The organism is Pseudoxanthomonas broegbernensis (assembly GCF_014202435.1).
GTDB lineage: Bacteria > Pseudomonadota > Gammaproteobacteria > Xanthomonadales > Xanthomonadaceae > Pseudoxanthomonas > Pseudoxanthomonas broegbernensis.
The window spans coordinates 113,313-170,377 of sequence record NZ_JACHGU010000004.1 but is presented as its reverse complement, the minus strand read 5'-3'; the positions used below and the strand labels follow the sequence as shown (position 1 = coordinate 170,377).

Below are 57,065 nucleotides of genomic sequence, written 5' to 3'. Positions count from 1 at the left end.
GCCGCGCGCGGTGGGGAAGCCGCCGCCGCGGCCGTCGCCGTTGAACAGGTTCTCCAGGTTGAGGGCCGCCACCTTGAGGGTGCCGGACACGCGGGGCGGGTCCGGCCGCGGCGCCGGCCGCAATGGCAGCGGCGCGGTGAGCTGCAGCCGCCAGCCGCCATGGCGCCACGCGACGATGCCTTCGGCGCCGACCGCCACGGTACCCACGCGCGGCGTGGGATGGCCCGCCAGGTAGGCGGCGGGCCCGGGGTCGCGCTGCTGGCTGCCGTCGTCCAGGGCCAGCCGCCGATGCGCGTTGTCCGCCGCCAGGCGCGCGTGTTCCGCGCTGCCCGGCCGCGCCCGCTCGCCGGGCTGCCACAGGCGGCCGCCGAAGCTGGCGGCCAATTCACCGAAGCGCTCCAGCGCGTGGCTGCCGGTGATGGTCAGCGGCGCCTGGACGCGCACGAGCATGCCTTCCAGCGCCGTCCAGTCCTCCGGCGGCGCGTCGATCGGCCGGGGAACGGGCATCGCACCGGGCCGGCAGGCCTCGATCGCCGTGGCCTGGATCGCGGTCGGGCCACGGCCGCCGGACGGCGGTTCGGCCACGCGGCCGCGCACCCGGCAGCGCGCGCCGATGGCGAAGCCGGGCGGCGGCATTCCCGTGTCCGTGCCGGTGGCGACGAACACGCCGTCGGACGTGCGCGGGTCGCCGTCGCCGTCGTCCTGCAGGTAGAAGCCGCCCAGGCCGGCGCGGAAGTCGGCGGTGACCGTGCCTTCGACGGCCACCTGCCGGCCCTGCAGCGGGCTGGACGGGCCGTGGCCCTGCACGCGGCCCACGGCCAGGGTGGCCGTCTCCGCGTGCGCGCCGGCCAGCGGCAGCGCCGCGTACAGCAGGGCGATCCAGGCGGCGGAACGGGCGGGGCGTGGGGAATGGCGCATGGCGGAGGTCTCCGAACGCCGGGCCGCAAACGCAGACGCCGCCCGGAGGCGGCGTCTGTGGCGTGGCGGGTACCGGCCTACTTGAGGTTGTCCAGCATCCAGTCGACCGTGGCGTGGACCTGTTCCTCGGTCAGCGCCGGGTTGCCGCCCTTGGGCGGCATGATCCCGCCGTCGGCGCCGGTGAAGCCCTCGACGGCGTGTCGGTACAAGGTGTCCTTGCCCTGGGCGATGCGCGCGCTCCAGTCGCCGCGGACCAGGGTCGGGGCCAGGCCCACGCCGTTGGTGTGGCAGGCGCCGCAGAGGTTCTGGTAGATCACCGAGCCGTCGGTGGTGCCGCCATAGGCGACCTGGGACGCGGCCTTGGCCACTGCCGCCGCCGCGGCCGCCGCCTGCGCCGCGGCGCCGGTGGAGCCGGCGTAGACCGCGCCGGTGGGGGCGATGCGCGCGGCGGTCCGCGCCGCGGCGGTGGGCGAGACCTCGGGCGGGACGCGGCCGTGGAGGTAGATGGCCAGCAGGATCAGGCCCAGCGTGACCACGCTCAGAAAGCCGATCACCATCGAGAACCGCTTCAGGAATTCAAGATCGTAATTGCGCACATCGCATCCTATGGCAGGTGGCCCGGCCGGCCACAGCTACCGCCAATTATAGAGAGGGAGGCGCCGGCTCCGGAAGGGCGCCGGGCCATGGCGGAGCCGGCGCGCGCCCTGCGTTGCGCGCGCGCAACCGGCAATGGCGGCGTCCGCAGTGGGATTCGCCGGCGGAAGAGGCGCGGCGGTGGCGGGATATCTTCCCGCCGCAATCGCCTGCTGCGCCGCAACAGGATGCTGCCCGCGGCGGGCGTCGCCGTCCTTCCCTCCCCGCCGCTGCGCGATGCTCCTATCCGCCGTTTCCCGTGCTGGTGCGATGCCTGGCCCTCGGTACCGGCCGCCGCCGGCCCGGCGCGCCGCCCGGCGCGATTGACAGCGCTGCCATTTGGCCCGAGCCTCTGCCCGGCACCCGATCCTCGACCTACCGTCGAGGACCGGCCGGTCGCTGCGGGCGGCCGCATATCTATCGATGAAAGCGGAGGGGAACATCTTGAGCAGCAAGTTTGTCGGCGCACGCGCGCCCGGAGTCCGTATCGCCACCACCTTGGCCGGTGCGCTGGTCCTGGCCTTGCTGGCCGCCTGCGGCAAGCCCGACGCCGTCGCCGAGGGCGCCGCCGACGCGGCGCCCTCGGCCAACGACGGCAGCATCCACCCGGAACTGTGGCCGCAGCCGGAATGGCCGTTCCCGGCCGACCCGGCGCTGGAGCAGAAGGTCGACGACCTGCTGGCGAGCATGACCCTGGAAGAGAAGGTTGGCCAGATCATCCAGGGCGACATCGCCAGCATCACTCCCGACGACGTGCGCAAGTACCGCCTCGGCTCGATCCTGGCCGGCGGCAGCTCCGACCCGGGCGGCAAGTACAACGCCACCCCGGCCGAATGGCTGGCCGTGTCCGACGCGTTCTGGGAAGCCTCGATGGACACCTCCGGCGGCGGCAAGCCCATCCCGATCATCTGGGGCATCGACGCGATGCATGGCCAGAGCAACGTGGTCGGCGCCACCCTGTTCCCGCACAACGTCGGCCTGGGCGCCACCCGCAACGTGGAGCTGCAGCGCAGGATCGGCGAGATCACCGCGCTGGAGACCCGTACCACCGGCATGGAGTGGACGTTCGCGCCGACCGTGGCGGTGCCGCAGGACGTGCGCTGGGGCCGCGCCTACGAAGGCTATTCGGAGAACCCGCAACTGGTGGCCGAGTTCGCCGCGGCGATGGTCGAGGGCCTGCAGGGCAAGGCCGGCTCGCCGGAATTCCTGGACGACCACCACGTGATGGTGTCGGTCAAGCATTTCCTCGGCGACGGCGGCACCGCCAACGGCAAGGACCAGGGCGACACCCAGGCCAGCGAGGCCGAGCTGCGCGACATCCACGCCGCCGGCTACGTGACCGCCATCGCGGCCGGCGCGCAGTCGGTGATGGCCTCGTTCAACAGCTTCCACGGCACCAAGCTGCACGGCCACAAGGCGCTGCTGACCGACGTGCTGAAGGAGCGCATGAACTTCGGCGGCTTCGTGGTCGGCGACTGGAACGGCCATGGCCAGGTGCCGGGCTGCACCAACGACGACTGCCCCGCCACCTTCGTCGCCGGCCTGGACATGGCGATGGCCTCCGATAGCTGGAAGGGCATGTACGAGACCGCCCTGGCCGCGGCCAAGGACGGCACCTTGTCGATGGAGCGCCTGGACGATGCGGTGCGCCGCATCCTGCGGGTCAAGTTCCGGATGGGCCTGTTCGACGCGCCCAAGCCGTCGCAGCGCGCGCTGGGCGCCAAGTTCGAGCTGCTCGGCGCGCCCGAGCACCGCGAGGTTGCCCGCCAGGCGGTGCGCGAGTCGCTGGTGTTGCTGAAGAACCAGAACGCGCTGCTGCCGCTGCACGCGAACCAGCGCGTGCTGGTCGCCGGCGACGGCGCCGACAACGTCGGCAAGCAGGCCGGCGGCTGGACCCTGAACTGGCAGGGCACCGGCACCACCCGCGCCGACTTCCCCAACGCCGACACCATCTGGGAAGGCGTGGCGCGCGCGGTCGAGGCCGCCGGCGGCCAGGCGGAACTGGCGCTGGACGGCCGCTACAAGGCCAAGCCCGACGTGGCCGTGGTGGTGTTCGGCGAGGAGCCCTACGCCGAGTTCCAGGGCGACATCGCCAACCAGTTGTACAAGCCCGGCAACGACACCGACCTGGAGCTGATCCAGCGCCTGAAGGCCGACGGCATCCCGGTGGTGGCGGTGTTCATTACCGGCCGCCCGCTGTGGATGAACCGCGAGATCAACGCCTCCGACGCGTTCGTGGTGGCCTGGCTGCCGGGTTCGGAGGGCGCGGGCGTGGCCGACGTGCTGCTGCGCAAGCCCGACGGCAGCGTCGACCACGACTTCAAGGGCAAGCTCAGCTTCTCCTGGCCGCGCACGGCGATCGAATCCAATGTCCGCGCGCCGGGCTACCAGCCGCTGTTCGCCTACGGCCACGGGCTGACCTACGCCGACAAGGGCGACCTGGAGCCGCTGTCGGAGGAGTCCGGCATCGAGGGCCTGCAGGCCGCGCCGGGGGTGTACTTCGCCAACGCCATGCTCGCCCCGGGCCTGAGCATGCGCCTGGAGAACGCGCAGCACCACGCCGCGCAGGTCACCACCGTGCCCACCGGACTGCACGACAAGAGCCTGGTGGTGACCGCGATCGACCACCAGCGCCAGGAGGATGCGCGCCAGTTCGCCTGGTCCGGCGATTCGGCGGCCAGCGTGACGATCTTCGCCGAGCCGGCGCAGGAGCTGTCGCGCGAGACCAACGGCGACCTGCTGCTGATCCTGACCCTGCGCCCGGACGCGGTGCCGGCCAGCGGCCAGATCGGCATCAGCGCCGGCGCCAGCGCGCCGCTGCCGCTGCGCGAGACCCTGGCCGCGCTGCCGGCCGGGCAGTGGACCACGCTGGGCGTGCCGCTGAAGTGCTTCGCCGTCGCCGGCGCGGACGTGGAGGCCCTGGACGTGCTGGCCAGGCTGCAAAGCGATTCGGCGGCGACGCTGTCGCTTTCGCGGGTGGCCGTGGGCGCGGTCAACGAGGCCGAGCGGATCCTGGACTGCCCGACCGCGAAGTAATTGCGGCCGGTACGCGGCGGCCGATGGCTTGGATGCCATCGGCCGCCGTTTTTTTTTGGATCCTTCCGCGCGGGCTTGGTCCGTGGGGAGGCCGGAATGCCTGCGTGCGAGGCGATACGAGGCTGCGCAAAAGCATGCTGCGACGCAGCGCGCCGGCCGGGTCCGCGCGGTTCTCCGACACCGGGCGCCGCGTGATGGCGGCGTCGGCGCGAAAAGTGTGCGCGAATACGCGGTTTGCGGTTGACAAGGCTGCGGCGGCAACATAAGACAGCGCTGTCAAAATGCCTGAAGGGGGTTGCGGCAGCAGGGCCGGCACGGGTTGGGGAACCCATTGCCGGCCGCTGCAGGGGGAGGGGGTCGGGCCGGTCGCCGGAGGGGAGCGATCGGTTTCGCGTTCGCGTCGCTGCACGCCAGCCATGCGCCCGGCTCTCTCCCCCATGCCGCCCATCGGCATCGTCCACGAGGCGGCCGCCCAGCGGCCGCCTTGCGTCATTGGGGAACCTGAGGAGTCGACCGAGTGAAACTTGCCACGTTGGACATCGTGATCGTGCTCGCCTACCTGGCCGGCATCTTCATCCTGGCGCAGTGGGTGTCGCGCGAGAAGGCCGGGCACCAGAAGTCGGCCAGCGACTATTTCCTGGCCAGCAAGTCGCTGCCGTGGTGGGCCATCGGCGCCTCGCTGATCGCGGCCAACATCTCGGCCGAGCAGATCATCGGCATGTCCGGTTCCGGCTACGCGCTGGGCCTGGCCATCGCCTCCTACGAGTGGATGGCCGCGGCCACGCTGCTGCTGGTGGGCAAGTTCTTCCTGCCGATCTTCCTGCGCAACGGCATCTACACCATGCCGCAGTTCCTGGAGGAACGGTACGGCACCCGCATCCGCACCCTGATGGCGGTGTTCTGGCTGGGCCTGTACGTGTTCGTGAACCTGACCTCGATCATGTGGCTGGGCTCCATCGCCGTGGCCCAGGTCACCGGCATGGACCAGATGACCGCGCTGGTGCTGCTGGGCGTGTTCGCCCTGGCCTACCAGTTGTACGGCGGGCTGAAGGCGGTGGCGCTGACCGACATCGTGCAGGTGACGCTGCTGGTGATGGGCGGCCTGCTGGTCACCGGGATCACCCTGGGCCAGCTCGGCGGCGGCGACGTCCTCGCCGGCTTCTCGAGGCTGTGGAGCGAGCACCCGGGCCACTTCGAGATGATCCTCAGCAAGGACAACCCGTTCTACAAGGACCTGCCGGGCATCAGCGTGCTGATCGGCGGCATGTGGATCATGAACGTCAGCTACTGGGGCTTCAACCAGTACATCATCCAGCGCGCGCTGGCGGCCAAGGACATCCGCGAGGCGCAGAAGGGCGTGGTGTTCGCCGCGTTCCTGAAGCTGCTGATGCCGCTGGTGGTGGTGGTGCCGGGCATCGCGGCGGTGATGCTGGCACCGGGCCTGGACAAGCCGGACGAGGCCTACCCGACGATGATGCGGCTGTTGCCCACCGGCATCCTGGGCCTGGTGTTCGCCGCGCTGGTGGCCGCGATCGTGGCTTCGCTGGCGTCGAAGATCAATTCGGTGGCCACCATCTTCACCCTGGACTTCTACGCCAAGTCCAAGAAGCAGCACAGCCAGGCGCACCTGGTGCGCGTGGGCCGCATCGCCGCGGCCGTCTCGGTGCTGCTGGCGGCGCTGACCGCCCGCCCGCTGCTGGGCAGCTTCGACCAGGCGTTCCAGTACATCCAGGAATACACCGGCTTCTTCACCCCGGGCATCGTGGTGATCTTCGTGCTGGGCCTGTTCTGGAAGCGCGCCAACGAGGCCGGCGCGCTGGCCGCGGCGGTCGGCTCGTTCGCGCTGTCGGTGCTGCTGAAGATGGCCTGGCCGTCGCTGCCGTTCATCGACCGCGTGGGCCTGGTGTTCCTGCTGGCGCTGGCGCTGGGCCTGGTGGTGTCGCTGGCCACGCGCCCGCAGCAGGCCGGCAGCGACCTGATCCGCACCGACGACGTGGACTACTCGACCTCGGCCGGCTTCAACGTCGGCGCGCTGGGCGTGGTGGGGATCCTCGTCGCGCTGTACGCGGTGTTCTGGTAATCGGGCGGTCGGACATGCGGCCCGGACGGCGCGTGCCGCGCCGGGCCCGCCCCCCGGGAGGGCGTGTGCAGATGCGGGTGAGGATCGAGGACGTGGCCGCCGCGGCCGGCGTATCGATGAAGACGGTGTCGCGCGTGCTCAACCACGAGCCGGGCGTGCGCCAGAGCACGCGCGCGCGGGTGATGGAGACGGTGGTCGCGCTGGACTACCGCCCCGACCCGTCCGCGCGCAGCCTGGCGGGCAACCGCTCGTACCTGGTGGCGCTGCTGTACGACAACCCGTCGCCCAACTACCTGATGGAGATCGTCACCGGCGTGGTGGACGCCTGCGAGCAGCACCACTACGGCATGGTCATGCAGCCGGTCGCCTTCCACGACCCCGGCCTGGCCGACACGATCGAGTCGCTGGTCAACGCCTCGCGCCTGGACGGGCTGATCCTGACCCCGCCGCTGACCGACAGCCAGGCGCTGCTGGACCGGCTGGACGAGCGCGGGGTGCCGTTCTCGTGCATCTCGCCGCGCCACCCCCAGGGGCGCATCGGGGTCACCCTGGACGAGCACGAGGCGGTGTGCGAACTGCTCGCCCAGCTCATCGGCCTGGGCCACCGCCGCATCGGCCACGTGCGCGGCCACCCCGACCACGGCGCCAGCGAATGGCGCATGGCCGGCTACCGCAGCGCGCTGCGCCGCGCCGGCCTGCGCTACGACCCCGCGCTGGTGGTCGACGGCGAGTTCTCGTTCGACTCGGGCCTGGCCGCCGGGTTCCGGCTGCTGGACCTGCCCTCGCGCCCGACCGCGATCTTCGCCGCCAACGACGACATGGCCGCCGGGGTCATGCGCGCGGCGGCCGAGCGCGGCCTGCGCGTGCCGGACGACCTGTCGGTGTGCGGCTTCGACAACACCCCCATCTCCCAGCAGATGTTCCCGCGGCTGACCACGGTGCAGCAGCCCACCCGCGACATGGGCCAGGTGGCGACCATGCAACTGCTCGGGACCATCCGCGACCGCGGCGCCGGGCGCATGGTGAAGATGCCCTATGCGCTGCAGGGGCGGCAGTCGACCGGGCCGGCACCGGCGGAGAAGTGACCGGGCCCGGCCTCTCCGTCTCCAATGCATCGCCCATTCCAGCGGGCCGGCTCGCCGGCGACCGCGATGGCCGACGGGCCTCCGGCAGGCGGTTTCCCATGGCGGCCGCCGGCGAGCCGGCTTTTGCGCACGGGGCAGGGGCGCATGCCGCTCAGGCGGCGTCGGCGCGCGGCGCCCTCCGCGATGGGTCCTCCCATGCGTGCAGCAGCTCGGCCTCGCGCGCCTTGGCCTGGCGCAGGTGCGCCTCCTTGACGTGGCCGAAGCCGCGGATGTGCTCGGGGATGCCGGCGATTTCCGCAGCCAGCGCGGCATTGCCGCCGTCCAGCCCGGGCAGCAGCCGCTCGACGGTGGCGAAGTAGTCCTCCACCAGGCGCCGCTCCATGCGCCGCTCGGCGGTGCGCCCGAACGGGTCCAGGGCGGTGCCGCGCAGGAAGCGCAGCCTGGCCAGCCACTTGAACGCGGTGAACATCCACGGGCCGTACTCGCGCTTGAGCGGGTGGCCCTGTGCGTCCTTCTTCGCCAGCAGCGGCGGCGCCAGGTGGAAGCGCAGGGTGTAGTCGCCCTCGAACTGCTGCTGCAGGCGCCGCCGGAACTCGCCGCGGGTGTACAGCCGCGCGACCTCGTACTCGTCCTTGTAGGCCATCAGCTTGAACGCGTAGCGCGCCACCGCTTCGGTCAGCGCGGTGGAACCGGGCGCCTTGAGGTGCTCGGCGGCGCGCGCCTTCGCCACCAGCTCCGCATAGCGGCGCGCATAGGCCGCGTCCTGGTAGTCGGCGAGGAACCGCTCGCGGCGGGCGACGAGTTCGTCCAGGCTGCGGGACAGGCGCAGGTCGTCCAGCGGCAGCGCGGCGATCTCGCCGGTCGCGGTGTCCAGCGGCGACGCCGGGGACGGGGCGTCGGCGATGCCGGCATGGCCGCCGCGCTCGGGCAGGCCGCGCCACTCGCGCTCGGTGCGCGCCGGGCGCGGGGCGCTGGTGCTGCCCCACTCGCTGCCTTCCCAGTCGCCCGGCGGCAACTGGCGCAGGCCGTCGGGCGCGCGCTCCTCGGCGGTGGCCGGGTTGCGCACCAGGCCGGCGGCCGTGGCCACCGCCTGCGGGTCCACCGCCGACAGCCGGCCCCAGGCGAAGGCCTGGCGGTTCATCTCCACCGCCGCGCCGTTGAGTTCGATGGCGCGCATCAGCGCGTGCAGGGACACCGGCACCAGGCCCAGTTGCCAGGCATGGCCGAGCATGAACAGGTTGCTGGCGATGGCGTCGCCCAGCAGCGCGGTGGCCAACTGGGTGGCGTCGAGCAGCCGCGGCGTCCGCCCACCCAGGGCCAGGCCGACGCCGGCGACGATGTCGGCGGCGGGGAAGTGCAGGTCCGGGCGCATGGTGAAGGTGCCGGGCATCGCCTCGTAGGTGTTGAGCACCACCTCCGAGCGCCCGGCCCGCACCTTGGACAGCGACCAGTAGTCGTTGACCACCACCATGTCGCAGCCCAGCACCAGGTCGGCCTCGCCCGCGGCGATGCGCACGGCGTGGATGTCCTCCGGCGTGCGCGCCAGGCGGACGTGGGTGGTCACCGCGCCGCCTTTCTGTGCCAGGCCGGTCTGGTCCAGCACCGTGGCGCCCTTGCCCTCCAGGTGCCCGGCCATGCCCAGCAGGGCGCCGATGGTGACCACGCCGGTGCCGCCCACGCCGGTGATGAGGATGTTCCAGGGACGGTCCAGGCCCGTGCGCGGCACCGGCTCGGGCAGGTTCTCCAGCAGCGCCGCGGCCGGCGCCGTGCGGCCCTTGCGCGGCCGCCCGCCGTGCACGGTGACGAAGCTGGGGCAGAAGCCGGACACGCAGGAATAGTCCTTGTTGCAGTTGGACTGGTCGATCTCGCGCTTGCGCCCGAACTCGGTTTCCCGGGGCAGCACGGACACGCAGAAGCTCTTCTGCCCGCAGTCGCCGCAGCCCTCGCACACCAGCGTATTGACCATCACCCGCTTGGCCGGGTCCTCCAGCTTGCCGCGCTTGCGCCGGCGCCGCTTCTCGGTGGCGCAGGTCTGGTCGTAGATCAGGATCGAGACGCCCTTCACCTCGCGCAGGCGCTTCTGCACCGCATCCAGTTCGGCGCGGTCGTGGAACTCCACCCCGGCCGGGAACAGTTCGCGCTTGCGCCACTTGCCGATCTCGTCGCTGACCACGACGATCGTGCCGATGCCTTCGGCGCGCATCTGCCAGGCGATATCCGGCACGGAGAGCGGGCCGTCCACCGGCTGGCCGCCGGTCATCGCCACCGCGTCGTTGTAGAGGATTTTGTAGGTGATGTTGACCTTCGCCGCCACGGCCTGGCGGATGGCCAGCGAGCCGCTGTGGAAGTAGGTGCCGTCGCCCAGGTTCTGGAACACGTGCGCGGTGTCGGTGAACGGCGCCTGCCCGGCCCAGGTGACGCCCTCGCCGCCCATGTGGGTGAAGGTGTCGGTGGCCCGGTCCATCCAGGTGACCATGTAGTGGCAGCCGATCCCGGCCAGCGCGCGCGAGCCCTCGGGCACCGCGGTGGAGGTGTTGTGCGGGCAGCCGGAGCAGTAGTGCGGCACGCGCGGGAAGTCGGCGCGCGGCAGCGACATCTCCGCTTCCTTCTGCTCCATCCAGCGCAGCCGCTGCTCGATCGACTCGGTGCCGATCGAGCTCGATTGAAGCAGGCGCTGGATGCGCCTGCCGATCACCCCGGCGATGGTGGCCGGGGTCAGCTCGCCGGTGGACGGCAGGATCCACTCGCCGGCCTCGTCGTACTTGCCGACGATGCTCGGGCGCCGGCCCCCGTCGGCCGGCCAGTTGTAGAACTGCTCCTTCATCTGCCGCTCGATGAAGGCGCGCTTCTCCTCCACCACCACGATGTCGTCCAGGCCGCGGGCGAACGCGGCGATGCCCTGCGGCTCCAGCGGCCAGGTCATGCCGACCTTGTACACGCGGATGCCGATGTCGCGGCAGGCGCGCTCGTCCAGGCCCAGGTATTCCAGCGCCTGCAGCACGTCCAGGTAGCTCTTGCCGGTGGTCACGATGCCCAGCCGCGCGTGCGGCGCGTCCATCACCACCTTGTCGATGCCGTTGGCGCGGGCGAAGGCCTGGGCCGCGCCGACCGCGTAGCGGTGCAGGCGCATCTCCTGGTCCAGCGGCGGGTCGGGCCAGCGGATGCCGAGCCCGCCCGGCGGCAGCTCGAAGTCCTCGGGCAGCACGATCCGGCGCGCGAACGGGTCCACCTCCACCGAGGCGGAGGATTCCACCGTCTCGGCGATGGTCTTGAAGCCGATCCAGCGGCCGGTGTAGCGGCTCATCGCCCAGCCGACCAGGCCCAGGTCGAGGATGTCCTGCACCCCGGCCGGGTTGAGCACCGGCATCATCGCGCTGACGAACTCGTCCTCGCTGCCGTGCGGCAGGGTCGAGCTGCGGCAGGCATGGTCGTCGGCGGCCAGCGCCAGCACCCCGCCGTGCTTCCAGGTGCCGGCGGCGTTGCCGTGCTTGAACACGTCGCCGCAGCGGTCCACGCCCGGGCCCTTGCCGTACCACATGGCGTAGACGCCCTCGACCCGGGCGCCGGGGAACAGGTTGGTCTGCTGCGTGCCCCAGACCATGGTCGCGCCCAGATCCTCGTTCAGGCCGGGCTGGAAGCGCACCTTCGCCGCGTCCAGGTGCTTGCGCGCGCGCCACAGTTCCAGGTCGAAGCCACCCAGCGGGCTGCCGCGGTAGCCGCTGACGAAGCCGGCGGTGTCCAGCCCGGCCGCGGCGTCGCGCAGGCGCTGCATCAGCGGCAGCCGCACCAGCGCCTGCACGCCGCTGAGGTAGATGCGGCCGTCGCAGCGGGTATAGCGGTGTTCCAGGGTGTAGTCGCGGTCGAACGTGTCCAGGCCGGGCGTGTTCGCGGAGGCGGGCGAGGTCAGTTCGGCGGTGCTGGTCATGGCTGGCCTTGGCGCTGGCGGGACCGGGCCGGAACCCGGCACGGCATGATACAGCGGGCCTCGCGCACCGCCCCGTGAGCGCGGTGCGCGAAGTCGGCTGCGGCGTCGCGGCGAACGGCGGCGCGCGGGGCATGCCGCCGGGTCTGCGTCATGCGCGGGGATGGAACGTGCTGCGCGCTGTGTGACGGACGTGCCTGCGCGTCTTCGGTCGGCCTGTTCCCGGTGGACGCCGCCGCACGGCGCGGCGCACCTGTCCGTGCCCGCCATCCGTGCCGCGCGCCGCGTCAGTCCGCCGGCACCGTGCGCGCGGCCGCCCATTCGCGCAGCGCCGCCACCTGCTCGGCCATCAGCACCGACAGCGGGCGGGTGCCGCGGATCTCGGCCATGAGCACGTCGGTGTCCAGCGCGCGCTGCTCGGCATGGGCCGCGTACAGGCCGGAAACGATGGCCTGCTCGATCTCGGCGCCGGAAAAGCCGTCGCTGGCCGCCGCCAGCGCGGGCAGGGCGAACGCCTCCGCGTCCAGCCCGCGTCCGCCCAGGTGGAGGCGCAGCAACTCCACCCGGGTGTCCGGGGCGGGCAGGTCGACGAAGAAGATCTCGTCGAAGCGGCCCTTGCGCAGCAGCTCGGCCGGCAGGTGCCGGACCTGGTTGGCGGTGGCCACCAGGAACACCGGCGCGCGGCGCTCGGCCATCCAGGTGAGCAGGTAGCCGAGCACGCGCCGGGACACGCCGCCGTCGCCGTCGCCCGCATCGGCGGACACGCCCTTCTCGATCTCGTCGATCCACAGCACGCATGGCGCCAACTGCTCGGCCGAGGCCAGCGCGGCGCGCAGGTTCTGCTCGGTCTCGCCATGGTATTTCGCGTACAGGGTGCCGAAGTCCAGCCGCAGCAGCGGCACCCCGAAGCCGCCGGCGATGGCCTTGGCCAGCAGCGACTTGCCGCAGCCCTGCACGCCCAGCAGCAGTACGCCGCGCGGCGGGTCCAGGCCCGGCGGCGGGTTGCCGGCGAAGGCGGCGCGGCGGTGGCCGATCCAGCGCTTCAGCCGCGCCGCGCCGGCCACCTGGGCGAAGCCGGCGGTGTCGTATTCGTAGTGCAGGTGGCCGCTGCGGTTGAGCAGCTCGAACTTCAGCCTGGCCAGTTGCGGCAGGTCCGAGGCGGTGAGCGCGCCGTCGTCGTGGATCAGGCGGCGGGCGATGCGGCGCGCGTCGTGCAGGTCCAGGCCCTGCAGGTGGCGCACGATCTGGCGCACCGCGTCCTCCTCGGCCTCGACCCGGCGGCCGCCGTGCTCGCGGGCATAGGCCACCGCTTCCTCGCGCACCAGCTTGAGCAGGGCGGCCGCGTTCGGCAGGCGCGGGCTGAAGCGCACCGCCAGCGCGTCCAGCTCGGCCGGCAGCTCGACCTTGGCCCCGACCAGCACGATCACGTGCGGCTGGCAGTGGCGGCGCTGGAGGATGTCGCGCAGCAGGCGCTGGTGGCTGGCGTAGCCCAGGTAGGGGTGGAAGTCGAGCAGCAGGTAGATGCCGCGCTGCCCGGCGTCCTGGATCGCGCGCAGCACCGAGCCGGCGTCGGGCGGGCCCTCGGCGGCGTCCTCGCGGTCCAGGTCCAGGCGGCGCAGGCCCTCGGTGATGGTCCAGCGGTGCAGGGCGCGCCAGACCTGCATCAGCGATTGCCGGAACAGTTCCACCACCCGCTCCTCGTCGCGGGTCTCGATCACGATCAGGGGCGCGTTGGCCCGGATCAGGGCGGTCAGGTCCTGCAACTGGCTCATCGGAAGGCGGTACGGCGCGGGGACGGGGCACGATAGCAGCGCGGGCAGGGGCCTTCCTACCGTCTCCACGGGGGGCGGTGTACCCTGCGGGCAGCCGATTGCGGAGGACGGTGGCGCATGAAGACGATTCTGGTGGCCGGCTCCAAGGGCGGCGTGGGCAAGACCACGGTCGCCACTCACTTGGCGGCGCATTCGGCGCTGCAGGGACGGCGCACGGTCCTGGCCGATGCCGACCCCCAGGCCTCGGCCACGCGCTGGGCGCAGCGCCGGGCCGTACTGGACAGCGCGGTGCTGCCGATCGACGCCAGCCGCCGCCGCGCCTGGCGCAGCCGGCTGCCGGACGATACCGACCAGGTGGTGATCGATGCGCCGGCCGGCGCCCTGGCCGACGACCTGGACGCGTTCCTCGGCCTGGCCGACGCGGTGGTGGTGCCGGTCCAGCCCTCGGCGCTGGACATCGAGGCCACCGTCGGCTTCCTCAATACCCTGGCCAAGGTGCCGCGGGTGCACCAGCGCAAGTTGCCGGTAGGCCTGGTGCTGAACCGCGCCAAGCCCTGGACCCACGCCACGCAGCAGGCGCTGGAGATGCTCAAGGGCTGGCCCTACCCGGTGGTGGCGCAACTGCGCGACACCCAGGCCTACGTGGTCCTGGTGGGGCTGGGGCGCAGCCTGTTCGACTACCACTCCGCGCAGGTGCGCGACCACCAGGCCGACTGGGAGCCGTTGTTCAAGTGGCTGGCCCGGGCGTGACGAGCGGAGACGACATGCGCGAGGTGATCCTGCTGCGCCATGCCCACGCCGAACCGGCCTCGCCGGGGCAGGCCGACATCGACCGCCCGCTCTCGCCGCAGGGCCTGGCCGAGGCCGAGGCCGCCGGCCGCTGGCTGGCGGCGCAGGGCCTGCTGCCGGACCGGGTGCTGTGTTCGCCGTCGCGGCGCACGCGGGAGACGCTGGAAGCGGTGCTGGCGGTCACCGGCTACGCCGAGCAGCGGCTGGAGGAGAGCATCTACGAGGCCACGCCGGGCACCCTGATCGGGCTGCTGGAGGCGCAGCAGGAGGTCGAGCGCCTGCTGCTGGTGGGCCACAACCCCGGCATGGAGCGCCTGGTGGCGCTGCTGCACAGCGGCCGCTCGGGCGACTACCGCGGCATGCCCACCGCCGCGGTGGCGGTGCTGGCGCTGCCGGCGCGGGTGGCGATCGAACCGGGCATGGGCCGGCTGACCGCGTTCTGGTGGCCCTAGGGCGCATGCACCGGCGGGCGTGGTGCGGCGGTCTCCTGCTCGGGCTCGGGCTCGGGCAGGCGCTGGCGGCGTCCGCGTCGCCGCCCGTGCACGAGGCGGTGCCGCCCGCGCCGCCGCTGCGGATCGACACCGAGCACAGCCACCTGGGGTTCGAGGTGCGCACCCGCCTGGGGCAGCACCTGGAGGGCGTGTTCCCGGTGTACGACGGCACGGTCGAGGCGCTGCCGGACGGGCGCCACCAGGTGCGCCTGCGCATCGCCACCGCGGCGGCCGAGATCCCCGGACGCGCCCGCTACACCGCCTGGATGCGCGGAGACAGCTTCTTCGACAGCGTGCGCCACCCCTGGATGGAATTCGTCTCCGACCCTTATGTCGCCGCCGGCCTGGCCGACGGCGCCGCGCTGAACGGCCGGCTGACCCTGCGCGGGGTCACCCAGGACGAGGCGCTGCAGGTGGCGCCGTCCGCCTGCCCGCGCCCGGGGCTGGACTGCGCGGTGTGGGTGAGCGGGGACATCCAGCGCAGCCGCTACGGCATGGACGACTGGCGGCTGGTGCTCAGCGACCGGGTGTTGCTGCGCATGCAGGTGCGGTTGAAGGAGAATCCGCCGCCGTGAACCGCCTGTTGCACCGCGTCCTGGCGGCGGCCCTGTCTCTGCCGGTGGCCGCCTGCGCCACCCTCTCGCCCGCCCAGCACGAGCGCGCGGAAGCCATCGCCATGGCCGCGCGCGACACCACGGTGGACTGCGCGCGCGCGGACCATTGCGCCGCGCCCTCGCCGCTGCGCGCGCTGGCCGGGCAGGCCTTCGCCGCTTCCGCGCCCGCCACGCCGCGCCACTACGCGCTGATCCTGGACGAGGGCGGCGAGGCGCTGCTGGCGCGCCTGGACCTGATCCGCGGCGCCACCCGGCGGGTGGACCTGCAGACCTACATCTTCGACAAGGACGACAGCGCGCGGCTGGTGATCGACGAACTGCTGGCCGCGGCCCGCCGCGGGGTGAAGGTGCGGGTGCTGATCGACCAGCTCTCGGCCATCGCCGACCTGCCGATCCTGGCCGCCCTGGGCGGCGCGCACGCCAACCTGGAGCTGCGCATCTACAACCCCACCTTCGGCCTGGCCAAGCCCAACTACCTGCACTACGCGGCCAGCGTGGTGTGCTGCTTCCGCCGCTTCAACCAGCGCATGCACAACAAGCTGCTGGTGGTGGACGACGCGGTCGGCATCGCCGGCGGGCGCAACTACCAGGACGACTATTACGACTGGGACGCGCAGTTCAACTTCCGCGACCGCGACGTGCTGGTGGCGGGCCCGGCGGCGCGCGCGATGGAGCGCAATTTCGCCGAGTACTGGAACGACCGCCGCAGCGTGCCGGTCGAGCGCCTGCGCGACGTGGCCCGGCTGCTGCTGGAACAGGGCGTGCCCGCGTTGCCGCCGGCGCAGCCGCAGCGGCCCGGGCGGGTGGAGCTGATCTCGCGCGCCGCCTCCGACGCCGGCCTGGTGCGCGAGCGCCTGGCCGCGCGCGCGCTGCCGGTGGGCGCGGTGGCCTACCTGGCCGACCTGCCGGAAAAGCACCACGGCGACCCGGGCAGCGAAGGCGCCGGCGCCGCCGGCCTGGCCAGCCTGCTGGCCGGCGCGCGGGAGGAGATCCTGCTGCAGACCCCGTACCTGGTGCTGTCCGACGAGGCGCTGGAGATCTTCCGCGGGCTGCGCGCGCGCGCGCAGCCGCCGCGGGTGGTGGTCTCCACCAACAGCCTGGCGGCCACCGACAACCCGATCGTCTACGCGCTCACCTACAAGTACAAGCGCCGCCACGTGCGCGAGCTGGGCTTCGACCTGTTCGAATACAAGCCGTTTCCGCGCGACCCGCCGGTGGACCCGGCGCTGGGCGCCTGGCAGCCGGGCGCGCCGGGCACCGATCCCGGCCCCACGGTGGCGCGCAGCGAACTGCCCGGCGGCAGCGTGGGCGGCAGCCGCGGTAGCGGCCAGGAGCGCCAGGTGCAGGACAAGCTGCGCACCGAGACCCGGCCCTCGCTGCTGCGCGCCAGCGCGCCGGCCAACCGCCCGGTGCCGGTCACCGGCAGCGGCCCGCGCATGGGCCTGCACGCCAAGTCGATGGTGATCGACCGCCGCATCGCGGTGATCGGCACCCACAACTTCGATCCGCGCAGCGAGACCTACAACACCGAGGCGGCGGTGGTGATCGACGACCCGGCCTTCGCCCGCGCGCTGGCGGCCAGCATCGAGCGCGACATCGCCCCGGGCAACTCCTGGACGGTGGCGCCGCGGGCCAGGCCGCCGGTGTTCTCGGGCCTGAGCTACAGCATGGGCAAGGTGCTGGAGGCCTCGCCGATCCTGGACCTGTGGCCGTGGCGCTACGCCACCAACTACGCCTTCCAGCCCGGGCCGGACTGCCCGCTGCCGCTGCCGCGGCGCGACCCGGACTTCCACCGCTGCTACGTGGCGGTGGGCGATTTCCCCGAAGTGAGCCTGGGGCCGAAGTCGATCTTCACCCGCATGCTGACCGCCTTCGGCGCGGGCCTGGTGCCGATCCTGTAGGCGCCGGCGTGGGGCCGGCCGCCGTCGACACGCGGCGTGGACGCGGCCTCGGTTGCAATGGCGGCATCTTCCCGACCCGGACCGATGCCATGGCCCATGCATTCAAGGTAGGCGACCACGTGCGCTGGAATTCCGAAGCCGGCCACGCCAGCGGCCGCATCGTCAAGGTCCATACCCGCGACACGGAGTACAAGGGACACATGCGCCGCTGCAGCGAGGACGACCCGCAGTACGAGATCCACAGCGACCGCACCGACCACGTCGCCATGCACAAGGGCGCGGCGCTGCAGAAGATCGGCTGAGCGTGGCCGCCGGTCGCGCCGCCGTCTCCACCGTCTGGACCGTGGGGCATTCCACCCGGTCCTGGGACGGCTTCCTGGCCCTGCTGGGCGGATGCGGCATCCAGGCACTGGCCGACGTGCGCCGCTTCCCCGGCTCGCGCCGGCATCCGTGGTTCGCCAGCGAGGCGCTGGCCGCGAACCTGCCGGCGGCGGGGATGGAATACCGCTGGCTGCCGCAACTGGGCGGGCGCCGCCGGGTGCGGCCGGGCTCGCCCAACGGCGGCTGGCGCAACGCCTCCTTCCAGGGCTACGCCGACCACCTGGACAGCGCCGAGTTCGCCGAAGGGCTGGACCTGGCGCTGGCGCTGGCCGCGCGGCGCCGCACCGTGCTGATGTGCGCCGAGGCGGTGTGGTGGCGCTGTCATCGCGCGCTGATCGCCGACGTGCTCAAGCTGCGCGGCATCGAGGTGCTGCACATCCTCGATGCCGCGCACGTCCAGCCGCATCCCTACACGTCGGCGGCGCGGGTGGTGGAGGGCCGGCTGGCGTACCCGCCGCCGCAGCCGGGCCTGTTCGACGCCGATTGAGCCGCCGTCCATCGTGCGGCCCGGCGGGGGCAGCGGCGTGCCGCCGCGCGCCGGCGGGCGGATAATCCCGTGGTCTCCCCCGCAGGTCGCCCACCGCATGGTCTTCCACGCTCCCGTTTCCCTGGACGAACTCAACCGCCAAGGCCGCGGCACCCTGATCGAACGCCTGGGCATCGTCTTCACCGGCGCCGGCGAGGACTGGCTGCGCGCGACCATGCCGGTGGACCCGCGCACCCGGCAGCCGTACGGGCTGCTCCACGGCGGCGCCTCGGTGGTGCTGGCCGAGACCCTGGGCAGCAGCGCCGGCAACCTGTGCCTGGACGCCGCCGTGCACATGGCGGTGGGCCTGGAGATCAACGCCAACCACCTGCGCGCGGTACGCGCGGGCACGGTCACCGGCACCGCGCGGGCGCTGCACCTGGGCCGCACCACCCAGGTCTGGGAGATCCGGATCGAGGACGAGGCCGGCCGCGCGGTCTGCGTCTCGCGCCTGACCCTGGCGGTGGTGGCGGCGCCGCCGGCCGCCTAGCGCCGGTGGGTTTGCCCCACGGGCGCCGCACACGACGCCATGGACGGGCGCAGGCGCCACCGGCGGGGTACGGCCGCATGGGTTCCTGGCATCGCGCCCCGGGTCTGGGCGGCATGCCGCGTCCCGCGTCCTTACGCGGCGGATGCCCAAGCGGCGGCCATCCGGTATCTTGCGCGTCCATGGAACACGTCCCCCCACGTGCCGCCCGGCGTCCCCAGCGACGCGGCGCGATCGTGCGCAGCGCCCGCTATCTCTACCGCGTCCCGCTGCTGCTGCTGCACCTGCTGGTGCCGCTGCCGCTGACCCTGCTGTGCCTGGCGCCGCCGCTGGGGCACATCCGCTGGGGCCCGGAGACGCTGGGCGACCGCGCCGTGCGCGCCTGGTCGGCGGGGCTGATGTGGATCTTCGGCTTCCGCCTGCGCCGGGTGGGTACGCCGCTGCCCGGCCCGGTCCTGTTCGTGGCCAACCACGTGAGCTGGATCGACATCGAGGCGCTGCACAGCCAGCGGATGATGGGCTTCGTGGCCAAGCGCGAGATCGCCGGCTGGCCGCTGGTGGGCTGGCTGGCCGCGCGCGGGCAGACCATCTTCCACCGCCGCGGCAGCGCCGATTCGCTCAACGGCGTGCTCGAGGCGATGGGCGAGCGCCTGCGCGCCGGCAAGTCGGTGGGCGTGTTCCCGGAAGGGCGCACCCGGGGTGGCGAGGACGTGGGCCCGTTCCATGCGCGCATCTTCACCGCCGCGGTCCAGGCCCAGGTGCCGGTGCAGCCGGTGGCGCTGCGCTACGGGGCCGGCGGCGCCGCGCAGACGGTGGTGGCCTTCGGCCCGCGCGAGAACTTCGCGGCCAACTTCCTGCGCCTGCTCGGCGAGCCGGTGCGCCCGGCCGAGATCCATTTCCTGGCGCCGATCCCGCCCGGCGACGTGGAGGGCCGGCGCCGGATCGCCGAGCAGGCGCGCGAGCGGATCGTGGCGGCGATGGCGCGTTGAACCCGGCGCCCGGCTTGCGCCGCCCGGGCGCGGATGCAGAATGGCCGGCGCGCTCCCGCCTTCCCCCGACATGCTGACCGCCGCCGACTACCAGCCGTCCCGCCTGCTCCGCAACCCGCACCTGCAGTCGGTGCTCGGCTCCAGCGGCCTGCGCGGCCGCCGCGGCCTGCAGGCGCTGGCCGCCAGCGGCGCGGTCACTACCGAGTACATCCTCGATGGCGGCGGGAACGCGCGCCTGCAGGCCTGGCACAGCCACGTCCCCGGCACGGCGCGCACCGGCACCGCGCTGCTGCTGCACGGCTGGGAAGGCAGCGCGGACTCGGGCTACATGCGCCTGACCGCGGCGCGGCTGCTGGCCCGCGGCCTGGAGGTGGTGCGCCTGAACTTCCGCGACCATGGCGACACCCACCACCTCAACGAGGAGCTGTTCCACTCCAATCGCCTGGACGAGGTGGTGCACGCGGCCGCCGACCTGGTCTGCCGCCTGCGCGTGCGCGATCTGGTGGTGGCCGGCTATTCGCTGGGCGGGAACTTCGCGTTGCGGGTGGGCCTGCGCGCGGAGGCGGCCGGGCTGCCGCTAAGGCGCATCGCCGCGGTCTGCCCGCTGGTGGACCCGGCGCGCACCATGGACTGCATGGAGCGCGGGCCGGCGATCTACGACTGGTATTTCCGCCGCAAGTGGCGCCGTTCGCTGCAGCGCAAGCGCGCGCTGTTCCCGGAGCGCTACGACTACGACGACGCCATCCTGGCGCTGGACCTGCGCAGCCTGACCGCCTGGCTGGCCCGGCGCTACGCCGGCTTCGGCAGCGTGGAGGCGTACTTCGACAGCTATTCCATCGCCGGCGAGCGCCTGGCCGCGCTGCGGGTGCCGGCGGACATCCTGATGGCGCGGGACGATCCGGTGATCCCGTCCGACGATTTGCGCCAATGGCGGCTGCCGGCGGCCGCGCGGCTGGAGGTGGCGCGCTGGGGCGGCCACTGCGCCTTCGTCGAGAGCCTGGCCGGCGACGGCTTCGCCGAGCGCTGGGTGGCCGAGCGCCTGTGCGCGGTAATGCGGTAGGACCGCGCCGCGCATGCGGGTGGCTGCATCCGTTTGACCGGCTTCGGCTTCTCTTATTCCGTGGGTAAGCGCGTGCCGGGCGTCAACGGCAAAAAGCGCTGTGGGGTGTCGGCTTCGGCGGGAGCCGCGGCCGTCCGGGTGTGTCGTGGCCGCTCGGGCGCACGTCCGTGTGCGCACTCGCTACCGCGGCCATCCATGGCCGCTGCCACGCACACCCGGACGACCACGTCTTCGGGTGCGTGCGGGATGTGGCTTCGCTCAACCAACAGCCAGAGCGTCGTAGCTGAAAGCAAGTGCTTCCCTTTGGAAGCGACAGCCGTTGCCGTGGCTGTGGGGCAAACGAAGCCACTGCCCGAGGACGGCGGCCCCTCCGAAGCCGACGCACTCGAATGCTTTTGCTATTCCCCGGAGGCTGGAGAAACCAACGCGATCCGCCCTTGGGCTACCCTGGGGACCGGTCCCACCAGGAGGACGCGCGATGCGCATCTGGAGCGAGAGTTTCCAACCCCGCGGCCCGATCCCGGCGCGGTATGCCATGGGGCGCGCCGAGGGCCTGTCCGACAACCGCAACCCGCACCTGGCCTGGGACGAGGTGCCCGAGGGCACGCGTTCGTTCGCCCTGTTGTGCATCGACCCGGACGCGCCGACCGTGCCGGAGACGGTGGGCCGGGAGGACATGCAGATCCCGGTGGAGCAGCCGCGCGCGGAGTTCGTGCACTGGGTCATGGCCGACGTCGCGGCGCAGGTGCACGCCATTGCCGAGGGCAGTTGCAGCGACGGAGTGACCGCCCGCGGCAAGCAGTCGCCGCCGGGCCCGGAAGGCGCGCGCCAGGGGCTGAACGACTACACCGGCTGGTTCGCCGGCGACGCGGACATGGGCGGGGACTACTTCGGCTATGACGGCCCGTACCCGCCGGCCAACGACCTGCGGGTGCACCGTTACTTCTTCCGCCTGTTCGCGCTGGACGTGGCGCGGCTGGAGTTGCCGGCGCGCTTCACCGCGGCCGACGTGCTGCGCGCGGTGCAGGGCCATGTGCTGGCCGAGGCGGTGGTGTACGGGGCCTACACGCTCAACCCGGCGGTGCGCGCGCCGGGATAGAGACTTCGGGTGCGCGTCTTGGCGGCCGTGGCGACGGCCGGCGACGAAAGGCCCGGCAAGCCGCTGCCGCCGTGCCCGAGGGAAGCGATCCGCAGGGCGCACGCCATCCATGGCGTGCTCGACGCGGCTACTCCCGTCTTCGATGCGTGTCCGGGTGCGATGAGGGCGCCCGGCTTCGGAAGGGGCGGGATCAGCGCGCGGTGTTTTCCGACTCGACCACCATGTCCAGCACATAGGCGTAGCGGGAGGCGTCGGCCGGCACGTTGCTGCGGGTGTAGCGGTCGATGCGCAGGATGTTGCGCACGCCGGGCTCGTGCTCGTAGCCCTCGATCTGGTCGTAGAAGTTTTCCCACGCGCTCGGATCGCCGGTCCGCAGGCCCTGCTCGTCGTAGTGCACCTCGCGCACCTGCAGGCATTGCTTGTCCGGGATCAGCGGGTGGCTGCAGGGCTGGGTCTGGGCCGCCACCTCCAGGAACATGCGCTCGGGCGCACTGCCGTAGCGGGTGGCGGCGGTGGGCTCGCCGTTGAACACCAGGCGTTCGTCCGCGGCGGTGGTCAGGGCCAGGCGCGGTGGGTCGGTGGCCGGGTCGACGGCAAGCGCCAGCCTGCCTTCCAGGCGCCGGCTCACCTCCCCGTCCAGCGCGGCCAGGGCCGGGTCGGCGCAGGCCATCAGGGTCGAGGCCATGCGGTCCACGGTCAGGTGCCCGTTTTCCAGGCGGTAGCCGCCGCCGATGTGGTTGCAGGCGTTGGACACGCTCAGGCGGCCGTCGGCGAAGTCCAGTTGCACCGGCCGGTCGGCGCGCACGAACAGCGGGTCGATGCGGGCACCGGTGGCGTCGCTGGCCTCGGCCAGGCGCCAGTGGTAGGCGGGGAGCAGGGTACCGGCGTCCTGGGCGGCCGGCGCGGGCGTCTGCGCGGTGGGCAGCTCGCCGGGCGGCGGCTCGGCTTCGGAGGCGGGCTTGTTGCAGCCGGCCAGGGCCAGCGGCAGCAGGACCAGCAGCGGGAAGGGCGGGAACTTCTTCATGATGACCTCCTTGTGGGCGCCGGCATGGCGTCGATGGAACAAGAACGGTTGAATGCACCCGATGGGGTTGCGCGGGCGTGAAGGCGCGCCGTGCCGTCAACCGCCGGGCATCAGCACCAGCAGCAGCGCGCCCAGCACGATGCGGTATACCGCAAACCCGGTGAAGCGGTGCGCCTTGACGTAGCCCAGCAGCCAGCGCACCACGACGAAGCCGGTGGCCGTGGCCGCGGCGAAGGCCACCGCCACGCCGGCCCAGTCCTCGCCGCCCACCGCGCCGTCCTTCACCAGCTCCAGGAAGGCGTAGCCGCTGGCGGCGAACATGGTGGGGATGCCGACCAGGAACACGAATTCGGTGGCCGCCGAGCGCCGCGAGGTGCCGGCCAGCATGGCCATGAAGATCGCCGCGGCCGAGCGCGAGGTGCCGGGGAACACGCCGGCCACCACCTGGGCCAGGCCGACCAGCACGGCCACCTTCCAGGTCACCGCGGCCAGGTCGCCGCGGCGTTCGGCCAGGCGCTCGGCCAGCAGCATCCATACCCCGCCGACGACCAGGGCCCAGGCCACCGGGGCGATCGTCTCCGGCAGTTCCCAGCCGGCCAGCCGCACCGGCAGCCCGACCAGGGCGGTGACCAGGAAGGCCGTGCCCAGCTTGGCCACGTAGTCGCGGTTGGCCGCATCGCCCAGGTTCGTGGCCAGCTCCCACAGGCGGCGGCGGAACACCAGGGTGATGGCCACGATGGCGCCGGCCTGGATGACGATGTTGAAGAAGTCCGAGCGCGCGCCCAGCCAGTGCTGGGCGATCAGCAGGTGGCCGGTGCTGGACACCGGCAGGAACTCGGTCAGGCCCTCGAGGATGCCCAGCAGCAGGGCGGAAAACAGATCGGACACGGGCGGGACGGCGGGCGGGATGAGGCGGCCAGCATACGTGAGCGCGCGCCTGCGCCGGGGAGGCGGCGTCGGCCGCGGTTCCTCGCACCGGCGCGGGGCGCGACGGGAAGGGGCGAAGGCGGGAAGCGGCGCCGTGCGCGGCGAGGAAGGAGGCGCGTGGCCGGGTGGCGCCGGTCGCTTGCCGGGATATCGCACGGCTCCGGTTCACCAAAATGGTGCAAGGCGGCGCCGGCCTCGGTGCACTCGAATGGTGCATTGGTGCGCGGCGACGATGCGGCCCTATGAAAATCAACGACTTGCACAGAATAAATAGTTGGCATGCCGTTTGCTTTGGATTCGCTACCCATTACCGAGGTCGCCCGCAATGCCCGTGGAAAACGTTGAGAAGCTGATCAAGGACAACCAGGTCGAGTTCGTCGACCTGCGGTTCGTCGACATGCGCGGCGTGCAGCAGCACGTCACCTTCCCGGTCCGCATCGTCGAGCCGTCGCTGTTCGAGGACGGCAAGATGTTCGACGGCAGCTCCATCGCCGGCTGGAAGGGCATCGCCGAGTCGGACATGGTCCTGCTGCCCGACGCCGAGACCGCGGTGCTGGACCCGTTCACCGCCGACCCCACCCTGATCCTGACCTGCGACGTGCTCGACCCGGCCACCATGCAGGGCTACGCGCGCTGCCCGCGCGGCATCGCCAAGCGCGCCGAGGCCTACCTCAAGTCCAGCGGCATCGCGGACGTGGCCTTCTTCGGCCCGGAGCCGGAGTTCTTCATCTTCGACGCGGTGCGCTTCGCCAACGACATGGGCCACACCTTCTTCAAGATCGAGTCCGAAGAGGCGGCCTGGAATTCCGGCACCGAGTACGAAGGCGGCAACACCGGCTACCGCCCGGGCGTCAAGGGCGGCTACTTCCCGGTGGCCCCGACCGACTCGCTGCACGACCTGCGCTCGGAGATGTGCAAGACCCTGGAAGAGGCCGGCATCGAGGTCGAGGTCCACCACCACGAGGTGGCCACCGCCGGCCAGTGCGAGATCGGCACCAAGTTCAGCACCCTGGTGCGCAAGGCCGACGAGCTGCTGACCACCAAGTACATCGTCCGCAACGTCGCCCACCGCAACGGCAAGACCGTCACCTTCATGCCCAAGCCGATCGTCGGCGACAACGGCAGCGGCATGCACGTGCACCAGTCGCTGGCCAAGGACGGCAAGAACCTGTTCGCCGGCGACGGCTACGGCGGCCTGTCGCAACTGGCGCTGTGGTACATCGGCGGCATCTTCCGCCATGCCCGCGCCATCAACGCCTTCGCCAACGCCGGCACCAACAGCTACAAGCGCCTGGTGCCCGGCTTCGAGGCGCCGGTGATGCTGGCCTACTCGGCGCGCAACCGCTCGGCCTCGTGCCGCATCCCGTGGGTGTCCAACCCGAAGGCGCGGCGCATCGAGATGCGCTTCCCCGACCCGATCCAGTCCGGCTACCTGACCTTCACCGCGCTGATGATGGCCGGCCTGGACGGCATCAAGAACCAGATCGACCCGGGCGCTCCTTCGGACAAGGACCTGTACGACCTGCCGCCGGAGGAGGAGAAGGACATCCCCAAGGTGTGCTCCAGCCTGGACCAGGCGCTGGAGGCGCTGGACGCGGACCGCGAGTTCCTCAAGGCCGGCGGGGTGATGAGCGACGACTTCATCGACGGCTACATCGCGCTGAAGATGCAGGAGGTGACCAAGTTCCGCGCGGCCACCCACCCGCTGGAATACCAGTTGTACTACGGCAACTGACACGAGGCGCCGCGCGGGAAACCGCGCGGCGCTTTCGCATCGCGGCCCGGCAGGGGCCGGCCGCGCGCAGGAGAGGAGAGAGGCGAAGCGGCGCAACGAAACATCAAGCTGGATCACGGGCCTGCACGACCTCCCCCAAGTCGTCGGGTGCAGCCCTGGATCGGTGCCGCGGCCGGCAGGGCGCGGCCATGTCGAACGGGATGCCGGGTCCGCCACGGGCCCGGCGCGTCCCCGCGAAGGACCGAATGCCGGCCCGTGCGGCCGGACCCTCCACCATCGGGATGCGAACATGAAACTGATCACCGCTATCATCCGGCCGTTCAAGCTCGACGAGGTGCGCGAAGCCCTCGCCCAGGCGGGCGTGTCCGGCATCACCGTGACCGAAGTCAAGGGCTTCGGCCGGCAGAAGGGCCACACCGAGCTGTACCGCGGCGCCGAGTACGTCGTCGACTTCCTGCCGAAGATCAAGCTGGAGACCGTGGTGGCCGACGAGCGCCAGGACGCGGTGCTGGAGGCGATCCGGCAATCGGCCGGCACCGGCAAGATCGGCGACGGCAAGGTGTTCGTCGCCGACATCGAACATGCCATCCGCATCCGCACCGGCGAAATCGGCACGGACGCGCTCTAACCCCACTCGGAGCCCCCCCATGAAGACTCGATTCCTCGCCGGGTACCAAGCCCGGTGCCGTACCCTGTGCGCGTGGTTCCTGCTGGCGGCCATCCTCGCCGGCGTCGCCAGCCTGCCCGTGCTGGCCCAGGAAGCCGCGGCGCCCGCCGCCGAGGCCGCGGCCCTGTACGCGACCCCCTACGCCGCCGAGCCGCCCGCGGCCTGGGCCACCGACGCGGACGTGGCGGTGCCGGAAGAGGCGGCCGCGGCCTTCGACAGCGGCAACGTCGCCTGGATGCTGACCTCCACCCTGCTGGTGCTGCTGATGGTGGTGCCGGGGCTGGCGCTGTTCTACGGCGGCATGGTCCGCGCCAAGAACGTGCTCTCGGTGTTGCTGCAGGTGCTGGTGGTCTATTCGCTGGTGGTGCTGCTCTGGGTGGCCTACGGCTACAGCGCCGCGTTCACCGACGGCAACGCGTTCTTCGGCTCGTTCACGCAGAAGGCGTTCCTGAGGGGCATCGCGCCCGATACCGATGCCGGCGGCCTGCCCGAGTTCCTGTTCGTCGCGTTCCAGTCCACCTTCGCCGGGATCACCGCCGCGCTGATCGTCGGCGCCTTCGCCGAGCGCATCAAGTTCAAGGCGATGCTGCTGTTCTCCGCGCTGTGGGTGACCCTGGCCTACCTGCCGATGGTGCACATGGTGTGGAGCGGGGAGAACGGCTTCCTGGCGCACAAGGGCGTGATCGACTTCGCCGGCGGCACCGTGGTGCACATCAACGCCGGCGTGGCCGGCCTGGTCGGTGCCTGGTTCCTGGGCAGGCGCCTGGGCTACGGCCGCGAGGCGATCAAGCCGCACAGCGTGCCCTACACCTTCGTCGGCGCCGCGCTGCTGTGGGTGGGCTGGTTCGGCTTCAACGCCGGCTCGGCGCTGGCCGCCGACGCGGCCGCCTCGCTGGCCATGCTCAACACCATGGTGGCCACCGCCGCCGGCGTGCTGGGCTGGACCCTGGTGGAAGCCATCGTCAAGGGCAAGCCCTCCGCGCTGGGCGGGGCCTCCGGCGCGATCGCCGGCCTGGTCGGCATCACCCCGGCCGCCGGCAGCGTCGGCCCGATGGGCGCGATCGTGATCGGCCTTTGCGCGGGCACGCTCTGCGTGTGGGGCGTCAACGGCCTCAAGCGCCTGCTGGGCGCGGACGACAGCCTGGACGTGTTCGGCGTGCACGGCATCGGCGGCATCGTCGGCGCGCTCCTGACCGGCGTGTTCAGCGACGCCTCGCTGGGCGGCACCGGCATCGACGGCTCGATCGCCGCGCAGGTCGGGGCGCAGGCCTTCAGCGTGCTGTTCACCATCGCCTGGTGCGCGGTGGCCACGGCCATCGCCATCCTCGTCACCAAGGTCCTGGTCGGCCTGCGGGTGAGCGAGGAAGTCGAGCGCGAGGGCCTGGACATCAGCGCGCACGGCGAACGCGCCTACGAGGCGTGATCCGCACCGGGCCGCGGCCGCAGCGCCGCGGTCCCGGTCCAGGCGGCGGCGCGGCAAGCGCCCGCCGCCGCCGGCCGGGCGCATCGCCCGGCAACCCGCCAGCGCAGGTGGATGCCATGTTCCCCGCAACGTTCCATCGTCCCGGCCCGCGCCGGCACCGCTTGCCACCGGCAGCGGCACCCGTTGCAATGGGCCATGGCTTCGCGATGGCTGTCCACGCTGCTGGTCCTGCTGCTGTGCGCCTGCGCGCAGGCGCCGTCGCGCAACCCGATGGCGGCCTGGGTGCCCTCGCCCAACCACGACGCGCGGCGGGCGACCCTGGTCGTGCTGCACGCCACCGAGCAGGACTCGGTGGAGCGCAGCCTGCGCACCCTGCGCAGCGGCCACCGCGGCGGGCCGGTCAGCGCGCACTACCTGGTCGGCGCCGACGGGGGGCTGTACCAGTTGGTCGAGGACTCGCGCCGTGCCTGGCATGCCGGCGGCGGCCGCTGGGGCGCGATCGCCGACCTGAATTCGGCCTCCATCGGCATCGAACTGGACAATGACGGTGCCGAACCGTTCCCGCCCGCGCAGATCGACGCGCTGCTGCGCCTGCTGGACGACCTGTGCACGCGCCTGCGCATCCCGCGCCACGCGGTCATCGCCCATGCCGACCTGGCGCCCACGCGCAAGCGTGATCCGGGCCCGCGGTTCCCGTGGGCGCGGCTGGCGCAGGCCGGCTTCGGCCTGTGGCCGGACCCGGCCCATGGCGAGCCGCCGCCCGGCTTCGACCCCTGGCTGGCGATGCAGGCCGTCGGCTGGCCGCTGGACGATCCGGACGCGGCCGTGCGCGCCTATCGCCGCCACTACCGGGGCGACGAGGCGGCCACCCTCGATGCGCAGGACCGGCGCATCCTGTACTCGCTGGTGCTGCAACTGCGTTCGATCCCCTGACCGCGGCCCGTCGCGCCTGCGCCTGGCGCGACGGCAGGCCGGGCCGGGCAAGGCCGGCGCCGGCCGCATGTCCACCAGGGCGGGATCGCGCGCAGGCCGGTCATGCACTAAATTGGTGCAATGGACCCGATGACCGCCATTCCCGCCCCCGGACTGGACCAGCTCGGCACGCCGGTGGCCTGGACCGATGCGCAGGCGCGCATCGTCGGCACCAACCCGGCGTTCCCGCGCTGGCTCGGGGTCGGCGCGCGGCGGCTGCTCGGCCAGCCGCTGGCCGCGCTGGAACAGGACGGCGACGCCCTGTCCCGCTTCCTCGGCCAGGACGAGCGCGAGGTGCTGCGGCTGCACCGCATCGCCCTGGGCGTGCCCGGCGAGATGCCGCGCCACGCCGACGGCTGGATTACCCGCACCGGCGAGGGCTGGCGCCTGGAAGTGCACCCGACCGACGCCTTCTCCGCGCTGGACCCGGCGCAGGCCCTGCCCGGCGCGCTGGCGGCCGCGCTCAAGGGCCTGGCCCACGAGCTGCGCAACCCGCTGGCCGGGCTCAAGGGCGCGGCGCAGTTGCTGGCCCGGCGCACCGGCCAGCGCGCCGAGGACAGCGGCGAGCACGAACTGGTGGAACTGATCGGCGCGGAGATCGACCGCCTCGGGCAACTGGTCGACCGGCTGCTGTCGCCGGCGCCGCAGCGAGCGCACGCGCCGCTGAACATCCATGCGGTGCTGGAGCGGGTGCTGCGCCTGGCCGAGGCCGAAGGCGGCGGCCAGGTGCGCCTGCAGCGCGACTACGACCCCAGCATCCCCGAGTTCGCGGGCGATGCCGACCGCCTGGTGCAGGCGGCGTGGAACCTGGTGCGCAACGCGCAGCAGGCCGGCGCGGCCACGATCGTACTGCGCACGCGGGTGGAGAGCGGCCTGCATATCCGCGAGCACCTGCATGCGCGCGCGCTGCGGGTGGAGATCGTCGACGATGGCCGCGGCGTGCCCGAGGAACTGGCCGAGCACCTGTTCCTGCCGCTGGTCAGTGGCCGCGCCGAGGGCACCGGTCTGGGCCTGGCCCTGGCCCACCAGGTTGCGCGCGAGCACCGCGGCTCGCTGACCTTCCGCTCGCGCCCCGGGCACACCGTCTTCACCCTGCTGCTGCCGCAGACCGAACCGGAGGGAGGCTCCCCCGCATGAGCACCGACAATCGCCGGGTCTGGGTGGTCGACGACGACCGTTCCGTGCGCTTCGTGCTGGCCACCGCGCTGCGCGAGGCCGGGTACGAGGTCGACGGGTTCGAGAACGCGTCCAGCGCCCTGGACGCGCTGGACGTGCGCGGTGCGCCCGACCTGCTGTTCACCGACGTGCGCATGCCCGGGCAGGACGGCCTGGCGCTGCTGGACCGGCTCAAGGCGGTGCACCCGCAGTTGCCGGTGATCGTGATGTCGGCCTATACCGACGTGGCCAGCACCGCCAGCGCGTTCCGCGGTGGCGCGCACGAGTTCCTGTCCAAGCCGTTCGACCTGGACGACGCGGTGGCCCTGGCCGCGCGGGCGCTGCCGGCCGCCGTCCCGGCACCGGGCGACGGCGGGCCGCGCGCGGCCGTGGTGGAGGACGCGCCCGGCACGTCGGCGCTGATCGGCGATGCCCCGGCCATGCGCGCGCTGTTCCGCGCCATCGGCCGGCTGGCGCAGGCGCCGTTGTCGGTGCTGATCACCGGCGAGACCGGCACCGGCAAGGAACTGGTGGCCAGCGCGCTGCACCGCGAGTCGCCGCGTTCGTCCGGGCCGTTCGTGGCGCTCAATACCGCCGCCATCCCGGCCGAGCTGCTGGAGAGCGAACTGTTCGGCCACGAGGCCGGCGCGTTCACCGGCGCGAGCAAGCGCCACATCGGCCGCTTCGAGCAGGCCGACGGCGGCACCCTGTTCCTGGACGAGATCGGCGACATGCCGGCCTCGCTGCAGACCCGGTTGCTGCGGGTGCTGGCCGAGGGCGAATTCTTCCGGGTGGGCGGGCGCGAGCTGATCCGGGTGGACGTGCGGGTGATCGCCGCCACCCACCAGGACCTGGAGGTGCAGGTGCAGCAGGGCCGCTTCCGCGCCGACCTGCTGCACCGGCTCAACGTGGTGCGCCTGCAGTTGCCGCCGCTGCGCGAGCGCCGCGACGACATCCCGCTGCTGGCCGACACCTTCCTGCGCCGCGCCGCGCGCAAGCTGGGTGCGGGGGCCAAGCGCTTCGACCCGGCCGCGCAGGCCGCGCTGCAGGCGATGGACTGGCCCGGCAACGTGCGCGAGCTGCAGAACACCTGCTGGCGGCTGGCCGCGCTGGCGCCGGGCGAGACCATCACCGTCGACGATCTGGACGGCGGGCAGGCGCCGGCCCCGGCCCCGGCGGCCCCGGCCGGGGAGCCGGAGGACTGGGACCGGCAGTTGGGGGAATGGGCGCGCGCCTGCCTGCAGGCAGGCGCGCGCGACCTGCATGCGCAGGCGCGCGAGCGCTTCGACCAAGCCCTGCTCGGCGCCGCCCTGAAGCACACCGGCGGCCGCCGGGTGGAAGCGGCCGCGCTGCTGGGCGTGGGCCGCAACACGGTCGCCCGCAAGCTCGGGCCGGCGCGCACGCGGCGCTGAGGCGCCCGGCAATTCATCCGCCCGTGGCGCCCGGGGGCTTATCCTGTGGCTCTTTCACGCAAGGAGCTACCCGACATGCGCATTCCCCTTGCCACGCTCGGCCTGTTCGCCCTGGCCGCCTGCAGCAGCGCCCCGCCGCCGGCCGAGCCGGCGCCGCCGGCGCCGGTCAGCACCGCGCAGCAGGCGACAGCGGTCCTGGCCTCGGCCTCCGGCAGCCGGGTCAGCGGCAAGCTCACCCTGGCGCCGATGGGCGATGGCGTGCACATCGGCGGCGAGGTCGGCGGGCTGACGCCCAACGGCCAGTTCGGCTTCCACGTGCACGAGAAGGGCGACTGCAGCGCGGTCGACGCCTCCAGCGCCGGCGGCCACTTCAACCCGGCCGGCACGCCGCACGGCCGCGCCGGCACCCCCGTCCACCATGCCGGCGACATGGACAACATCGTCTCCGACGCTTCCGGCGTGGCCCGGGTCAACGTGCACCTGCACGGCGTCACCCTGGGCGGCGGCGCGGCCAACGACATCGCGGGCCGCGCGGTCATCGTCCATGCCGCCGCGGACGACTACCACAGCCAGCCGGCCGGCAATGCCGGCGCGCGGGTGGCCTGCGGCTTGATCCGGGTGCCGTGACGCAAGGGCGGCCCAGGCCCCCGCGCCTGGGTCGCGCCGTCGCCGGCCCAGGCCGCGTCCTGGCAAAGGCAGCGGCCAGTCCGGTGCACCCGGAGTTCCCGGCCTTGTCGCCGACTGAAGCCGGCTCCTGCAAGTTCGGACGAACGGGTGGCGCGGCGCCTACTGCAGCTTCGCCCGTGCGTCGCCGTGCCCGTCGCAGTGCACGTACAGCACCGGGATGCCGTGCGCCTCCAGCACCGCGGCCAGTTGCCGCTGGCGGGCCAGGAAGTGCTCGTAGGCGCGCTGCAGCCGGTCGCGGTCGTCCGCCTGCGCGGTGGCGCCATGGTAGTGCGCGCACCAGCCGGCCGGGTCGAACAGCGCCATGCGCACGTGCCCGTCCTCCAGCCGCAGCAGCGGTTCGGGCCCGGCGTCCAGCCACTCCACCGCCTGCGGCGCCAGCAGCGCGGCCTCGATCAGGTTCCACAGGGCGCCCAGGCCCTGGTTCTCGTACTGCATGGCCATCATCGCGGCCAGGTCGTGCGCGGTGAGATAACGCGCGTGCTCGACCCGCGCGGCGAAGCCGTCCTGGGCCAGCAGCGCGGTGTCCGGGCGGGCCATGCCCAGCGCCAGCAGCTTTTCCTCCAACGCCTCGGCCACCGAGGCCACCTCCTCTTGCGGGCCGGCCAGCACGAACGGCAGCACCCGTAGTCCGCCGCCAGCCAGCGCGGCCTCGGCCTGGAACGGCAGCGGCACTTGGCCGGCGGCGTCGGCGCCGAAGGCAAGCACGCGCGGCCCCTGCCCGCGGCCGGGCGCGCGGGCGCGCAATTCCTCCAGGCGGCGGTGCAGCGGCCAGCCCGGGCGCAGCGCCTCGGCCGGGTCGAAATGGGCCGCGACCAAAGCCAGTTCCAGCCCGGCCACGCCGTTGACCAGGGCGGCCAGGTCGCGGCCCACGCACGTGGCCAGCTCGCCGGCCTGCGGGGGCGGCAGCGCCGGCCGGGCGCCTGGCCGCCGGCCAGTTCCAGCGCGAACACGCCTTCGAACGTGGCCTCAGCCATGCGCGCGGCCTCGCAGGTCGCGGTGGGATTCATTCATGTGCGGGTCGTCTTCGTCATTGGCCGCCTGACAGCGCGGGGCTACACTGCGGACATTATGCATTCGGCCGCGTATGCAGGCCGTGCCCACGAATGGAATCCGCCCGAGGTCGCCCCATGCCAGCCGCCCGTCCAGTCGCCATTCTCGGCGGCGTCCGCATTCCGTTCTGCCGGCAGAACACGGCGTATTCGGACGTGGGCAACCTGGGCATGTCGGTGCGCACGCTGGGCGCCCTGGTCGAGCGCTTCGGCCTGCACGGACAGGTGCTGGGCGAGGTGGCGATGGGCGCGGTGATCAAGCATCCCTCCGACTGGAACCTGGGCCGCGAGGCGGCGCTGTCCTCGGGCCTGTCGCCGCTGACCCCGGGCATCACCCTGCAGCGCGCCTGCGGCACCAGCCTGGACTCGATCGTCGCCGTGGCCAACAAGATCGCCGTGGGGCAGGTCGAATCGGGCATCGGCGGCGGCTCGGACACCACCTCCGACGTGCCCATCGTCTACGGCAAGGCGCTGCGCGCGCGCCTGCTGGCGGCCCACCGGGGCAAGACGGCGCGGGAGAAGCTCGCCGCGTTCAAGGGCTTCCGGCTGTCCGAGCTGAAGCCCGAGTTTCCCGGCGTGGCCGAGCCGCGCACCGGCAAGAGCATGGGCCAGCACTGCGAGGACATGGCCAAGGAATGGAACATCGCCCGCGACTCGCAGGACGCCTGGGCGGTGGACTCGCACCGCAAGCTGGCCGCGGCCTATGAGCGCGGTTTCTTCGACGGGCTGATCGTGCCGTTCCGCGGCGTGGAGCGCGACAACGTGCTGCGCCCGGACACCTCGCTGGAGAAGCTGGCCGCGCTCAAGCCGGCCTTCGACCGCACCTCCGGCCGCGGCACCCTGACCGCCGGCAACTCCACGCCGCTGACCGACGGCGCCGCCGCGGTGCTGCTGGCCTCCGAGGAATGGGCGCGCGCGCATGGCCACGAGCCGCTGGCCTGGCTGCGCGACGCGCAGGCGGCGGCGGTGGACTTCGTCCACGGCGAGGGCCTGCTGATGGCGCCGACCGTGGCCGTGCCGCAGATGCTGGCGCGCCACGGGCTGACGCTGCAGGACTTCGACGTCTACGAGATCCACGAGGCCTTCGCCGCGCAGGTGCTGTGCACGCTGCGCGCCTGGGAGAGCGAGGACTACTGCCGCAACCGCCTGGGCCTGGACGCGCCGCTGGGCCGGATCGACCCGGACAGGATCAACCCGGTCGGCTCCTCGCTGGCCACCGGCCATCCGTTCGCCGCCACCGGCGCGCGCATCGTCGCCACCGTGGCCCGGCAACTGGCCGAGCGCGGCGGCGGCCGCGCGCTGGTCTCCATCTGCACCGCCGGCGGCATGGGCGTGGTGGCGATCGTCGAGCGTTGAACCCCGGCGCCGGAACGGCCCCGGTTCAGGGCTGCGGCAGCCGCGGCATCCCGAATTCGTCGCGTTCCTCGACCACCGCCAGGTCGTAGATCTTCTCGCGCAGGTCGCGGCCGGGCAGTTCCTCGGCCGCCTCGCCGCGGGCCACGCGCAGGGCGTTGGCGTAGGCGCGGCGGGCCAGGGCATCGTCGCCGGCCGCGGCCAGGCCGTGGCCCAGTTCCTCCCAGGCGTCCGCGCCGCCGCCCTGGGCGATGGCCCGGTGCAGGAACTCCTGCGCCTGCAGCCATTGGCCTTGCTGGCGTGCCAGGCGAGCCAGCGCCAGCAACAGGGCCGGGCTGGCCGGGTGCGCCTGCAGCCAGCGCTGGACGCTGGCGCGGCGCGAGTCGACGTGGCCGATGGGCAGGCGGCCGTAGAGGTCCACCAGCGACTCGTCGAAGCGCGTGTCCAGGGCATGGTCCAGGTGGCGCAGCGCCGCGTCGTGCCAGCGCAGGGCGGCGGCGCGGGCGGCATAGGCGGCCACCACCGGGGATTGGGCGCGCAGCGGCTTGGGCAGGGTTTCCCAGCGTTCGGCCAGGAGGTTGGCGTCGGCGGCCTCCTCCAGGCACTGGGTGGCCAGTTCGGTTTCCAGACGGGCCAGTTCGGCGGGCGGCAGCGCGGACTGCTGGCGCAGGGCGCCGAGCAGGCCGTACGCCTCGCCGGCGCGGCCGATCGCCGCCAGCGCGCGCACGCGCAGCACCAACCCCCGGGGGGGCAACGGCTGCGCGGCGGCCACGTCCAGCGCGTTGACCGCATCCACCGGCCGCCCGCGTTCGAGCAGGCGCTCGCCCTGCAGCACGGCGTGCAGGGCCGGGTCGCGTTCCTCCAGCGCCGCCAGCCAGGACTGGGCCGCGGCCTCGTCGCCGCGGCCCTCGGCGGCGCGTACCGCCGCGGCCAGGGCGGCGGGACCGGCGCGGGGGTCGCGGCCGGCGCCGGCCAGCAGGCGTTCGCTCCGGGTCCATTGGCCGCACTGCAGGGCGCGCAGGCCATCGAGCAGGCGCGCACGCGACTGCCGCGTACGGTAGCGGCCCCATATCCGGAACGGCAGCCGCAGCGTCTGCCAGGCCAGCGCCAGCAGCAGCCAGGCCAGCACCAGCACCAGGACGGCGGTGGGCAGCGAGGCGCCGTAGTCGTGGCCGCCGGCGCGCACGATCACCCGGCCCAGGGCGGCGGGGTCCTGCCGGGTGAGCCACTGTGCGGCGAGCACGCCCAGCACGGCCATCGACAACAGGACCACCAGCGAGCGGTACGGCTTCACGAGTCGCTTCCTCCCTCGCGCAGGGCGCGCAACTGCCGCAGGGTGGCGCCCAGGGCGGGCGCCTGCGGCCGCAGCGGTGCGCTGCGCAACGCATCCAGTTCCCGCAGAACTTCGCGCAGCGGCGGTGAATCGGGCCACAACCGGGCCAGCCGGGCGCGGGCGCGGTTCAGCGCGGTATGGAAGGCGTCGAGGTCGCCACGCTCGAGCGCGGCGCGCGCCAGGGTCAGCTCCAGTTGCAGGGCATCGCCGGCCAGGGTGCGCTCGGCATCGGTGAGCAGGGCCTGGTCGCCGGACGGGGTGATCTCCACCAGTGGGGCCAGCAGGCGCTGCCACCAGGTTTTCGGCATCGTGCCGTCGATGCCGGCCTGCGCATCGGGCTGCAACGGCAATCGCGGCAGGCGGGCGTCCAGGCCGGCCAGCCGCTTCTCCAGCGCCGCCCGCGGGCCGGCGCCCAGGGCATCGAGGTCGGCGCGCTCGGCCGCCAGCGTCTGCCGCAGGTTGAGCAGGCCCGGATCGTCCACGCCTTCCAGCAGGCCGGCGGCCAGTGCGTAGGCGCTGCGCGCGCCGTCGAGGTCGCCGGCGATGCGCAGGCGCTGTCCGCCCAGCACCAGCAGCAGTTCCACTTCGTCCAGGCGCACGGCGTGGCTGCCCTGGCGGCCGCTGGCGGCCAGCCGTGCCACCGATTCCTCCAGCAGTGCGTTGCGCTGGCCCAGACCCAGCACTTCGTCGCGCAGGACGCGGTTGGCGGCGGCCGCGTCGCGGATCAGGCGTCCCTGCGCGGCCAGGTCGCCACGCAGGGTGTCCATGCGCTGCACCAGCGCGTCCAGTTGGCGTGCGTCCTCGCTGGCGCGGGCCTGCGCCAGGGCCCGGCCCGCCTGCCAGGCATGCCAGGCGTACCAGCCGGCCAGGCCGAGCAGCAGCAGGGCGCCGGCGGCGAGCATGCGTGCGCGGGAACGGCGAAGGGGGGAGGCGTCGTTCACGTCGGGATCCTTGTCCGGCTGCGGCGTCGACGTAGGCGGACGACCTTGTCCGCGTCCGCGGCGGCGGCCACGCCCGAAAGCATCGCTTGGCCTCCGCGCGCCTGCAAGGCGGGGCGGTTCAGGCGGCGGCAATCAGTGCGTGGGCGGTGGCGGCCAGCGCGGCCGGGCGTGGATCGCCGGCCACGGCGACCGGGCCCAGTGCGTAGCCGGCGGCGATCCGGGCCAGGCGTTCGCTGGCCGCGGCCACGGCGCAGCGGCGCAGCGCCGTGGCCGCGGCGGCGGGCCATTGTTCCAGCACCAGGCGCAGGGCCTGTTCGCTGCTCAGGGCCAGGACGGCGGGCCGGTCCAGGCCGCGCAGCCGCTCCAGCGCGGCCGCGCCCGGAGGCAGCGGCACGCGGTCGTAGACGTCGGCGCGGTGCACCTGCGCCCCGCGCGCGGCGAGTATGGCCGGGATCATCCCGCGCCCGCCGGGTGCGGTGACCAGGCCGACGCTGGATATCCCGTCCAGTTCCGGCAGTGCCAGCAGGCCCTCGCTGTCCATGCGCGCCGGCGCCCGCACTGCGGCGATCCCGGCGCGGCGCAGGGCGGCGGCGCTGCCCGCGCCCACCGCGAGCCAGTGCTGGCCGCGGCGTTCCCGCAGCGGCCGCAGCCGTGCGGCGGCGCGCACCGCGGCGGGGCTGGTGAACACCAGCGCCTGCGCGTCCAGCGCCGCATCCAGCGCCTGCCGGCTGGCCGCGTCCTCGCGCGGCCGCAGCGCCCACGGCGAGAGCGCCAGCAGGCCGGCGCCGTGGCGCGCGGCGGCGCGGCGCAGCGCCTCGTGCCCGCCGCGCGGCCGCAGCGAGACCAGGATCCAGGCGGGCGGACGCGGTGTGGGCATTGCGGCATTATGGCCGTTCGGGCGCATGGCACGGTGCGCCGGCGCGAGCTTTCGGACCTGCCTGGATGACCACCGACGATTCCCTGGAGCGGCTGAAGGCGCACTTGCGCGCCATCCCGCTGGTGCGGGCGATGCAGGTCGAACTGGCCGGCGCCGCCGACGGGCGCCTGCGCCTGCGCGCGCCGCTGGCGCCGAACGTCAACGACAAGGGCTCGGCCTTCGGCGGCAGCCTGGTGTCGCTGATGACCCTGGCCGGCTGGGGGCTGGCCACCCGGCAACTGGCGCGGGCCGGCATGCGGGCCGACGTCTACGTCGCCGACAGCACGGTGCGCTACCTGGCGCCGCTGCATGCCGGGCTGGAGGCCGAGGCCTGGCTGGAGGAGGGTGGCTGGGACGCGTTCGTCGCCACCTTCGGCGCGCGCGGGCGCGCCCGCTGCCGCATCGCCGCGCGCGTTCTCCTGCCCGATGGCGGCGACGCGACGGTGTTCAGCGGCCGCTTCGTCGCCCTGGCCCGGGAGGCGCAGGCGCCCTGCTAGGATGGCCGCTTCCGCCCTGGAGCCTTCGGATGCCGCGCACGCTCACGATCCTGCTGGCCCTGGTTGCGCTGCTGCTGGCCGCGCCCGGCGCCGAGGCGCTCAATGCCCGCCAGCGCACCAAGCTGGAGCAGGCGCAGGCGGTGTTCGCCTCGGCGGTGCGCTGGAGCGACTACGAGGCCGCCTGGCAACTGGTCGACCCCAAGGTCCGCACGTCCGAGCCGCTGAGCGACCTGGAACTGGCGCGCTACCACCAACTGCAGGTGACCAGCTACCGCGAGGGCGGCAACGGCTCCCTGCCCGACGGCAGCGTGACCCGCGAGGTGGAGATCGGCGTGGTCAACCGCCACACCCAGGCCGAGCGGCGGATCCGCTGGCGCGAGCAGTGGCGCTGGGACGCGGAGGGCAAGCGCTGGTGGCAGACGGCGGGGTTGCCCGATTTCTGGGAAGGGGACTAGCAGGCGCGGGCGCGGTGGGGGGCTTGTGCGACAATCGCCGCCCCGCACGACGCCACGAAACGATCCTGCCGTGAATCCCGAGACCCTGATGGCCTTCGCCGGCCGCCATCCGATGCTGTCGCTGGCGCTGGTCGGCCTGACCCTGGCCATCGTCTACACCGAGATCGCGCGCCTGCTGCGCGGCTACACGTCGCTCAAGCCGGCCGAGCTGCCGGCGCTGATGAACCAGCACGGCGCGCTGGTGGTGGACCTGTCGGCCATCGCCGATTTCGAGAAGGGCCACATCGCCGGCAGCCGCAACCTCACCCCCAGCCAGTTCGACCCGCAGGGCAAGCTGCTGGCCGGGGCCAGGCAATCGCCGGTGGTGCTGGTGTGCCGCAACGGCATGGCCTCCACCGCCGCGGCCCGGAAGCTGAAGAAGGCCGGCTTCGAGCAGGTGTACTGGCTGGACGGCGGCATCGGCGCCTGGCAGGCCGCCAGCCTGCCGCTGGTCAAGGGCCGGGCCTGACCACGCCTGCGGGCATGTCATAATCGTGCGTTCTGTCCCGGTCCCCGCTGGCCGGTCCTCATCGATTCTTCCGTATTTGCTGGAGTTGCGAAATGTCCGACGAAACCACCAACGGCGCAGCCGCCCCCGCCCCGCAGGAAGCCGCCGGTCCGGCCTTCAGCGTCGAGAAGATCTACGTCAAGGACGTTTCCTTCGAGTCGCCCAACTCGCCGGCCATCTTCAACGAGCAGGGCCAGCCCGACCTGCAGCTCAACCTCAACCAGCGCGTGCAGCGCCTGAACGAGAACGTGTTCGAGGTCTCCCTGCGCGTGACCCTGACCTGCAAGGTCGGCGACAAGACCGCCTACGTGGCCGAAGTCGACCAGGCCGGCGTGTTCGGCCTGTCCGGCCTGCAGCCGCAGGCGATCGACGTGCTGCTGGGCACCCAGTGCCCGAACATCCTGTTCCCGTACGTGCGCCAGACCGCCGGCGACCTGATCCAGGCCGGCGGCTTCCCGCCGTTCCTGCTGCAGCCGATCAACTTCGACGCCCTCTACGCCGAGACCCTGCGCCAGCGCCAGGCCCAGGCCGAGGCGTCCAACGACGTGGCCTCGGCCGAGCCGGCCGGCAACGCCTGATCCGGCGCGCTTCACCGGCCCATGACCGCCGCAACTGACGCGTCCAGGGCGCCCCTGGCCGTCCTCGGGGCCGGCTCTTGGGGGACGGCCCTGGCCGCGCTCACCGCGCGCCACGGCCATCCCACCACCCTGTGGGGGCGCGATGCGGCCATGGTCGCGGCGATCGACCGCGACCACCAGAACCCGCGCTACCTGCCCGGCATCGAGCTGCCTTCCGCGCTGCGCGCCACCACCGGCATGGGCGCGGCGGTGGCCGGTTGCGGCTGGGTGCTGGTGGTGGTGCCCTCGCATGCCTTCACCCAGACCCTGCACGCGCTCAAGCCGCTGCTGCCGGCCGGGGCCGGGGTGGCCTGGGCGACCAAGGGCTTCGAGCCGGGTTGCGGGCGTTTCCTGCACGAGGTGGCCGAGGACGTGCTGGGCCCCGGCGTCCCCCTGGCGGTGGTCACCGGCCCGTCCTTCGCCAAGGAGGTCGCCCTCGGCCTGCCGACCGCGGTGACCGTGCACGGGGAGGACGCCGCGTTCACCCAGCAGGTGGCCGATGCGCTGCACGGCCCGGCCTTCCGTGCCTATACCGGCGACGACATGGTCGGCGCCGAGCTGGGCGGGGCGATGAAGAACGTACTGGCCGTGGCCACCGGCGTGTCCGACGGCATGGAGCTGGGCCTCAACGCCCGCGCCGGCCTGATCACCCGCGGCCTGAACGAGATGCTGCGCCTGGCCGCGGCCATCGGCGCACGCCCGGAGACGCTGATGGGCCTGGCCGGCCTGGGCGACCTGGTGCTGACCTGCACCGGCGACCTGTCGCGCAACCGCCGCCTGGGCCTGGCCCTGGGCCGCGGCCAGGGGCTGGAGGAGGCGGTGCGCGAGATCGGCCAGGTGGTCGAGTCGGTGCAGACCGCCGACGAGGTCATGCGCCTGGCCGGCCGCCACGGCATCGACCTGCCGATCTCCGCCGGGGTGCAGGCGGTGCTGCACGGCGACATTACCCCGGTGGATGGCCTGCGCCAGTTGCTGGCGCGCGAGCAGAAGCCGGAGTACCCCGAGGCGCTGTTCCGCTGAGCGCGGGCGTCCGGCCGCATCGGCCGGGCTGCCGTTTTCCATCCCGTTTCCTGCCGCCTGCGCGGGTTCGCGGTCGCCTGCGCACAGCGCAGCGATCGGCACGGATGCAGTTCCGGTTTTCCAGGACGCAATCTGCATTGGACGAATCGTCATAAAAAACCCTATTCATCCGTGTGGACGGATGAATAGGCGATACCTAGAGTTCTGAGCCATCCGGTGCGGTGCCGCACGACGCGGCGAAGCCCGCACCGGTCTGCCTTTCCGCCAGGACTTCCCCATGCCGATTCACTCCCACGTGGCGCGCCGCGCGCCGCGACAGGCCCTGCTTTGCCTGATGATCGCCACCGCACTGGCCCAGGCGCACGCCGCCGAGCCCACTCCCGCCTCCGCAGGCGCCACGACCGCCATCGCCGCGATGGCGCCCACCCGCCTCGATGCGGTGGTCGTCACCGGCACCCGCGGCGTGGCCCGCACCGTCGACGGCAGCGAGGCGCCGATCGACGTGCTGTCGGCCGAGGACATCGGGCGCGCCAACAAGAGCAACCTGCTGGACGTACTCAACACCGCGCTGCCCTCGTTCAACCTGCCGCTGGAAACCGGCGACCTCAACAGCATGGTCCGCGCCGGCCAGTTGCGCGGGCTCAACGCCAGCCACACCCTGGTGCTGGTCAACGGCAAGCGCTGGCACAGCACTGCGCTGCTGGGCGCCGGCGGTTTCGGCGCGGCCGCGCCGGTGGACCTGGGCCTGATCCCGAACGCGGCGATCAAGCGCATCGAGGTGCTGCGCGACGGCGCTTCGGCGATCTACGGCTCCGATGCCATCGCCGGCGTGGTCAACATCATCACCGAGGACGACCCGGGCGGCGGCGCGGTGTCCTACCGCGACGGCCGCCATTTCGAGGGCGACGGCCGCAACCGCACCTTCCAGGCCGGCGCCGGCCTGGCGGTGGGCGATGGCGGCCACCTGCGGCTGTCGGCCCAGTACGACGACCAGGAAGCGACCAACCGCACCGGGCCGGCGCGCTCGAGCTTCCTCTACTACTTCCCGCTGGATGCCCAGGGCAACGAGATCCTGCCGGCCGGCAGCCTGTCGTCCAACCCGCAGCTCCCCGCCGGTGCCACGCCCAACCCGAAGGAGGCCACGCGCGACGACTACGCGTGGAAGAACCGCGGCATCCGCGCCTTCGAATTGAAGTCGGTGGCCGCCGACTTCGGCCTGCCGCTGTCGCAGTACACCGAGCTGTACGGCCTTGCGCTGTACTCGCGGCGCGATGCCAAGGCGCCGCAGAACTTCCGCCACCCGGCGCGCGACGAGGTGGTGCGCGCGATCTTCCCCGACGGCTATGCGCCCTGGGAGGAACTGGGCGAGGAGGACGTGGGGGTCACCGCCGGCATCAAGGGCGGCACCGAGTCGGGCTGGTCGTGGGACCTGTCGAGCAACTACGGCCGCGACCGGGTCGACATCGACCTGCACAACTCGCTCAACCCGACCTACGGGCTGGACAGCCAGACCCGCTTCTACGTCGGCCGCCTGCGCTACTCGGCGCTGACCAGCAACTTCGACCTGCGCCGCGGCTTCGACGTGGGCTGGCTGGCGCAGCCGCTGCAACTGTCGCTGGGCGCCGAGCGCCGCGACGAGAACTACCGGGTCGGCGCCGGCGACGAGCAGTCCTGGTCGCACGGCGGCCAGCCGGTGCTGGACGGGCCCAACGCCGGCAAGGCGCTGGGCCGCGGCCTGGGCGGCGCGCAGGCGCTGCCGGGCTTCAAGCCCGGCGAGGAGGTGGACGAGGACCGGCGCAGCATCTCCCTCTACGCCGGGGTCTCGCTCAATCCCACCTCGAAGTGGCTGGTCGACCTGGCCGCGCGCCACGAGGACTATTCCGACTTCGGCAGCGAGATCACCGGCCGCCTGAGCACGCGCTACGACTTCAACGAGCGCTTCGCCGTCCGCGCCACCGCCAGCACCGGATTCCAGGCGCCGTCGCTGGCCGCGCAGTCGCACCGGCGCACGGTCAACGGCAACTACTCGACCACGCACACGCTCAAGGTCGACTCGCCCGAGGCCATCGCCCTGGGCGCCAGGCCGCTGGAGCCGGAGACCTCGGTCAACTACGGCATCGGCCTGGTGCTGGAGCCGTTCGCCGGCTGGAACCTGGCCCTGGACCTGTACCGGATCGAGGTCGAGGACCGCATCGCCCAGTCCACCACCTTCAGCGAGAGCAGCTACCCGGGCGCGGGCGCGCTGGTGGAAGCGGCCGGCTTCGGCCGCGACGACGGCATCACCTACTTCATCAACGCCGCCGACACCCGCACCGAGGGCGTGGAGCTGACCCTGGAGACCGACAGCGACCTGGGCCGCTACGGCAGCATCCGCTGGTCGCTGGCCGCGCACCACAACCGCGCCCGCATCCGCGACATCGTGCGCACCCCGGACGTGCTGGCCGAGCTGGACATCCCGGTGTTCAGCCGCGGCTCGCAGAACGACCTGCTGTACAAGGCGCCGCGCAGCAAGCAGGTGCTCAACGCCAACTGGAGCCTGGGCGGCTTCAACCTCAACCTGCGCCAGACCCACTACGGGGCGATCCAGCGCTGGGGCACGCCCAACCCGGTGCCGGCCACCGGCCCGTACGCGGGCCAGGCCGAGATCGCCTACAGCATCGGCGACACCTGGCTGACCGACATCGAGGCCAGCTACCGCTTCGCCGGCGGGCTGCGGCTGGCGCTGGCGGCGAGCAACGTGTTCGACGAGAAGGCGATCAAGTACCCGGAGCCGCTGACGCCGTCGAACATGGAGTACTACTACGCCACCGGCGGCCCGATCGACGCATCGGGCGGCTTCTGGGCGGCGACGGTCGAGTACCAGTGGTGACCCGCGCCCCCGGCGCGGCGCGGCCCGCGCACAGCACCGCCGGCCATCTGCACATGAGCAAATGCCATGCATGGCGCGCGCATCGGCGTGGACGCCGCCGCGCGCCGGTTCCTACAGTCACCGTCCGGTGACAGCCGTTCCCCTGTCCTTCGAGAAGCGAGGTGAGTCATGAGAGGTGCGAAGCCATTGCTGCGCTTTGGCGCGGTGTTCCTGTCGCTGGCGGTGGCCGCCGCGGCCCACGCCGCGGCCAAGTTCCCGCAGGAAGGTATCTGGCGCGGCGAGTTCACCGTCGACGGCGACCCGATCCCGTTCAACTTCGAGGTCAAGGGCACCGACGCCAAGGACGCGAAGTTCAGCCTGATCAACGGCAGCCGCCGCGACAACTTCGTGGTCGAGCGCGTGTCCGAGGACACCCTGTCGGTGCCGATGAACACCTACGACGCGGCGCTGGTGTTCACCGTGGTCGACGGCAAGACCCTGCGCGGCGAGTACCGCGACCTGGTGCCGCACCGCCAGGGCGCGCGCAACATCCCGTTCGTCGCCGAGCATGGCAAGGCCTGGCGCTTCGTCGAGCCGGGCCAGGACGTGGCCGCCGGGGCCGACCTCAGCGGCAAGTGGGCGGTGCAGCAGTTGGACAAGTCCGCGCGCGCGGACAAGCGCGACCAGGTCGCCCTGCTCGACCAGGACGGCAACCACCTCGGCGGCGTGTTCATGACCGTGGTCGGCGACACCCGCGAGCTGGAAGGCACCGTGCAGGGCAACCGCTTCTGGCTGTCGCACTTCAGCGGCCCCAGCCCGCGCCTGATCAAGGGCACCATCGACGAGGACGGCAACATCCAGGGCGCGTTCGGCAGCGGCATCTACAACGTGGTCCGCTTCGAGGGCCGCAAGGACGCCAATGTCGAGCTGCCCGACCCGTACCAGTTGACCTTCCTCAAGGACGGCCAGAAGACCATCGACTTCACCTTCCCGGACCTGCAGGGCCAGCCGGTGTCCCTGCGCGACGACAAGTACCAGGGCAAGGTGGTGATCGTGGAGGTGATCGGCACGTGGTGCCCGAACTGCACCGACCAGACCTACTTCCTGTCGCCGTGGTTCAAGCAGAACCGGCATCGCGGCGTGGAGGCGGTGGCGGTGGCCTTCGAGCAGGAGGACAGCTTCGCGTATTTCCAGAAGGTGCTGGGCAAGTTCAAGCAGTACTTCGACATCGAGTACGACATCGTGTTCGGCGGCCTGGCCGACAAGAAGGTGGCCACCGAGAAGCTCCGGGGCCTGAACTACATGGCCGCGTTCCCGACCACGATCATCATCGACCGCAAGGGCGAGGTGCGCGAGATCTACACCGGCTACACCGGTACCGTCACCGGCGAGTACTACGCGCAGTACGTGGCCAAGTTCAACGCGCTGCTCGACGAGCTGCTGGCCGAGCCCGACCCGTACGCGCGCACGGCGCAGGACGCCGGCGGAGCGGACGGCGTGGACGCACCGCCGCGCCTGGCGGCGGCGCACTGACAGGCACGATCCGCCGCCAGCCGGCGGCGGACCCCACCGAGGCGATACGGATGAAGGGCAAGAGCATGCAATGGCGGCAACGGCGCGGGCCGGCAGGGATCGCGCTGGCGCTGGTGCTGGCGGCCGCGGCGTTGCCGCTGCGGGCGCAGGACGCCGGCGAGCTGGAATGGCAGTGGCGCGCCGAACCGGTGGCCGGGACGCACGACGTGGAGCTGGTGTTCACCGCGCCGATCCGGCACGGCTGGATCGTGTACGGCTCGGACTTCGAGGCCGGCGACTTCGGCCCGCGCCCGGCCAGGGTGGCGGTGCACGCCGGTGGCGAGGTGCTGCAGCCGGCGCGGTCGGTGGGCGCGCATGCGCGCAGCGACCGCAACTTCGCCGGCGAGTACCGCTACACCTACTTCGCCGATGCGGCCACCTTCCGCCAGCGCGTGCGGGTGGAACCCGGGGCCAGGGAGGTCAGCGGCGTGCTCAACGGGCAGAGCTGCCACGAGGAAAGCGGGTTGTGCACGCTGTTCAGGGCGCCGTTCGCCGTCGCCCTGGAATGACCCAGGCCGTCGCCGTCCCCTCCCCGGAGCCCCCGTGTCCGCACGCCTTCCCCTTCCATTCGCCGTCGCCCTGGCCACGGCCGCCATCCTGGCGGCCCCGTGGCTGGGGGCCACGTCGCAGGACGCGCCGCTGCCGCTGCCGGACGATCCGCGCCAGGCGCGCGCCGAGCTGGGGCGCAGGCTGTTCTTCGACCCGGTGCTGTCCGGCGACCGCACGGTGAGCTGCGCCTCCTGCCACAAGCCCGAGCACGCCTTCGCCGACGACGTGGCGGTCAGCCCCGGCGTGGCCGGCCGCCTGGGCACGCGCAACACGCCGACGGTGATGAACAGCGCCGGGCGCACTTCCATGTTCTGGGACGGGCGCGCCGAGACCCTGGAGGACCAGGCGATCTTCCCGATCGAGAACCCGCTGGAGATGGACCTGCCGATCGCCGACGCGCTGCGGCGGCTCAACGACGATCCCCGCTACGCCCAGGCCTTCGAGGCCGCCTATGGCGGACCGGCGACGGCCCGCACGCTGGGCCGCGCGCTGGCCGCCTACCAGAAGACCCTGGACACCACCGACTCGCCCTACGACCGCTACGCCCAAGGCGACGACGCGGCCATCGGCGCTGCGGCCAAGCGTGGCCGGCTGCTGTTCATCGGCAAGGCCAAGTGCGCCGAATGCCATTCCGGCGAGGACTTCACCTCCGACCGCTTCCGCAACATCGGCCTGTTCAACCGCGGCTCGCTGGACGACCGCGGGCGCGGCGCGATCACCGGCGATCCGGCCGACGACGGCCAGTTCAAGGTGCCGTCGCTGCGCAACGTGGCGGTGACCGCGCCGTACATGCACAACGGCATGTTCGCCCGCCTGCGCGAGGTGATCGAGTACTACAACGACCCCGACCGGGTGGTGCCGGACGCGCACGGGCGCGATGCCTCGATGCAGGCCGCGCTGCAGCTCACCGCGGACGAGATCGACGACCTGGAGAGCTTCCTGGTGGCCCTGACCGACGACCGTTTCGCCGCCGCTGCCGGCCGCGGAGCGCGGCGATGACCCGGCCGGCGCCGCGCGCCGTGGCCCGGGCGCTGGCGCTGCTGGCCGCGCTGCTGCCGGTGGCCACGCTCGTGCTGCCGGCGCGCGCCCAGGCCGGCGCCGGGCAGGACGGCCTGCTGCCGGTGGGCGAGGCCTTCGCCCTGCAGGTGGCGGCGGACGGCACCGGCCTGCGCCTGGACTGGCGCATCGCCGACGCCTACTACCTCTATCGCGACCGTATCCGGGTGGAGGTGCTGGACGGTGGGCGCGAGGCCACGCTGGAGTTGCCGGAGGGTGCGAACAAGCAGGATGAGTATTTCGGCCAGGTCGAGGTCTACCGCGAGCGCGTGTCCGCGCGGCTGCGGCTGGCGCCGGCCGCGGACGCCACCGCGCCGGTGCGCCTGCGCGTGGTTGCGCAGGGCTGCCACGAGGTCGAACCGCTGGTCTGCTATCCGCCGCATGCGGCCACGTTCGTGCTGGACGGCGGTGGCGTTCGTCCGGAGGCCACGCGCGCCGCACCATCGTCCGCTGTTTCTTCCGGGGGGGCGCCGACCATCGCCTCCCGCACCGGCGCGGCGCCGTTGGCCGGCATCCTGCTCTCGGCGCTGCTGGGCGGGCTGTTGCTCAACCTGATGCCGTGCGTGCTGCCGGTCCTCTCGCTGAAGGTGCTGTCGCTGGCCGGGGCGGGCGTGGATGCCGCGCAGGCGCGCCGCCGCGCGCTGGCCTATACCGTCGGCGTGCTGGCCAGCTTCGTCGCCGTCGGCGCGCTGGCCCTGGCCGCGCGCAAGGCGGGGGTCGGCCTGGGCTGGGGCTTCCAGTTGCAGCAGCCGGTGGTCGTGGCCGTGCTGGCCTACGTGATGCTGGCGCTCGGGCTGGCGTTGTCCGGGGTGGTCCTGTTCGCCACCCGGCTCGGCGGCGTCGGCCATCGCCTGGCCACGCGCGAAGGCATCAGCGGCGATTTCTTCACCGGGGTGCTGGCGGTGGTGGTGGCCAGTCCGTGCACCGCGCCGTTCATGGGCGTGGCCCTGGCCGCCGCCTTCGCCCTGTCCGGCGCGGTCGCCTTGCTGGTGTTCCTGGCCCTGGGCCTGGGGCTGGCGCTGCCGTTCCTGCTGGTCGGGTTCGTGCCGGCGCTGTCCTCGCGCCTGCCGCGGCCGGGCGCGTGGATGGAGACGCTGAAGCAGGCGCTCGCGTTCCCGCTGTATGCCACCGCCGCCTGGCTGGCCTGGGTGCTCAGTCGCCAGCACGGCAGCGATGCGCTGGGCTGGTTGCTGGCCGGCCTGCTGCTGCTGGCCCTGGGGCTGTGGGCCAGCGAACGCCTGCGCTACGCGCGCTGGCCGGCGCTGCGCCCGCTGGCGCTGGCACTGTCGTTGTTCGCGCTGTGGCCGTTGTGGCAGATCCATCGCCTGCCGCCGCCGGCACCGGCGGGCACGCAGCAACTGGCCGACGACGGCAGCGTGCCGTTCTCGCCGCAGCAACTGGCGCGGTTGCGCGATGGCGGCCGCACCGTGTTCGTGAACATGACCGCCGACTGGTGCGTGACCTGCAAGGCCAACGAGCGCCGGTTGTTCGCCACCGAGGATTTCCGCCAGGCCCTGGCCGGGCACGACGCGGTCTACGTCAAGGGCGACTGGACCCGGATGGACCCGTCGATCACCCGCTTCCTGGAACAGCACGGCGCGGTCGGCGTGCCCCTGTACGTCGTGTTCCGCCCTGGCCAGGCCGAGGGCGCGGTGCTGTCCACCGTGCCCACCCGCGCGCAGGTCGAGGCCGCGCTGCAAGGAGACAGGATTTGAAGACCCGGCACACCATCTATGTATCGCGCCGCTGGCTGCGCGCCTGCGCCGCCCTGCTGGTGTCGCTGACCACGCTGGCCGCGGTGGCGGCCGCGGGCGAATTGCGCCTGCCGGACCTGGACGGCAAGACCCGCAGCCTTTCGCAATGGCGCGGGCAGCCGGTGCTGATCAACTACTGGGCGACCTGGTGCGGCCCGTGCATCAAGGAGATGCCCGAGCTGGACGCCTTCGCCGGCACCCAGTCGCGCGCCGGTGGCGTGCAGGTGGTCGGCATCGCCCTGGACGAGGCCAGCAGCGTGAAGGCCTACCTGGCGCGCAAGCCGGTCCGCTACCCGGTCCTGGTCGAGGCGGTCGAGTACGGCGACAGCGGCAGTTCCGCCCGCTACGGCAACGCGCACGGCGTGCTGCCGTACTCGGTATTGCTCGATGCGCAGGGCCGGGTCGTGCGCAGCAAGGCCGGCCCGCTGACGGCCGCCGAACTGGCCGCCTGGCAGGGCGCGCTGCACCGCTGACCCTCAACCCACCCCTCCACCCACCGCTCCGGAGATCTCCGCATGACCCTGCATCGCCTGCTCGCCGCCGCCGTCCTGCTCGCTTCCAGCGCCGCCGCCTTCGCCGCGCCGGTCGGCTACACCATCGACCCGACCCATACCGACGTGCTGGTGAGCTGGGACTACCTCGGCTTCGCGCGCCCGTCGGCGCGGCTGGAGGCCACCGGGCGCGTGGTCTACGACGCGGCCCGTCCGTCCGCCTCGTCGGTCGAGGTGACCCTGCCGATCGCCAGCTTCGACGGCCACGTCGACCGCCTCAACCAGCGCGTGCAGCGCGAGGACTATTTCGATGCGGCCAACCATCCGCAGGCGCGTTTCGTCAGCACCTCGGTCGAGGTCAAGGGCGACCGCCTGCGCGTGAGCGGCGAGCTCACCCTGCGCGGCGTGACCCGGCCGGTGGTGCTGGACGCGGCGATCAACAAGGCCGGCGCGCACCCGGCCAAGAACGCGCCGGCGCTGGGCCTGCAGGCAAGCACGAAGATCAAGCGCAGCGATTTCGGCCTGGTCCAGCAATTGCCCAACATCGGCGACGAGCTGGAGATCCGCATCCAGTTGCTGGCGGTGGCCGAGGCCGGCGCATGAGCCTGCGCGCGTGCGCGGCCGCGCGCGCCTTCGCCGGTGCGCTGCTGCTCTGGACGGCGGCGCTGGCCGCCGCGATCCCGGCGGGCGGCCCGGAAGCCGGCGCGCCGGCGCCGGACTTCGAGCTTCCCGACCAGCACGGCCGCGTGCACCGCCTGCAGGATTACCGCGGCGGCTGGCTGGTGCTGTACTTCTACCCGAAGGCCTTCACCCCCGGCTGCACCGACCAGGCATGCGCGTTCCGCGACGACATCGTCGCCCTGCGCAAGGCCGGGGCGAAGGTCGTGGGCGTGAGCCTGGACGAGGTCGCCTCGCAGGCGGAGTTCGCCGAGAAGTACCAGGTGCCGTTCCCGCTGCTGTCGGATGCGGGCAAGGAGACGGCGCGGCGCTACGGCGTGCTCGCCTGGCGCGAGGGCCGCGGCGACTACAGCCGCCGCGAGACCTTCCTGATCGATGCAGGGGGCACGGTGGTGCGCCGTTACCGCGACGTCGACCCGCAGGCCAACGTGGCCCAGGTGCTGGCCGACATCGGCCGTGCCGGCGCGGCCGGCGGCTGACCCGGGAGGCGGGCGGCCGCCACGCGCTCAGCGGCGCCGGGCCAGGAAAGGATTGCCCTGGTCGCGCCAGTGCGGGACCGCCTGCGGCAGCTCGCCTTCGGCCTCGATCGCCCGGCGCACCGTGCGCGCATCGGCGCCCGGCAGCATCTGCGCGATCAGGTCGGCGGTGTGGTCGCGCAGCAGGCGGTCGCGGCGCAGCAGCAGCCAGGTGGTGCAGGTGGGCAGCAGGTGGTCGGTCGGCAGCACCGCCAGGTCGTCGCCCTCGATCGCTTCCATCGCCATCTCGGCGACGATGCCGATGCCCAGGCCGTTGCGCACGTAGGTGGCGATCAGGTCGGCGTCGCGCGCGGTCATCGCGATCTGCGGCTCCAGGCCCGCGGCCTCGAACGCGCGCTGCAGCGAGGAGCCGCGTTCGCGGCTGGACTCGTAGCTGACCAGCGGGTAGTGCACCAGGTCCTCGAGCTGCAGCGGCCGCCCCAGCCGGGTCAGGCGATGGCGGGCCGGCACGATGGCCACGCGCTCCCACTGGAACAGCGGCAGGCGGATGTCGGCGGCCGGCGCCGCGCCGCTGCTGCTGACGATGGCCAGGTCGGCCTCGCCGCGCGCCAGCCGCGCCAGCGATTCGCCATCGCCGCCCGGCGCCAGGTGCATGGCGATCTTGGGATAGCTGCGCTTGAGCCGGGCCAGCATCACCGGCAGCACGTGCCGGGCCTGGGTGTGGGTGGTGGCGATGTGCAGCTCGCCTTCGGTTTCCCGGCGCAGGTTCTCGCTCAGCGCGCGGATGTTGCCGGCATGCGCCAGCAGCGGGCGCGCATGCTCCAGCACGCGGGCGGCGGCGGGGGTGAGCGCGGACAGGCTGCGCGCGCGCCGGGTGAACAGCAGGAAGCCCAGTTCGTCCTCCAGCAGCTTGATCTGCTTGGACAGGCCCGACTGGGTCGCATGGACCTTCTTGGCCGCCAGGGTGATGTTCAGCCCGGCATCGACGATCGCGGTGAAATAGCGGAGCTGGGTGAGGGTCATCGCCGCGCGGTCTTGGATATGCATGCCATCCACCGCAGTCTGGCACAGCGCGATGCGCGCGCATCCGCCGGCGGGATGCCGGATGCTCATCACGAAATGAGCATCCGGACTATGCGCCGGCCGCCGCGAAAAGCGCGAAAAAAAAGAGCCCGGCATGCGCCGGGCTCCGGGGACTGGCGTGGGGGAGGGAACACGCCAGAAAGGTTGCGCAGGCCCGGGGCAGGGGAGAGAGGACCGCCCTGAACCTGCGCGTCGAACGCGTGCGGATCACCAGGTGAAGCGCGGGCCCACGAACCACTGGGTGTCGCCGTCGACGAACTTCACGTCGCCGCTCACGCCCCAGTTCGGGTTGAACTTCACCTGCGCGCCGAGGCGGCCGTAGAACTCGCCGTCGTACTCGTCGCCGTCTTCGTAGCCGGCCATCGCGTAGCCTTCGAAGTTGCGCGCCAGCGCGCCGCGCACGCCAACCTCGGCGCTCCAGCCGTCGTAGTCCAAGCCGCGGCCGGCGTCGAACTTCTCGTAGGCCACGCGGGTCACCAGGTCGGCGCGCGGGGCGATCTCGCGGTTGTAGCCCACGCCGACGCGCCACTGGTCGAAATCGATGGGGGTGCGGTCGATCTCCTGGTTGCTGTAGCTGCCGAACAGGTGGAAGTTGGGCGCGATGGCGACCGAGCCGTCCACGCCCCAGCCGTCGGCGTCGCCGCCGTCGGTGTCGGTGGCCGCATAGCCGCCCTGCACGTAGTTGTAGGACACGCCCTCGGCGGCGGAGGCGGCGAAGGGCAGGGTGGCCAGCAGGGCCAGGGCGAGCACGGAAGTGTTCTTCTTCATAGGGGGTTGACTCGCTTTCTAGTTGTTGTGGTTGTCTCGGCCCCGATGCATTCCTCCGCGGGGGAGGGGTGCCGGAGGGCATGTGGATTATTCGAGAACCACGGCAACCTCGCCTGAATTCAGAACTGACCGGTACATGAATTGCGGCGGCGATCCGGGAACTTTCAGGCCCGGATGCCCGGGCCGAACGCAAACGCAAGGCCGCGCCGATGCGTCCGTCACGGACGGCATCGGCGCGGCGATGGACGTCCTCGCGCCGCCGCGCGGCTCAGGCGGCCTTGCGTTCCCGCGCCGCGCGCTGGTTGCCGCCCTGCTCGGCCAGCAGGGTTAGCTTCTTGTCGGTCGCCTTCTCTTCCTCAAGGGTGTCGAGCAGCAGCGGCAGGGCGTCCTTGTAGCCGAGCTGCTTGGACAGGGCGGCCAGGGTGCCGTAGGCGGCGATCTCGTAGTGCTCCACCTTCTGCGCGCCACCGATCAGCGCCGCGTCGCGCAGCGGGCCGGCCTCGATCGAGTCGATGATCTCCTTGCCTTCTTCCACCAGGCCCTCCATCGCCGCGCACTTGATCCGCTTGAGGCGGATGTCGAGGATCTCGACGATGCGGTCGATGCGCTCGATCTGGCCTTCGGTCTCGGCCAGGTGGGTGCGGAAGCCGTCCGCCAGGGCGGGATCGTCGGCCGCGCGCGCCAGCCGCGGCAGGGCCTTGGTCAGTTGCTTCTCGGCGCTGTAGATGTCGGACAGTTCGTGGACGAACAGTTCTTCGATGGTCTTGATGCTCATGGCGTGTTCCCGGGGGGTCGGTCGGCTGAAGGGGCGTTCCAGGGGGGACGGAACGCGGCCCACGCTAGCGACGCGCGCATTGGCGCCGGGTCCATTGCCGGTGAAGGGGATGTTCAACCCAGGGGCGGGCCGCATGGCCGGTGCGTCCGTTCAGCGGATGCAGCCGGCACGGCACGACGGGGCCGGCCGCGCGTCCGGGCCTGTCGGGCCGCGCGCATTCGCCGCACGGCCCATCGCGCCCCCGGCCGCAGGCGGTTCCCACGCCCCACCATCCGGTCGCTGCGCGGGTGTTTCAGTGCGCCCGTGCCACCGCCTCGGGCACCGCCGCGGGGGCGTAGCGGCGCAGGTAGTCCATGTGCGTGGGCAACCGGCGCACGGTGCCTTCCACATAGCGGCGGTTGTCGTCGAGGAAGCGCTTGAGTTCGGCTTCCTCCAGCGCGTCGGCGGCCGGGTGGTATTCGCGCGGCTCGATGCCCTGGCCCAGCAGCACCTGGACCCAGGAATCCTCGGCGAACAGTTCGCCGGGCACGTGGAACACGGTGCCGGTCTGGCGGAACAGCTCGATGCGATGGCGCAGGGTGTCGGGCAGCGGCATGTTCGCCACGTATTCCCAGTAGGGCGTGTCGCGGCGCTCGGTGGCGTGGTAGTGCAGGACCACGAAGTCGCGCACGTGCTCCAGCTCGTCGGCCATGCGCCGGTTGTACTCGTCGATGCCCACCTGGCGGATCACGTGCGGGAACGACTGCACCAGGCGGGTGATGCCGCGCTGGATGAGGTGGATGGTGGTGGACTCCAGCGGCTCGATGAAGCTGCCGGCCAGGCCCAGGGCGACGCAGTTGCGGTTCCACAGTTGCAGGCGGCGCCCGGGACGGAAGCGCACCGGCCACGGTTCCTTGATGATTTCGCCCTCCACGCTGGCCAGGAAGTGCGCCTTGGCCTCGTCGTCGCCGACGTGGCGGCTGGAGTACACGATGCCGTTGCCGACCCGGTGCTGCAGGGCGATGCGCCACTGCCAGCCCCACTTGCCGGCGATGGCGCGGGTGTAGGGCACCGCGTCGCGCACGGCGGTGGTCTGGGCGGCGATGGCGCGGTCGTTGATCAGCCAGTGCGACCAGTCCTCGAAGCCGACCCCGAGGGTCTTCTCGATCAGCAGCGCGCGGAAGCCGGTGCAGTCCACGAACAGGTCGCCCTCGACCCGTTCGCCGTGCTCCAGGCGCAGGGCGGTGACGAAGCCCGATTCCGGGTCGGTCAGGACCTCGACGATCCTGCCCTCCACCCGCCGGCAGCCGTGGCGCTCGCTCATCGCGCGCAGGAAGCGCGCGTACAGGCTGGCGTCCAGGTGGTAGGCGTAGTGCATGCGATGGTCGGGCAGGTGCGCGAAGCGCGCTTCCAGCGCGGCCTGCAGCTCGATGCAGTATTCCTCGTAGCCGCCGGCCAGGCCCAGTTCGCGCCCGCGGCGCCAGAAATGCTGGAAGCCGGCGCTCCAGTGGTCGCGGCCGGTGTTGCCGAAGGCGTGGATGTAGCGGTGCGCCTGGGTGCGCCAGTTCTCGAAGGAGATGCCCAGCTTGATCGTGCCCTGCGCGGCCGCCAGGAACTGGCGCTCGTCGATCTCCAGCAGGCGGTGGAAGGTGGTCAGGCTGGGGATGGTGGCCTCGCCGACGCCGACGGTGCCGATCTGCTCCGATTCGACCAGGACGATCTCCAGTGCCTCGCCCAGTACCTTGGAGATGGCCGCGGCGGCCATCCAGCCGGCGGTGCCGCCGCCGGCGATCACCACGCGCCTGACCGGCCGGTCGGGCACCGCGGCGACATCGTTCGCGTTCATGGTGTCTCCCGTTCCCCCGGGAAAAGGCGGACCGCCGTAGGGGGACGGCGGTCCGGGAAAGCCGCCGCCGTGCCGGGAGAGGTCACGGCGGCGGGTGCTGAGGACGCTTCGATCAGAACCTGTAGCGCAGGCCGAACATGTAGCGCGGCCCCAACTGGGTGATGTTGTGCAGTTGGCGGCTGTTGCGGCCGTGGGCGCGGGTGCTCTCGTCGGTGATGTTGATGCCCTCCACCGACAGCGACAGGTGGTCGTTGACCTGGTAGCTGACGTTCAGGTCGATCTGGCCGTAGGCCTCCACGTAGGTCGGGGTCGAGCCCAGGCCGGCCAGGAACTTGTCGCGCCAGTTGTAGGCCGCACGCACCTGCCACGGGCCCTTGTCGTAGAAGCCGACCAGGTTGGCCGTATCGCTCAGGCCGGTCATCGCGAACTGCGTGCCCAGGCGGCCGGCATCGTAGGTCAGGCCGGAGTCGACCAGGGTGTAGTTGGCCGCCAGGCCGAAGCCGGAATCGCCGAACACGTGCTGGATGTTGAATTCCCAGCCGTCGAGCTTGTCGGAGCGGTTGTTGACCGGATAGTCGATCTTGAAGTCGGCCAGCGGGTCGCTGGGCAGGCCGCTGATCGATCCGGCGGCGGCGTCGACGCCGGGCTGGCCGTCGTAGTTGGCGAAGATGTAGTCGCGGATGCACACGCGGTTGGCGGGCGTGCAGCCGGAGGCGATCGCCGCGTCCCAGTAGGCGCCGCCGGACGGCGTGTGCAGGTTGGGATACGGCGTCTGGGTGCTGACCTGGCGGGCGATGAAGTTGTCGATCTTCTTGTGGAAGTAGCCCACCGACAGGTAGCTCGAATCGCCGTAGTACCACTCCCACGACAGGTCGATGTTGCGCGATTCCAGCGGCAGCAACGCCGGGTTGCCCGAGCCGCCGTTGCCGCCGTCGTAGCGGGTCTGGCCGCCGACGCCCAGCGCCGGGTTCAGATCGCCCCAGTTGGCGCGGCCGATGGTCTCGCCGTAGCTGGCGCGCAGCTTCATGTCGCCGGTCAGGTTCAGGGCGATGTCCAGGTTGGGCAGGACGTAGTCGTACTTGCCGCCCAGGGAGCGGAACTCCGAGCCGCTGTAGCGGATGACGAACTCGTTCTCCGAGATCCAGTCGATGCCCGACGGCGCCGACTGCTGGGCCGAGGCTTCCACCTCGGTCTTCTCCCAGCGCACGCCCGCGGCGATGTCCACCGGCATCGCCCAGTCGAAGGTGCTGCTCCACTGCAGGTAGACGCTCTTGGACTTCTCGCGCACGTGGCTGACCGAGTTGGAGCGGTTGGCGGCGGTGCCGGGTACCTGGGTGCCGGCGAAGCTGTAGTCGAAGGTGGGCCAGTAGTCCGCGGCGATGCCCTTGCCGCTGGCCACCCACGCCTTCTCCGCCAGGTCGCGCATGGTCTTGAAGTCGTACAGGAAGAACCCGTCGCTGAAGGCCGGGTCGTCATGGCCGCTGAGGCCCTTGAAGAAGTCGCCCATGTGGGCCAGCGGCCACACCTCGTCGGGATAGTCGCCTGGATTGGTGGCGCCGCCCCAGGTGTCCAACTGCACGTTGGTGCTGGCCGAGTGGTTCTTGTAGTCGGTCGCGGCCACGCCGAAGTTCAGCTTGGAGTAGTTGCCGAAGCGGAACTCGCCGCTGGCCTGCGCCTGGTCGATCTCGGCGTGCTGGTAGCCGGCGCCGAAGATCGAGCCGGCCACCATCATCATCGATGGGTCGACCTCGGTCATGCCCGGGAGCATGTCGATGGTCAGCACCGGGAAGTCGCGGCTGAAGTCGAGCGTGTTGCCGAGGCGGAAGTTGCCCAGGGCGGCCACCACGTTGTTGGAGCCGTACGGGCCGTCGGGCTCGTTGGTGGCCTCGGAATGGTGGTAGTCCAGGCCCAGGCTGAGGTTGTCGCTCACGTCCCAGGCCAGGTTCAGGCCGACCGAGTCGCTCTTGTAGCGGGTGGCCGTGTCCGAGGCGCCGTTGGCGAAGTCGGTGATCCACGGATAGGACTCGTGCAGCACCTCCGGCGAGGCGCCCGACCCGGAGGTCCAGGTGCTGGAATCGGGGTTGAAGCCCTGCCACACCGACATGTTGTTGGACTGCGCCTGGACCTTGTTCTGGGCGTAGGTGTAGTCCAGGGTGGCGGTCAGGTTGTCGGTCGGCGCCCACTGCAGGGTCACCTGCGCGTTGGTGCGCTGGCGCTGGGTGCGGGTGACCACGTACTCCAGGTTCTGCGGCAGCCCGTAGACGTCGTTGGGGCCGGGGCGGTTGGTGATGTTCTCCGAACCGGGCGTGCCCGGCAGGGGCAGCATCGAGCCGCCGCCCTCGCCGCTGGCCTGCGGGGTGTCGATGAACTCGCGCCAGCCGGCGGCCACGTGGGCCCGGGCCGAGCCGGAGTCGCGCTCCTGGTAGCTGGCGCTGACCGCAGCGCCGAAGCGGCCATCGGCCGAGGTGGTGCTGAAGATGGCGGACAGTTCCGGGGTCACCGTATCGCCGCGCACGCGCTTGGGCATGTCGTCGTCGGAGGTGTCCCACACGCCCTTCATGCCGACGTTGACGCGGGTGCCCGGGTTCTCCAGCGGGCGCGCGGTCTTGATGTTGATGGTCGCGCCCAGGCCGCCGGTGGGGTTCTCGGCGCGGCTGGTCTTGTAGACCTCCACCGC

Annotated in this window: 48 protein-coding genes and 1 pseudogene (2 of these 49 cut by a window edge); 34 read left to right on the top strand and 15 right to left on the bottom strand. The window is 72.4% G+C overall.

Annotated elements, in window-relative coordinates; translation table 11 throughout:
• Together HNR76_RS09920 and HNR76_RS09915 are read right to left on the bottom strand one after the other, a co-directional pair.
• Positions 1-918, bottom strand: the 5' portion of a protein-coding gene (locus HNR76_RS09920; RefSeq protein ID WP_162310578.1) for an ExeM/NucH family extracellular endonuclease. The gene continues 825 nt to the left of window position 1, outside the view; 918 of the gene's 1,743 nt are visible here — the first part of the coding sequence; the start codon lies at positions 916-918; its stop codon lies off the left edge, out of view.
• Between the two features lie 77 nt (positions 919-995).
• Entirely contained in the window at positions 996-1,514 is a 519-nt protein-coding gene (locus HNR76_RS09915; RefSeq protein WP_162310579.1) for a c-type cytochrome, read from the bottom strand.
• Positions 1,515-1,974: 460 nt separating this feature from the next.
• On the opposite strand from HNR76_RS09915, the gene HNR76_RS09910 reads away from it, so the two are divergent.
• From HNR76_RS09910 to HNR76_RS09900, 3 genes are all read left to right on the top strand, one after another.
• Positions 1,975-4,587, top strand: a complete 2,613-nt coding sequence (locus tag HNR76_RS09910) for a glycoside hydrolase family 3 protein (protein ID WP_183982213.1) — start codon at positions 1,975-1,977, stop codon at positions 4,585-4,587.
• 517 nt (positions 4,588-5,104) lie between these two features.
• Positions 5,105-6,667, top strand: a complete 1,563-nt coding sequence (locus HNR76_RS09905) for a sodium/sugar symporter (protein WP_162310581.1) — start codon at positions 5,105-5,107, stop codon at positions 6,665-6,667.
• 71 nt (positions 6,668-6,738) lie between these two features.
• Complete coding sequence (locus HNR76_RS09900; RefSeq protein WP_162310582.1) at positions 6,739-7,752, top strand: LacI family DNA-binding transcriptional regulator; 1,014 nt, start codon at positions 6,739-6,741, stop codon at positions 7,750-7,752.
• Positions 7,753-7,903: 151 nt separating this feature from the next.
• Here HNR76_RS09900 and HNR76_RS09895 read toward each other — a convergent pair whose 3' ends face one another.
• Together HNR76_RS09895 and HNR76_RS09890 are read right to left on the bottom strand one after the other, a co-directional pair.
• On the bottom strand, positions 7,904-11,677 hold the full coding sequence (locus HNR76_RS09895; RefSeq protein WP_162310583.1) for an indolepyruvate ferredoxin oxidoreductase family protein: 3,774 nt from the start codon (positions 11,675-11,677) through the stop codon (positions 7,904-7,906).
• A gap of 284 nt (positions 11,678-11,961) precedes the next feature.
• Complete coding sequence (locus tag HNR76_RS09890; protein WP_162310584.1) at positions 11,962-13,446, bottom strand: AAA family ATPase; 1,485 nt, start codon at positions 13,444-13,446, stop codon at positions 11,962-11,964.
• 117 nt (positions 13,447-13,563) lie between these two features.
• Here HNR76_RS09890 and HNR76_RS09885 point away from each other — a divergent pair, with 117 nt between their 5' ends.
• From HNR76_RS09885 to HNR76_RS09840, 10 genes are all read left to right on the top strand, one after another.
• On the top strand, positions 13,564-14,196 hold the full coding sequence (locus HNR76_RS09885) for a ParA family protein (RefSeq protein ID WP_162310585.1): 633 nt from the start codon (positions 13,564-13,566) through the stop codon (positions 14,194-14,196).
• A gap of 14 nt (positions 14,197-14,210) precedes the next feature.
• Positions 14,211-14,687, top strand: a complete 477-nt coding sequence (locus tag HNR76_RS09880) for a SixA phosphatase family protein (protein ID WP_162310586.1) — start codon at positions 14,211-14,213, stop codon at positions 14,685-14,687.
• Between the two features lie 5 nt (positions 14,688-14,692).
• Complete coding sequence (locus HNR76_RS09875) at positions 14,693-15,301, top strand: YceI family protein (RefSeq protein WP_162310587.1); 609 nt, start codon at positions 14,693-14,695, stop codon at positions 15,299-15,301.
• Positions 15,298-17,241 (top strand): phospholipase D family protein, encoded by a 1,944-nt coding sequence (locus tag HNR76_RS09870; protein ID WP_162310588.1) that lies wholly within the window; start codon positions 15,298-15,300, stop codon positions 17,239-17,241. The genes HNR76_RS09875 and HNR76_RS09870 overlap by 4 nt, the downstream gene beginning before the upstream one ends.
• 89 nt (positions 17,242-17,330) lie before the next feature.
• Positions 17,331-17,543: a hypervirulence associated TUDOR domain-containing protein gene (locus HNR76_RS09865; protein ID WP_162310678.1), complete on the top strand. Its 213-nt coding sequence runs from the start codon at positions 17,331-17,333 to the stop codon at positions 17,541-17,543.
• Positions 17,540-18,109, top strand: coding sequence for a DUF488 domain-containing protein (locus tag HNR76_RS09860; protein WP_162310679.1), 570 nt, complete (start codon positions 17,540-17,542; stop codon positions 18,107-18,109). The genes HNR76_RS09865 and HNR76_RS09860 overlap by 4 nt, the downstream gene beginning before the upstream one ends.
• 97 nt (positions 18,110-18,206) lie before the next feature.
• Positions 18,207-18,638, top strand: a complete 432-nt coding sequence (locus HNR76_RS09855; RefSeq protein WP_162310589.1) for a hotdog fold thioesterase — start codon at positions 18,207-18,209, stop codon at positions 18,636-18,638.
• A 179-nt stretch (positions 18,639-18,817) separates the two neighbouring features.
• Positions 18,818-19,624 (top strand): lysophospholipid acyltransferase family protein, encoded by an 807-nt coding sequence (locus tag HNR76_RS09850; RefSeq protein WP_162310590.1) that lies wholly within the window; start codon positions 18,818-18,820, stop codon positions 19,622-19,624.
• Positions 19,625-19,697: 73 nt separating this feature from the next.
• Positions 19,698-20,684 (top strand): YheT family hydrolase, encoded by a 987-nt coding sequence (locus HNR76_RS09845; protein ID WP_162310680.1) that lies wholly within the window; start codon positions 19,698-19,700, stop codon positions 20,682-20,684.
• A gap of 478 nt (positions 20,685-21,162) precedes the next feature.
• The gene (locus HNR76_RS09840; RefSeq protein ID WP_162310591.1) at positions 21,163-21,783 is read left to right on the top strand and encodes a YbhB/YbcL family Raf kinase inhibitor-like protein; all 621 of its coding nucleotides are present in this window, start codon (positions 21,163-21,165) and stop codon (positions 21,781-21,783) included.
• 190 nt (positions 21,784-21,973) lie between these two features.
• On the opposite strand, the gene HNR76_RS09835 is transcribed toward HNR76_RS09840, so the two are convergent.
• Both HNR76_RS09835 and HNR76_RS09830 read right to left on the bottom strand, forming a co-directional pair.
• Positions 21,974-22,807 carry an META and DUF4377 domain-containing protein gene (locus tag HNR76_RS09835; protein ID WP_162310592.1) on the bottom strand — a complete coding sequence of 278 codons (834 nt, stop codon included), beginning with the start codon at positions 22,805-22,807 and terminating at the stop codon, positions 21,974-21,976.
• 96 nt (positions 22,808-22,903) lie between these two features.
• Positions 22,904-23,695, bottom strand: coding sequence for an undecaprenyl-diphosphate phosphatase (locus tag HNR76_RS09830; RefSeq protein WP_162310593.1), 792 nt, complete (start codon positions 23,693-23,695; stop codon positions 22,904-22,906).
• 364 nt (positions 23,696-24,059) lie between these two features.
• Between HNR76_RS09830 and glnA the strand changes: the two genes are divergently transcribed.
• The 7 genes from glnA (at position 24,060) to HNR76_RS09795 (ending at position 31,725) form a co-directional block, all read left to right on the top strand.
• Positions 24,060-25,469, top strand: a complete 1,410-nt coding sequence (glnA, locus tag HNR76_RS09825) for a type I glutamate--ammonia ligase (RefSeq protein WP_162310594.1) — start codon at positions 24,060-24,062, stop codon at positions 25,467-25,469.
• Positions 25,470-25,758: 289 nt separating this feature from the next.
• On the top strand, positions 25,759-26,097 hold the full coding sequence (locus HNR76_RS09820) for a P-II family nitrogen regulator (RefSeq protein WP_162310595.1): 339 nt from the start codon (positions 25,759-25,761) through the stop codon (positions 26,095-26,097).
• Positions 26,098-26,116: 19 nt separating this feature from the next.
• Positions 26,117-27,559, top strand: coding sequence for an ammonium transporter (locus tag HNR76_RS09815; protein WP_162310596.1), 1,443 nt, complete (start codon positions 26,117-26,119; stop codon positions 27,557-27,559).
• Between the two features lie 195 nt (positions 27,560-27,754).
• Positions 27,755-28,492 carry an N-acetylmuramoyl-L-alanine amidase gene (locus HNR76_RS09810; RefSeq protein WP_162310597.1) on the top strand — a complete coding sequence of 246 codons (738 nt, stop codon included), beginning with the start codon at positions 27,755-27,757 and terminating at the stop codon, positions 28,490-28,492.
• Positions 28,493-28,621: 129 nt separating this feature from the next.
• Entirely contained in the window at positions 28,622-29,668 is a 1,047-nt protein-coding gene (locus tag HNR76_RS09805) for a two-component system sensor histidine kinase NtrB (protein WP_162310598.1), read from the top strand.
• Positions 29,665-31,098, top strand: a complete 1,434-nt coding sequence (gene ntrC, locus HNR76_RS09800; protein ID WP_162310599.1) for a nitrogen regulation protein NR(I) — start codon at positions 29,665-29,667, stop codon at positions 31,096-31,098. Before HNR76_RS09805 ends, ntrC begins: the two co-directional genes overlap by 4 nt.
• A gap of 75 nt (positions 31,099-31,173) precedes the next feature.
• Positions 31,174-31,725 carry a superoxide dismutase family protein gene (locus HNR76_RS09795; RefSeq protein WP_162310600.1) on the top strand — a complete coding sequence of 184 codons (552 nt, stop codon included), beginning with the start codon at positions 31,174-31,176 and terminating at the stop codon, positions 31,723-31,725.
• A gap of 159 nt (positions 31,726-31,884) precedes the next feature.
• Here HNR76_RS09795 and HNR76_RS09790 read toward each other — a convergent pair.
• Positions 31,885-32,759, bottom strand: a pseudogene (locus HNR76_RS09790) (hypothetical protein).
• 153 nt (positions 32,760-32,912) lie between these two features.
• Here HNR76_RS09790 and HNR76_RS09785 point away from each other — a divergent pair.
• Positions 32,913-34,190 (top strand): acetyl-CoA C-acetyltransferase, encoded by a 1,278-nt coding sequence (locus tag HNR76_RS09785; protein WP_162310601.1) that lies wholly within the window; start codon positions 32,913-32,915, stop codon positions 34,188-34,190.
• Between the two features lie 25 nt (positions 34,191-34,215).
• Here HNR76_RS09785 and HNR76_RS09780 read toward each other — a convergent pair whose 3' ends face one another.
• From HNR76_RS09780 to HNR76_RS09770, 3 genes are all read right to left on the bottom strand, one after another.
• On the bottom strand, positions 34,216-35,481 hold the full coding sequence (locus HNR76_RS09780) for a heme biosynthesis protein HemY (RefSeq protein WP_162310602.1): 1,266 nt from the start codon (positions 35,479-35,481) through the stop codon (positions 34,216-34,218).
• The gene (locus HNR76_RS09775) at positions 35,478-36,422 is read right to left on the bottom strand and encodes a uroporphyrinogen-III C-methyltransferase (RefSeq protein WP_162310681.1); all 945 of its coding nucleotides are present in this window, start codon (positions 36,420-36,422) and stop codon (positions 35,478-35,480) included. The genes HNR76_RS09780 and HNR76_RS09775 overlap by 4 nt, the downstream gene beginning before the upstream one ends.
• 157 nt (positions 36,423-36,579) lie before the next feature.
• Positions 36,580-37,338, bottom strand: a complete 759-nt coding sequence (locus HNR76_RS09770; protein ID WP_246429092.1) for a uroporphyrinogen-III synthase — start codon at positions 37,336-37,338, stop codon at positions 36,580-36,582.
• Between the two features lie 65 nt (positions 37,339-37,403).
• On the opposite strand from HNR76_RS09770, the gene HNR76_RS09765 reads away from it, so the two are divergent.
• The 13 genes from HNR76_RS09765 to HNR76_RS09705 all read left to right on the top strand — a co-directional run bounded on the left by HNR76_RS09765 (position 37,404) and on the right by HNR76_RS09705 (position 49,940).
• Positions 37,404-37,874, top strand: coding sequence for a YiiD C-terminal domain-containing protein (locus HNR76_RS09765; RefSeq protein ID WP_162310604.1), 471 nt, complete (start codon positions 37,404-37,406; stop codon positions 37,872-37,874).
• 29 nt (positions 37,875-37,903) lie between these two features.
• The gene (locus HNR76_RS09760; RefSeq protein WP_162310605.1) at positions 37,904-38,329 is read left to right on the top strand and encodes a hypothetical protein; all 426 of its coding nucleotides are present in this window, start codon (positions 37,904-37,906) and stop codon (positions 38,327-38,329) included.
• Positions 38,330-38,399: 70 nt separating this feature from the next.
• Positions 38,400-38,837 carry a rhodanese-like domain-containing protein gene (locus HNR76_RS09755; protein WP_183982211.1) on the top strand — a complete coding sequence of 146 codons (438 nt, stop codon included), beginning with the start codon at positions 38,400-38,402 and terminating at the stop codon, positions 38,835-38,837.
• Positions 38,838-38,929: 92 nt separating this feature from the next.
• Positions 38,930-39,454: a protein-export chaperone SecB gene (gene secB / locus HNR76_RS09750; RefSeq protein ID WP_162310606.1), complete on the top strand. Its 525-nt coding sequence runs from the start codon at positions 38,930-38,932 to the stop codon at positions 39,452-39,454.
• Between the two features lie 21 nt (positions 39,455-39,475).
• A complete protein-coding gene (locus tag HNR76_RS09745) occupies positions 39,476-40,513 on the top strand; it encodes an NAD(P)H-dependent glycerol-3-phosphate dehydrogenase (RefSeq protein WP_162310607.1) in 1,038 nt (345 codons plus the stop codon).
• A gap of 277 nt (positions 40,514-40,790) precedes the next feature.
• Positions 40,791-43,382, top strand: coding sequence for a TonB-dependent receptor plug domain-containing protein (locus HNR76_RS09740; protein ID WP_162310608.1), 2,592 nt, complete (start codon positions 40,791-40,793; stop codon positions 43,380-43,382).
• Positions 43,383-43,550: 168 nt separating this feature from the next.
• Positions 43,551-44,894, top strand: a complete 1,344-nt coding sequence (locus tag HNR76_RS09735; protein ID WP_162310609.1) for a peroxiredoxin family protein — start codon at positions 43,551-43,553, stop codon at positions 44,892-44,894.
• A 50-nt stretch (positions 44,895-44,944) separates the two neighbouring features.
• A complete protein-coding gene (locus HNR76_RS09730; protein ID WP_246429091.1) occupies positions 44,945-45,442 on the top strand; it encodes a disulfide bond formation protein DsbD in 498 nt (165 codons plus the stop codon).
• 34 nt (positions 45,443-45,476) lie between these two features.
• Positions 45,477-46,481, top strand: a complete 1,005-nt coding sequence (locus HNR76_RS09725) for a cytochrome-c peroxidase (protein WP_162310610.1) — start codon at positions 45,477-45,479, stop codon at positions 46,479-46,481.
• Positions 46,478-48,253, top strand: a complete 1,776-nt coding sequence (locus tag HNR76_RS09720; RefSeq protein WP_162310611.1) for a protein-disulfide reductase DsbD family protein — start codon at positions 46,478-46,480, stop codon at positions 48,251-48,253. Before HNR76_RS09725 ends, HNR76_RS09720 begins: the two co-directional genes overlap by 4 nt.
• Positions 48,250-48,765: a TlpA family protein disulfide reductase gene (locus tag HNR76_RS09715; protein ID WP_246429090.1), complete on the top strand. Its 516-nt coding sequence runs from the start codon at positions 48,250-48,252 to the stop codon at positions 48,763-48,765. Before HNR76_RS09720 ends, HNR76_RS09715 begins: the two co-directional genes overlap by 4 nt.
• Positions 48,766-48,807: 42 nt before the next feature.
• Positions 48,808-49,386, top strand: coding sequence for a YceI family protein (locus HNR76_RS09710; RefSeq protein ID WP_162310612.1), 579 nt, complete (start codon positions 48,808-48,810; stop codon positions 49,384-49,386).
• The gene (locus HNR76_RS09705; protein WP_162310613.1) at positions 49,383-49,940 is read left to right on the top strand and encodes a peroxiredoxin; all 558 of its coding nucleotides are present in this window, start codon (positions 49,383-49,385) and stop codon (positions 49,938-49,940) included. The genes HNR76_RS09710 and HNR76_RS09705 overlap by 4 nt, the downstream gene beginning before the upstream one ends.
• 27 nt (positions 49,941-49,967) lie before the next feature.
• Here the strand turns inward: HNR76_RS09705 and HNR76_RS09700 are convergent, their stop codons facing one another.
• From HNR76_RS09700 to HNR76_RS09680, 5 genes are all read right to left on the bottom strand, one after another.
• Positions 49,968-50,984 (bottom strand): LysR substrate-binding domain-containing protein, encoded by a 1,017-nt coding sequence (locus tag HNR76_RS09700; protein WP_246429089.1) that lies wholly within the window; start codon positions 50,982-50,984, stop codon positions 49,968-49,970.
• A 243-nt stretch (positions 50,985-51,227) separates the two neighbouring features.
• Positions 51,228-51,788 carry an OmpO family porin gene (locus tag HNR76_RS09695; protein ID WP_162310614.1) on the bottom strand — a complete coding sequence of 187 codons (561 nt, stop codon included), beginning with the start codon at positions 51,786-51,788 and terminating at the stop codon, positions 51,228-51,230.
• A 268-nt stretch (positions 51,789-52,056) separates the two neighbouring features.
• On the bottom strand, positions 52,057-52,563 hold the full coding sequence (locus HNR76_RS09690; RefSeq protein WP_162310615.1) for a YciE/YciF ferroxidase family protein: 507 nt from the start codon (positions 52,561-52,563) through the stop codon (positions 52,057-52,059).
• Between the two features lie 292 nt (positions 52,564-52,855).
• Positions 52,856-54,388, bottom strand: coding sequence for a tryptophan halogenase family protein (locus HNR76_RS09685; protein ID WP_162310616.1), 1,533 nt, complete (start codon positions 54,386-54,388; stop codon positions 52,856-52,858).
• Positions 54,389-54,500: 112 nt separating this feature from the next.
• On the bottom strand, positions 54,501-57,065 hold the 3' portion of the coding sequence (locus HNR76_RS09680) for a TonB-dependent receptor (protein WP_162310617.1). Its footprint extends 441 nt past the window's final position; only the last 2,565 of its 3,006 coding nucleotides appear in the window; the start codon falls outside the window, past its right edge — the gene reads right to left on this strand; its stop codon occupies positions 54,501-54,503.

Bases quoted from the DNA above. Each gene is read 5' to 3' on its own strand.
- HNR76_RS09910 (WP_183982213.1), top strand. From the start codon at position 1,975: ATGAAAGCGGAGGGGAACATCTTGAGCAGCAAGTTTGTCGGCGCACGC.
- HNR76_RS09900 (WP_162310582.1), top strand. From the start codon at position 6,739: ATGCGGGTGAGGATCGAGGACGTGGCCGCCGCGGCCGGCGTATCGATG.
- HNR76_RS09895 (WP_162310583.1), bottom strand. From the start codon at position 11,677: ATGACCAGCACCGCCGAACTGACCTCGCCCGCCTCCGCGAACACGCCC.
- HNR76_RS09890 (WP_162310584.1), bottom strand. From the start codon at position 13,446: ATGAGCCAGTTGCAGGACCTGACCGCCCTGATCCGGGCCAACGCGCCC.
- HNR76_RS09885 (WP_162310585.1), top strand. From the start codon at position 13,564: ATGAAGACGATTCTGGTGGCCGGCTCCAAGGGCGGCGTGGGCAAGACC.
- HNR76_RS09880 (WP_162310586.1), top strand. From the start codon at position 14,211: ATGCGCGAGGTGATCCTGCTGCGCCATGCCCACGCCGAACCGGCCTCG.
- HNR76_RS09875 (WP_162310587.1), top strand. From the start codon at position 14,693: ATGCACCGGCGGGCGTGGTGCGGCGGTCTCCTGCTCGGGCTCGGGCTC.
- HNR76_RS09865 (WP_162310678.1), top strand. From the start codon at position 17,331: ATGGCCCATGCATTCAAGGTAGGCGACCACGTGCGCTGGAATTCCGAA.
- HNR76_RS09855 (WP_162310589.1), top strand. From the start codon at position 18,207: ATGGTCTTCCACGCTCCCGTTTCCCTGGACGAACTCAACCGCCAAGGC.
- HNR76_RS09850 (WP_162310590.1), top strand. From the start codon at position 18,818: ATGGAACACGTCCCCCCACGTGCCGCCCGGCGTCCCCAGCGACGCGGC.
- HNR76_RS09840 (WP_162310591.1), top strand. From the start codon at position 21,163: ATGCGCATCTGGAGCGAGAGTTTCCAACCCCGCGGCCCGATCCCGGCG.
- HNR76_RS09835 (WP_162310592.1), bottom strand. From the start codon at position 22,807: ATGAAGAAGTTCCCGCCCTTCCCGCTGCTGGTCCTGCTGCCGCTGGCC.
- glnA (WP_162310594.1), top strand. From the start codon at position 24,060: ATGCCCGTGGAAAACGTTGAGAAGCTGATCAAGGACAACCAGGTCGAG.
- HNR76_RS09820 (WP_162310595.1), top strand. From the start codon at position 25,759: ATGAAACTGATCACCGCTATCATCCGGCCGTTCAAGCTCGACGAGGTG.
- HNR76_RS09815 (WP_162310596.1), top strand. From the start codon at position 26,117: ATGAAGACTCGATTCCTCGCCGGGTACCAAGCCCGGTGCCGTACCCTG.
- HNR76_RS09810 (WP_162310597.1), top strand. From the start codon at position 27,755: ATGGCTTCGCGATGGCTGTCCACGCTGCTGGTCCTGCTGCTGTGCGCC.
- HNR76_RS09805 (WP_162310598.1), top strand. From the start codon at position 28,622: ATGACCGCCATTCCCGCCCCCGGACTGGACCAGCTCGGCACGCCGGTG.
- ntrC (WP_162310599.1), top strand. From the start codon at position 29,665: ATGAGCACCGACAATCGCCGGGTCTGGGTGGTCGACGACGACCGTTCC.
- HNR76_RS09795 (WP_162310600.1), top strand. From the start codon at position 31,174: ATGCGCATTCCCCTTGCCACGCTCGGCCTGTTCGCCCTGGCCGCCTGC.
- HNR76_RS09785 (WP_162310601.1), top strand. From the start codon at position 32,913: ATGCCAGCCGCCCGTCCAGTCGCCATTCTCGGCGGCGTCCGCATTCCG.
- HNR76_RS09775 (WP_162310681.1), bottom strand. From the start codon at position 36,422: ATGCTCGCCGCCGGCGCCCTGCTGCTGCTCGGCCTGGCCGGCTGGTAC.
- HNR76_RS09770 (WP_246429092.1), bottom strand. From the start codon at position 37,338: ATGCCCACACCGCGTCCGCCCGCCTGGATCCTGGTCTCGCTGCGGCCG.
- HNR76_RS09765 (WP_162310604.1), top strand. From the start codon at position 37,404: ATGACCACCGACGATTCCCTGGAGCGGCTGAAGGCGCACTTGCGCGCC.
- HNR76_RS09760 (WP_162310605.1), top strand. From the start codon at position 37,904: ATGCCGCGCACGCTCACGATCCTGCTGGCCCTGGTTGCGCTGCTGCTG.
- secB (WP_162310606.1), top strand. From the start codon at position 38,930: ATGTCCGACGAAACCACCAACGGCGCAGCCGCCCCCGCCCCGCAGGAA.
- HNR76_RS09745 (WP_162310607.1), top strand. From the start codon at position 39,476: ATGACCGCCGCAACTGACGCGTCCAGGGCGCCCCTGGCCGTCCTCGGG.
- HNR76_RS09740 (WP_162310608.1), top strand. From the start codon at position 40,791: ATGCCGATTCACTCCCACGTGGCGCGCCGCGCGCCGCGACAGGCCCTG.
- HNR76_RS09735 (WP_162310609.1), top strand. From the start codon at position 43,551: ATGAGAGGTGCGAAGCCATTGCTGCGCTTTGGCGCGGTGTTCCTGTCG.
- HNR76_RS09730 (WP_246429091.1), top strand. From the start codon at position 44,945: ATGAAGGGCAAGAGCATGCAATGGCGGCAACGGCGCGGGCCGGCAGGG.
- HNR76_RS09720 (WP_162310611.1), top strand. From the start codon at position 46,478: ATGACCCGGCCGGCGCCGCGCGCCGTGGCCCGGGCGCTGGCGCTGCTG.
- HNR76_RS09710 (WP_162310612.1), top strand. From the start codon at position 48,808: ATGACCCTGCATCGCCTGCTCGCCGCCGCCGTCCTGCTCGCTTCCAGC.
- HNR76_RS09705 (WP_162310613.1), top strand. From the start codon at position 49,383: ATGAGCCTGCGCGCGTGCGCGGCCGCGCGCGCCTTCGCCGGTGCGCTG.
- HNR76_RS09700 (WP_246429089.1), bottom strand. From the start codon at position 50,984: ATGCATATCCAAGACCGCGCGGCGATGACCCTCACCCAGCTCCGCTAT.
- HNR76_RS09695 (WP_162310614.1), bottom strand. From the start codon at position 51,788: ATGAAGAAGAACACTTCCGTGCTCGCCCTGGCCCTGCTGGCCACCCTG.
- HNR76_RS09690 (WP_162310615.1), bottom strand. From the start codon at position 52,563: ATGAGCATCAAGACCATCGAAGAACTGTTCGTCCACGAACTGTCCGAC.
- HNR76_RS09685 (WP_162310616.1), bottom strand. From the start codon at position 54,388: ATGAACGCGAACGATGTCGCCGCGGTGCCCGACCGGCCGGTCAGGCGC.